This is a genomic window from Mycoplasma sp. 1654_15, from assembly GCF_012516495.1.
GTDB lineage: Bacteria > Bacillota_I > Bacilli_A > Mycoplasmatales > Metamycoplasmataceae > Mesomycoplasma.
The window spans coordinates 288356-346026 of record NZ_CP051214.1 but is presented as its reverse complement, the minus strand read 5'-3'; the positions used below and the strand labels follow the sequence as shown (position 1 = coordinate 346026).

At 26.4% G+C, this 57671-nt stretch carries 50 protein-coding genes, 3 tRNA genes and 1 other annotated feature (2 of these 54 running past the window's edge); of the genes, 14 read left to right on the top strand and 39 right to left on the bottom strand.

Features of this window, described 5'->3' with window-relative positions:
- From HF996_RS01530 to HF996_RS01505, 6 genes are all read right to left on the bottom strand, one after another.
- Nucleotides 1–897: the 5' portion of a P110/LppT family adhesin N-terminal domain gene (locus HF996_RS01530; protein ID WP_168910322.1), read on the bottom strand. Its footprint begins 2103 nt before the window's first position; the window shows 897 of its 3000 coding nt (coding positions 1–897); it begins with the start codon at nucleotides 895–897; its stop codon lies off the left edge, out of view.
- 45 nt (nucleotides 898–942) lie between these two features.
- On the bottom strand, nucleotides 943–4047 hold the full coding sequence (locus HF996_RS01525) for a P97 family adhesin (RefSeq protein ID WP_168910321.1): 3105 nt from the start codon (nucleotides 4045–4047) through the stop codon (nucleotides 943–945).
- 168 nt (nucleotides 4048–4215) lie between these two features.
- Nucleotides 4216–5151: an NAD(P)/FAD-dependent oxidoreductase gene (locus HF996_RS01520; protein ID WP_334199184.1), complete on the bottom strand. Its 936-nt coding sequence runs from the start codon at nucleotides 5149–5151 to the stop codon at nucleotides 4216–4218.
- Nucleotides 5152–5209: 58 nt separating this feature from the next.
- Nucleotides 5210–6232, bottom strand: coding sequence for a prolipoprotein diacylglyceryl transferase (locus HF996_RS01515; protein WP_168910319.1), 1023 nt, complete (start codon nucleotides 6230–6232; stop codon nucleotides 5210–5212).
- 27 nt (nucleotides 6233–6259) lie between these two features.
- The gene (gene uvrA, locus HF996_RS01510; RefSeq protein ID WP_168910318.1) at nucleotides 6260–9127 is read right to left on the bottom strand and encodes an excinuclease ABC subunit UvrA; all 2868 of its coding nucleotides are present in this window, start codon (nucleotides 9125–9127) and stop codon (nucleotides 6260–6262) included.
- Between the two features lie 15 nt (nucleotides 9128–9142).
- Entirely contained in the window at nucleotides 9143–10909 is a 1767-nt protein-coding gene (locus tag HF996_RS01505; RefSeq protein WP_168910317.1) for a ribonuclease J, read from the bottom strand.
- A 200-nt stretch (nucleotides 10910–11109) separates the two neighbouring features.
- On the opposite strand from HF996_RS01505, the gene HF996_RS01500 reads away from it, so the two are divergent.
- From HF996_RS01500 to HF996_RS01480, 5 genes are all read left to right on the top strand, one after another.
- Complete coding sequence (locus tag HF996_RS01500; RefSeq protein ID WP_168910316.1) at nucleotides 11110–11856, top strand: hypothetical protein; 747 nt, start codon at nucleotides 11110–11112, stop codon at nucleotides 11854–11856.
- Nucleotides 11825–12559, top strand: a complete 735-nt coding sequence (locus HF996_RS01495; protein WP_168910315.1) for a ribonuclease HIII — start codon at nucleotides 11825–11827, stop codon at nucleotides 12557–12559. The genes HF996_RS01500 and HF996_RS01495 overlap by 32 nt, the downstream gene beginning before the upstream one ends.
- A 1-nt stretch (nucleotide 12560) precedes the next feature.
- Nucleotides 12561–13571, top strand: coding sequence for an Eco57I restriction-modification methylase domain-containing protein (locus HF996_RS01490; RefSeq protein WP_168910314.1), 1011 nt, complete (start codon nucleotides 12561–12563; stop codon nucleotides 13569–13571).
- 451 nt (nucleotides 13572–14022) lie between these two features.
- On the top strand, nucleotides 14023–15453 hold the full coding sequence (locus tag HF996_RS01485) for a hypothetical protein (RefSeq protein ID WP_168910313.1): 1431 nt from the start codon (nucleotides 14023–14025) through the stop codon (nucleotides 15451–15453).
- A 250-nt stretch (nucleotides 15454–15703) separates the two neighbouring features.
- Entirely contained in the window at nucleotides 15704–15964 is a 261-nt protein-coding gene (locus tag HF996_RS01480) for a hypothetical protein (RefSeq protein WP_168910312.1), read from the top strand.
- Between the two features lie 54 nt (nucleotides 15965–16018).
- Here the strand turns inward: HF996_RS01480 and HF996_RS01475 are convergent, their stop codons facing one another.
- From HF996_RS01475 to HF996_RS01350, 24 genes are all read right to left on the bottom strand, one after another.
- Nucleotides 16019–16798, bottom strand: coding sequence for an Eco47II family restriction endonuclease (locus HF996_RS01475; protein ID WP_254427738.1), 780 nt, complete (start codon nucleotides 16796–16798; stop codon nucleotides 16019–16021).
- The gene (locus tag HF996_RS01470) at nucleotides 16798–17811 is read right to left on the bottom strand and encodes a DNA cytosine methyltransferase (protein ID WP_168910311.1); all 1014 of its coding nucleotides are present in this window, start codon (nucleotides 17809–17811) and stop codon (nucleotides 16798–16800) included. The genes HF996_RS01475 and HF996_RS01470 overlap by 1 nt, the downstream gene beginning before the upstream one ends.
- A 364-nt stretch (nucleotides 17812–18175) precedes the next feature.
- Nucleotides 18176–18997: an alpha/beta fold hydrolase gene (locus HF996_RS01465; protein ID WP_168910310.1), complete on the bottom strand. Its 822-nt coding sequence runs from the start codon at nucleotides 18995–18997 to the stop codon at nucleotides 18176–18178.
- 64 nt (nucleotides 18998–19061) lie between these two features.
- Entirely contained in the window at nucleotides 19062–19523 is a 462-nt protein-coding gene (locus HF996_RS01460; RefSeq protein ID WP_168910309.1) for a YhcH/YjgK/YiaL family protein, read from the bottom strand.
- A gap of 6 nt (nucleotides 19524–19529) precedes the next feature.
- Nucleotides 19530–21245, bottom strand: a complete 1716-nt coding sequence (locus HF996_RS03955; protein WP_217349331.1) for a sodium:solute symporter family transporter — start codon at nucleotides 21243–21245, stop codon at nucleotides 19530–19532.
- An 86-nt stretch (nucleotides 21246–21331) separates the two neighbouring features.
- The gene (locus tag HF996_RS01440) at nucleotides 21332–21976 is read right to left on the bottom strand and encodes a Vmc-like lipoprotein signal peptide domain-containing protein (protein ID WP_168910067.1); all 645 of its coding nucleotides are present in this window, start codon (nucleotides 21974–21976) and stop codon (nucleotides 21332–21334) included.
- Nucleotides 21977–22367: 391 nt separating this feature from the next.
- On the bottom strand, nucleotides 22368–22844 hold the full coding sequence (locus HF996_RS01435; RefSeq protein WP_168910307.1) for an MPN499 family protein: 477 nt from the start codon (nucleotides 22842–22844) through the stop codon (nucleotides 22368–22370).
- Nucleotides 22845–22847: 3 nt separating this feature from the next.
- Nucleotides 22848–23702, bottom strand: a complete 855-nt coding sequence (locus HF996_RS01430; protein WP_168910306.1) for an HAD family hydrolase — start codon at nucleotides 23700–23702, stop codon at nucleotides 22848–22850.
- Nucleotides 23677–24408: an L-ribulose-5-phosphate 4-epimerase gene (locus HF996_RS01425; RefSeq protein ID WP_168910305.1), complete on the bottom strand. Its 732-nt coding sequence runs from the start codon at nucleotides 24406–24408 to the stop codon at nucleotides 23677–23679. The genes HF996_RS01430 and HF996_RS01425 overlap by 26 nt, the downstream gene beginning before the upstream one ends.
- Nucleotides 24401–25297, bottom strand: a complete 897-nt coding sequence (locus HF996_RS01420; protein ID WP_168910304.1) for an L-ribulose-5-phosphate 3-epimerase — start codon at nucleotides 25295–25297, stop codon at nucleotides 24401–24403. The genes HF996_RS01425 and HF996_RS01420 overlap by 8 nt, the downstream gene beginning before the upstream one ends.
- Entirely contained in the window at nucleotides 25269–25946 is a 678-nt protein-coding gene (locus tag HF996_RS01415) for a 3-keto-L-gulonate-6-phosphate decarboxylase UlaD (RefSeq protein ID WP_168910303.1), read from the bottom strand. Before HF996_RS01415 ends, HF996_RS01420 begins: the two co-directional genes overlap by 29 nt.
- 66 nt (nucleotides 25947–26012) lie before the next feature.
- A complete protein-coding gene (locus HF996_RS01410) occupies nucleotides 26013–26483 on the bottom strand; it encodes a PTS sugar transporter subunit IIA (protein WP_168910302.1) in 471 nt (156 codons plus the stop codon).
- An 11-nt stretch (nucleotides 26484–26494) separates the two neighbouring features.
- Nucleotides 26495–26785, bottom strand: a complete 291-nt coding sequence (locus tag HF996_RS01405) for a PTS sugar transporter subunit IIB (RefSeq protein WP_168910301.1) — start codon at nucleotides 26783–26785, stop codon at nucleotides 26495–26497.
- A 65-nt stretch (nucleotides 26786–26850) separates the two neighbouring features.
- Nucleotides 26851–28632, bottom strand: a complete 1782-nt coding sequence (locus HF996_RS01400; protein WP_168910300.1) for a PTS ascorbate transporter subunit IIC — start codon at nucleotides 28630–28632, stop codon at nucleotides 26851–26853.
- 32 nt (nucleotides 28633–28664) lie between these two features.
- The gene (locus HF996_RS01395) at nucleotides 28665–29717 is read right to left on the bottom strand and encodes a phospho-furanose lactonase (protein ID WP_168910299.1); all 1053 of its coding nucleotides are present in this window, start codon (nucleotides 29715–29717) and stop codon (nucleotides 28665–28667) included.
- A gap of 216 nt (nucleotides 29718–29933) precedes the next feature.
- Nucleotides 29934–30791, bottom strand: coding sequence for a hypothetical protein (locus tag HF996_RS01390; RefSeq protein WP_168910298.1), 858 nt, complete (start codon nucleotides 30789–30791; stop codon nucleotides 29934–29936).
- Nucleotides 30792–30814: 23 nt separating this feature from the next.
- Nucleotides 30815–31507: an ATP-binding cassette domain-containing protein gene (locus HF996_RS01385; RefSeq protein WP_168910297.1), complete on the bottom strand. Its 693-nt coding sequence runs from the start codon at nucleotides 31505–31507 to the stop codon at nucleotides 30815–30817.
- Nucleotides 31489–32259 carry a hypothetical protein gene (locus tag HF996_RS01380; RefSeq protein WP_168910296.1) on the bottom strand — a complete coding sequence of 257 codons (771 nt, stop codon included), beginning with the start codon at nucleotides 32257–32259 and terminating at the stop codon, nucleotides 31489–31491. The genes HF996_RS01385 and HF996_RS01380 overlap by 19 nt, the downstream gene beginning before the upstream one ends.
- 120 nt (nucleotides 32260–32379) lie before the next feature.
- Nucleotides 32380–34479, bottom strand: coding sequence for a ribonuclease R (gene rnr, locus HF996_RS01375; protein ID WP_168910295.1), 2100 nt, complete (start codon nucleotides 34477–34479; stop codon nucleotides 32380–32382).
- A gap of 27 nt (nucleotides 34480–34506) precedes the next feature.
- Nucleotides 34507–34740 (bottom strand): preprotein translocase subunit SecG, encoded by a 234-nt coding sequence (gene secG, locus HF996_RS01370; protein WP_168910294.1) that lies wholly within the window; start codon nucleotides 34738–34740, stop codon nucleotides 34507–34509.
- A gap of 42 nt (nucleotides 34741–34782) precedes the next feature.
- Nucleotides 34783–36504, bottom strand: coding sequence for a spermidine/putrescine substrate binding protein (locus HF996_RS01365; protein WP_168910293.1), 1722 nt, complete (start codon nucleotides 36502–36504; stop codon nucleotides 34783–34785).
- A complete protein-coding gene (locus HF996_RS01360; protein WP_168910292.1) occupies nucleotides 36494–37321 on the bottom strand; it encodes an ABC transporter permease in 828 nt (275 codons plus the stop codon). The genes HF996_RS01365 and HF996_RS01360 overlap by 11 nt, the downstream gene beginning before the upstream one ends.
- The gene (locus HF996_RS01355) at nucleotides 37314–38192 is read right to left on the bottom strand and encodes an ABC transporter permease (protein WP_168910291.1); all 879 of its coding nucleotides are present in this window, start codon (nucleotides 38190–38192) and stop codon (nucleotides 37314–37316) included. Before HF996_RS01355 ends, HF996_RS01360 begins: the two co-directional genes overlap by 8 nt.
- On the bottom strand, nucleotides 38182–39519 hold the full coding sequence (locus HF996_RS01350; protein WP_168910290.1) for an ABC transporter ATP-binding protein: 1338 nt from the start codon (nucleotides 39517–39519) through the stop codon (nucleotides 38182–38184). Before HF996_RS01350 ends, HF996_RS01355 begins: the two co-directional genes overlap by 11 nt.
- Nucleotides 39520–39921: 402 nt before the next feature.
- On the opposite strand from HF996_RS01350, the gene HF996_RS01345 reads away from it, so the two are divergent.
- Both HF996_RS01345 and eno read left to right on the top strand, forming a co-directional pair.
- Nucleotides 39922–39997: transfer RNA gene (locus tag HF996_RS01345), tRNA-His, on the top strand.
- 236 nt (nucleotides 39998–40233) lie between these two features.
- A complete protein-coding gene (gene eno, locus HF996_RS01340) occupies nucleotides 40234–41586 on the top strand; it encodes a phosphopyruvate hydratase (protein WP_168910289.1) in 1353 nt (450 codons plus the stop codon).
- Nucleotides 41587–41798: 212 nt separating this feature from the next.
- Here eno and HF996_RS04200 read toward each other — a convergent pair whose 3' ends face one another.
- Nucleotides 41799–42005, bottom strand: coding sequence for a hypothetical protein (locus tag HF996_RS04200; protein WP_442929190.1), 207 nt, complete (start codon nucleotides 42003–42005; stop codon nucleotides 41799–41801).
- Between the two features lie 13 nt (nucleotides 42006–42018).
- On the opposite strand from HF996_RS04200, the gene HF996_RS04195 reads away from it, so the two are divergent.
- Complete coding sequence (locus tag HF996_RS04195) at nucleotides 42019–42588, top strand: IS3 family transposase (RefSeq protein WP_442929189.1); 570 nt, start codon at nucleotides 42019–42021, stop codon at nucleotides 42586–42588.
- Nucleotides 42198–42284 (top strand) — a sequence feature (ribosomal frameshift element). Its footprint overlaps the gene before it by 87 nt.
- A complete protein-coding gene (locus tag HF996_RS04190; RefSeq protein ID WP_442929188.1) occupies nucleotides 42549–43133 on the top strand; it encodes an IS3 family transposase in 585 nt (194 codons plus the stop codon). Before HF996_RS04195 ends, HF996_RS04190 begins: the two co-directional genes overlap by 40 nt.
- Nucleotides 43134–43210: 77 nt before the next feature.
- Here the strand turns inward: HF996_RS04190 and HF996_RS01330 are convergent, their stop codons facing one another.
- From HF996_RS01330 to HF996_RS01300, 7 genes are all read right to left on the bottom strand, one after another.
- Nucleotides 43211–43516, bottom strand: a complete 306-nt coding sequence (locus HF996_RS01330) for a thioredoxin family protein (RefSeq protein ID WP_168910288.1) — start codon at nucleotides 43514–43516, stop codon at nucleotides 43211–43213.
- A 53-nt stretch (nucleotides 43517–43569) separates the two neighbouring features.
- On the bottom strand, nucleotides 43570–45012 hold the full coding sequence (gene proS / locus HF996_RS01325; protein WP_168910287.1) for a proline--tRNA ligase: 1443 nt from the start codon (nucleotides 45010–45012) through the stop codon (nucleotides 43570–43572).
- Nucleotides 45013–46137: 1125 nt separating this feature from the next.
- Nucleotides 46138–46212, bottom strand: a tRNA-Gln gene (locus tag HF996_RS01320).
- Nucleotides 46213–46215: 3 nt separating this feature from the next.
- Nucleotides 46216–46299 (bottom strand) — tRNA-Tyr (locus tag HF996_RS01315).
- A gap of 78 nt (nucleotides 46300–46377) precedes the next feature.
- On the bottom strand, nucleotides 46378–47565 hold the full coding sequence (locus tag HF996_RS01310) for a M20 metallopeptidase family protein (RefSeq protein ID WP_168910286.1): 1188 nt from the start codon (nucleotides 47563–47565) through the stop codon (nucleotides 46378–46380).
- A gap of 83 nt (nucleotides 47566–47648) precedes the next feature.
- On the bottom strand, nucleotides 47649–49364 hold the full coding sequence (ptsP, locus tag HF996_RS01305; RefSeq protein ID WP_168910285.1) for a phosphoenolpyruvate--protein phosphotransferase: 1716 nt from the start codon (nucleotides 49362–49364) through the stop codon (nucleotides 47649–47651).
- A gap of 121 nt (nucleotides 49365–49485) precedes the next feature.
- On the bottom strand, nucleotides 49486–53967 hold the full coding sequence (locus HF996_RS01300; RefSeq protein WP_168910284.1) for a ZmpA/ZmpB/ZmpC family metallo-endopeptidase: 4482 nt from the start codon (nucleotides 53965–53967) through the stop codon (nucleotides 49486–49488).
- Between the two features lie 277 nt (nucleotides 53968–54244).
- Between HF996_RS01300 and rplU the strand changes: the two genes are divergently transcribed.
- Nucleotides 54245–54544, top strand: a complete 300-nt coding sequence (gene rplU / locus HF996_RS01295) for a 50S ribosomal protein L21 (protein WP_168910283.1) — start codon at nucleotides 54245–54247, stop codon at nucleotides 54542–54544.
- Nucleotides 54545–54553: 9 nt separating this feature from the next.
- Nucleotides 54554–54811, top strand: a complete 258-nt coding sequence (gene rpmA, locus HF996_RS01290) for a 50S ribosomal protein L27 (protein ID WP_168910282.1) — start codon at nucleotides 54554–54556, stop codon at nucleotides 54809–54811.
- A 60-nt stretch (nucleotides 54812–54871) separates the two neighbouring features.
- Here rpmA and HF996_RS01285 read toward each other — a convergent pair whose 3' ends face one another.
- Nucleotides 54872–55891 (bottom strand): YihY/virulence factor BrkB family protein, encoded by a 1020-nt coding sequence (locus HF996_RS01285; protein WP_168910281.1) that lies wholly within the window; start codon nucleotides 55889–55891, stop codon nucleotides 54872–54874.
- Between the two features lie 104 nt (nucleotides 55892–55995).
- Between HF996_RS01285 and HF996_RS01280 the strand changes: the two genes are divergently transcribed.
- The 3 genes in view from HF996_RS01280 to HF996_RS01270 are tightly spaced (each overlapping or abutting the next) and all read left to right on the top strand, a layout consistent with a single transcriptional unit that may run on beyond the window.
- Complete coding sequence (locus HF996_RS01280; RefSeq protein ID WP_168910280.1) at nucleotides 55996–56760, top strand: DNA-processing protein DprA; 765 nt, start codon at nucleotides 55996–55998, stop codon at nucleotides 56758–56760.
- Entirely contained in the window at nucleotides 56753–57067 is a 315-nt protein-coding gene (locus HF996_RS01275; RefSeq protein WP_168910279.1) for an Mbov_0395 family pilin-like conjugal transfer protein, read from the top strand. The genes HF996_RS01280 and HF996_RS01275 overlap by 8 nt, the downstream gene beginning before the upstream one ends.
- Nucleotides 57067–57671: the 5' portion of an Mbov_0396 family ICE element transmembrane protein gene (locus HF996_RS01270; RefSeq protein WP_168910278.1), read on the top strand. It continues 634 nt past the right edge of the window; only the first 605 of its 1239 coding nucleotides appear in the window; its start codon is at nucleotides 57067–57069; the stop codon falls past the right edge of the window. The genes HF996_RS01275 and HF996_RS01270 overlap by 1 nt, the downstream gene beginning before the upstream one ends.

Sequence of the window (57671 nt, the reverse complement as noted above, 5' to 3'; positions counted from 1 at the left end):
TCCTTCTCGATCATTAATTATGTAACTGTGATTTTTTAAACTATTAACTGAAAAAAGAAGTTTTTGATTTGGCTTTAAAACAATAGGATCTAATAAAGAATTTAGTAATTTAAATTTTCCTAATAGAGTAATCAAACCAAATGAAGAATTATTTATAGTATCTTTTTGTTTTGTATATATTTCTTCTAATTTTTTTAAAAAATCTGAAGGTAATAAATTACTAAAATTTTCATTAACACTAAAATAAGAATCTAAAAATGAAATATTGAAATCTAAAAATTTACTATCTTTTTCTTCTTGTTCTTTGTTTAGTTCTGCTTGAGTATTTGATGCGAAAGTACTTGATTTTGAAGCATTTTGAGTTTTATTTGCTGTTTTTGAATCTTCTTTAAAACCTTTTAAAGTAAAGTTAGTTTGATAAACAAAAATAGGTTTGTCTTGTAAATTCTGTTCGCTATAAGTTTTATTTTTATATGCTAATATGATTAAGTTTTTAATAGTATTATTTTCTACTTTAGTCTGTTGTGTTTCATCACTAGAATTATTTAATTTAACTTCAAAAGCTAGATCAAGTTTATTATCTGTGTCAATTATGTCTAAAATATTAAAAGAATAACTAGGATCTTGTAGCAAGGAATAAACAGTTTCTGCAGTTAAATTTGAAAATTCTGGCTTTAATTTAAAGCCTGAAACGACTTTTTCAAAGTCTCTAGCGCTTAACTGATCTGCATTATTTTGCTCTGAAAGTCCTGTTGGTTCACTATGTCTTTGATTTAGTAAAGATTGAAAACTTTTTCTTTTTGAATTAGTAGCTACTAAAACAGAAGCAGTAGCTGTAAAAAGGAAAAATATTCCACCTAAAAAACTTCATAAAACTATTTTAGATTTTTTTGTCATTATTTTACCTACTTAAATTAGTAATTATTTTTCTTCTTTCTTGAGTTATTTTGATTCTTCTGCTGTTGTTGCACTAACTTTGGGTTTAGGTATTGAAGTTATTACAATAGAAAATGGTTTTGACTGAATTTGGTTATTATCTGAAATTAAATAAAAATACAATATTCTTGTTTGTGGATTAAAACGACTTTTGAAATTAGAATTTGCTTTATAAATAAACTTAGCATTGTTTAAATAAGCTTGTAATCTTACTAGTTCAGGATGTCCAAAAAGTTCTTCAAATGCTTTTGCTGTTTGTTCAGAATTTAAATCTGAAGCTCCAAATCTTTGTGTTATATCATTATCATCTAATTGTTTATCGGCTTTTTTGGTCGAAGGAAAACCATATGGAGTCATGTATGTTACATAAACAGTTGCAAGTGTAGTTCTTAAAGCTGTAGCTGGTAAATTTGAGCTTAGCTCATTTAGTCTTATTTTTTGCTTAAAATCTACAATATTTTCATTAGAAATCTTTAGTGACATAGCAATTTTTGGAGTTCTAAAAATAGGAGTACCTAAGTCAGAATCGCTAATTGGTAAGTAAAAATCATATCAATAAGCTAAATTTAAATGATCAGAATTGTTAAACTTAGATAAATCACTTGGTAAGAGTTCAAAATGTATTTTAGTTTTTCATCCTTTTGCTAAATTATCAAAACCTTTGTAGTTTTGCTTTAATCCAGCAACAAAATAAAAGCTTAATAAAAATTCATCTAAAGAATTTATTAATTTATTATTAAAGGAATAAGTTTTTTCTTGTAAATTTATTTTATCTTTTAAAAATACTTGTTTTGTTTCGGCATTATTATGTCTATAGGTTATCCCATTAGAAATAATTTGACTATTAGATACACTATAAGTAGAACTTGAAAGATCTGAAAAATAAGAATTATCTAAATTTTTAGTACTTAAGTTTTTGAAATTAGTATCAATTTTTGCTAAATATTGGTAAAACATAGTAGCTAATTGAGATTGAATATATTTGGAATAACTAAATTTTGTAATTGGCTTAATTGTAAAATTAGAATCAAATGAATCGTCATTGACTGTAGAATTAGTTAAATTAAAATTATTAATTTTAACATTAGATTCAGAGCTGTTTTGTGAATTTTGCTTTAAAAATGAAGCAAATTTGTTAAAAATTACTTCTAAATATTCTTTTACAATATCTGGTTTTTCTTTTAATAAAAGAGCAAAGAAACTTCCTACTTCAGCTTTGTTTTTAAAAATATCTAAAGTACCTACAATATCAAAATTTGAAGTGTAGTTTTTAGCTAAATCCATTTTAATAGAACTTTTTCTTATTTGTTCTAAAGAAGGGAGATTATATTTTGATTGAATGTTATTCAAATAATCTAACTCTGAAAAACTTAAACCAAAATATTTTTTATCTTGCAAAGCTTTTACTAATTCATCAGTTTTATTTAGGTTAATTAATTGTTTTAAAAATTCACCTGACATTGGCTCAAGAGGATGAATTTCTTTGCTTATTTTGTTAGTTATTGAAGGTTCAACAACAAAATTTGAACTATTTAAATCATTAACTGAAGAAAATAAAGCATTTAAAATTTCTAAATTAGGAAGAATTGGAGTGTCATTTTCTGGAAGTTTAAAATTTCAATCTTGAATATATTTGTTATAAAGACTTACTAATAAACCTCCATCTTTAAAACCTCTAAGTTCTAAATTATAGTCCTTAGCAATAATTGTTTCTACTTCTTCATTTTTTCTATAAGCAGAATTTATAATAATCTTGTAAGGAATATTTAAGTAAATTCCTTTTGCATCTTGTTTTGCTACAATGTTATTTTTTAGTTCAAAATGAAAGCTGTTTTTATAATCTGCATCAAAAAAGTTAGCAAAATTTAACTCTAATTTTGAATTTAAAAAACCATTAATTTTTTGTTCTAAGAATTTAGAAAATAATTTTTCTTTGTTATTTACATAGGCTTTTTGTTGGAAAGTTCAATCACTTAAATTAGATGTTGAATTATCTTCAGCCATTAAGAAATTTTGAAAGCTTAAAATATCATAATTTGAAAGTATTGTTGCATCAGTTTTAGGAACTTTTTTATAATCAATGTTTTTCATTGAAACAAAGTCAAATAATTTATTAGGTTTAATAAAGAAAGATTCTGTACCAAAAACATCTTTAGCTAGCGTTAAAACAAGTGTTTTAGAAAAGTTTTTATCTTCTTCATTTGCTATGAATTCTTTAAATGAATCAGCAAAAGAAATTTTTAAATAAAAATTATAAATACCTTTGTGATCTGGATTTTCAGTAATAAAACTTTCTTGATTTTCTGTGTCTTTTACAAATTCTAATTTAAAAGGTGTAATTTCTTTATCTTTATAGCTAATTGGTTTATTTAGTGAATTTATGACTTCATTTAAATTAAAATATTGATTTAAAATTCTTAGAAAATCATTGACAGTTCTAATTTTCTTAATCTCTGAATTAAAATCATCAACCAAAGTAAGTGATGGTGATTTTTTAGCCTCGATTGGATTGATTCTAATTCCGTTTATGTCAAAAATATCTTCAGGTTTATTATCATGTAGGTCTGACTTTTCTCCTGGAGTAAAAGATTTTAAAACTTCAGAAATAAATGAGTTGATTAAAAATTCTTTTTGATTTTTTACTGCTAGATTAACCTGTTTAATTTCAGAATTAAATATTTGGTTATTAATAGATTGCTGAAAATGAAACAAAATCTTAAATTCTTGTGTACCATCGAGAGGTTCTATTAAATCAAAAACTAATTTAATATCTTTAGGAAAGGAGCGAATCAATTCACTTTTTTGATTTATAACTTCATAAAAATTAAGTTTTTCTTCAAAATTAATATTCTTTTTTAATCTGTATTCATCATTTTCTTTTTCAAAAAGTTCATCTCTTATTACTTCATAGCTAGAAAGTAACTTAAATGCATCAGGATTAAATGTAACTCCTGTGATTTTACGAGCTTCTTTTTGTACTTGTTCAATTGGATTTATTGCTTTATATCTTGTGAGTGAAGATAAACCCACAATTAAAGAAAACGAAGCTATAAAACCAAAAGAAATGAATAAGGTTAATAGTAACTTTTTTTTCTTATTTTTCTTTGTCATATTATTCCTTTGAAATTCAATTTTGAACCTCTTAGTAAAAAGTATTATTAAATTATAAACTCTAATGTTATTTTTGCATAAAATTTAGTATATCTTTTTGTTGATAAAAAAATAAAAAGCAAAAATATTTAGTTAATTTTTGCTTTAAAAATGAAGGAATTTTAAAAATTATTTAAGTCTATTAGTTAGAATTTTTCCTACTATAGCTCCATCAGAAGCTGCGGTTGCTATTTGCCGAATTTCTTTTTGAACAACGTCTCCTACAGCGTAAATTCCTTTAACTCTTGTTTCTCCAAATTTGTCTACTGGAATTAATTTTGTTTGATCTAAAATATCTAATTTAGTTAAAAAACTTGTTGCAGGAAGAAAGCCTATATAAGGAAATAAAGAATGTGCTTTGATAGTTTTAATTGTACCATTTATATCAACTACTGCTTCTTCTAAAAAGTCTTTTCCTTTAAGTTCCAAAACTTTTGAATTAAAGAAAATTTCAACATTCTCTTTTGATTTAAGCTCTTCAATCATTATAGGCTCTGCATTAAATTGATTATCACGTACAAAAACACTAACTTTGGAAGCAATTGAAGATAAAAACGCTGATTCTTCTACTGCTGAGTTTCCTCCTCCTATTACTATAGCTGGATTATGTCCATAAAAAGGTCCATCACAAACTACACAATAAGAAACTCCTCTGTGTTCAAAATCAAGTAAATTTTTGATATCTAAAGGTTTTCTTTCCACCATACCTGAAGCTATTACTACTGCTTTTGCTTCATATTGGCTTCCATCTTCACAAATAACCTGTTTAGAAAATTCAGAATTTGAAATTACATCTTTAACTTCACAATAATTATGTTCAACACCAAATTTCAATACGTGTTTGTACATTCTAAGGGCTAAATCTGCTCCTTGAATCATTTCATCTCCAGGTCAGTTTTCTATTTTAGATTGTGAGACTAATTTTCCTCCAGGTGCTCCTTTTTCTAAAAGTGCTACTTTTAAATTTCCTCTTGCAGCATACAAAGCAGTTGTCATTCCTGCAGGACCTGCACCGATTATTAAAACGTCATATTTTTTTGTTTCCATATTTTCTCCTTTGTATAATTTTATTACTTAAATAAAAACTCGCTTTAAATTTTTGTATTTTTAAAGCGAATTTTTATTAATTTTTTTGTAAGTTTTGAATTTCTAATCTTTGGATTGTTGCAATTCTATTTCATCTTGTAAAAGGAATTTTGAAGTATTTTTCTTTAGATTTTTGATATCTTACAAATTTCATAATGTGAATATATGTACCTAAAGAAAATATTTTTTTATGTTCTGGATTTTGAGTTTTTCCTACTTTTATATAGTAATTTGCGAAAAATTGGAACCTTATAAATAAAATTAATCCTAAAATAATTGATAAAATAGCAAGAACTAAATAAATTGCAAAAGCTTCTTGACGTAAGTCTTCCATTGATGCTCTAACTATTCCATAGTACATAATATATAAAGAACCTGTTGCTCCTGGCTTTAATCAACCAAATAAATTTAAAACTCAAACAATTAGAATATAACCAATTAAAGAAGTTAAAAACTCATAGAAAAACAAAGGAACTCTAAGGGCACCAGCTTCATTTACTTTGTCAGAAATGAACATATTTTTTCTAATTAATGGACCTAATCAATCAACATATGCTCCGGTATAATCAATTTTTCCATAGACCTCATGATTTGTAAAATTTCCTCAACGTCCAATAGCTTGACCAATTAAAACTGCTGGTAAAATAAAGGAAAATGCTTTTCTATAGTCTATATCAATTCGTTTTTTGTATATATAAAGAAGATCACAAATTGTTGGTACAATAACTGCCCACTGAATAGATAAACCTCCTGATCGAATATCTCACCAAGTTTGAGAAATTGTTGGATCATGATCAGCTAAACGTTCAAAAATAAAACCTAAACGAGCTCCGATAATTGAAGTAGGAATTGTAATTATGACCAAAGTTAAAAGGTGGTCAATTTTGTATTTTTCTCTTTTTCAGAAGAAAAATATAGTCAAAATAGAAACTATCATTCCCACAACAATAGTAAATGAATAAACTGGAAGTCAATTTGGAAATATATAAAACGCTTCACCTTCTCTAAAGGCTCTTGCACCAATTAAGTCTTCTGGAATTTTATATTGTGCTGTTTCCATATTTTGTCCTTTCTTTAAACTTATATTTTATACTTTTTCTTCTTTTTTAGAACTATTATTTTTTTCTAAAATAAATTTTAAGTATTTTCCAGTGTATGAATTTGGATTTTCAGCTACAGCTTCAGGGGTTCCAGTAGCTACTACATAACCTCCGTTTTCTCCGCCTTCTGGACCTAAATCGATTATGTAATCAGCTATTTTTATAACATCTAAATTATGCTCGATTACTAAAACTGTATCACCATGATCAACGATTCTATTTAAAACCCTTAATAAATTATCAACATCATAAGTGTGCAATCCAGTAGTAGGTTCATCTAAAACATAAAGCGTTTTTCCTGTAGGTTTTTTTTGTAAATATGTAGCTAATTTAACCCTTTGTGCTTCACCACCTGAAAGTGTAGTTGCTGATTGTCCAAGCTTAATATAGTTTAGCCCAACATCTAATAAAGTTTGCAATTTATCCTTGATTTTTGAACGTTGTGCGAAGAAAATTGAAGCTTCTTCAACAGTCATATCTAAAACATCTGCTATGGATTTTGTTCTATATTTTATTTCTAAAATTTCTTCTTTATATCTTTTACCATTACAGTGGTCACAAACTACATAAACATCTGGTAAAAAATGCATTTCAATTTTAATCGAACCATCTCCTTGACATTTATCACAACGTCCGATGGCTAAATTAAAAGAAAAATGACCTTTTTGATAACCCCTAGCTCTTGCTTCTTCTACTGAAGCAAAAACGTCTCTAATATCATCGAAAACAGAAGTATATGTAGCTGGATTAGATCTTGGTGTTCTACCGATCGGTGATTGCGAAACTGAAATTATTTTATCTAAATTAAAAACACCTTTAATTTGACTATATTTTCCTACTCTTATATTTGGATTTGTTAGCTGTTTTGTGATTGCTTTTACTAAAATTTCATTTACTAATGTTGATTTACCAGAACCTGAAACACCTGTTACAGCTATGAACTTACCAAGAGGAAATTCTACTTTTAAATTCTTTAAATTGTTCTCTTTAGCACCTTCGATTACTATGAATTGTGACTTGCCCGCTCTTCTTTTTGAAGGAATTTTAATTTCTTTTGTTCCTGATAGATACTGAGAAGTAATTGAGTCTTTATTTTGAAGGATTTGCTCTAAACTTCCTTGCGAAATGAGCTTACCACCATTTGAGCCTGCAAAAGGTCCGATGTCTATAATATGATCTGCTGATAAGATAGTTTCTTCATCGTGTTCTACAACTAACAAAGTATTTCCTATGTCAACCATTTTCTTAAGCGAATCAATTAATCTTTGATTATCTTTTTGATGTAAACCGATTGAGGGTTCATCTAAGACATACAAAATTCCTGTTAAATTTGAACCAATTTGAGTAGCTAGTTTAATTCTTTGAGATTCTCCACCTGAAAGAGTTTCTGCCTTTCTATTTAAAGATAAATAATCTAATCCTACATCTATTAAAAATTTAAGTCTATGTTTTACTTCATTAATGATATTTTTGGATACTTCATAATCAAAATCATTTAAATTTAAATTATTGATAAAGTCGTAAATTTTAGAAATTGGAAAAGCACATAATTCATAAATATTTAAACCGTTTATTTTGATAGCTAGTGCGTAATTATTTAATCTAGCGCCTTTACATTGTTCACAATCTAATTCTGACATAAATTTTTTATATCAATTTCTTAGTTCTTCACTTGAAGTTTCTAAATATTTATTTTCAATTCTAGTTAAAATTCCTTCAATTTCTCTATCTCTGTGATAAAGTTTTCCAGATTCAGACATTATTGAATACTGTAGCGATTCTTTTGTTCCATATTTGATAATTTTTAATTCTTCACTTGTTAATGAAGAAATAGGAACTGATTTATCGATGTCATAATAGTTTAATAAAACATCAAATTCTTGTCATTCCATTGATTTTGTATTAACTGAACTTCCAAAATAGGTAATTGCACCTTGATTAATGCTTAATTTTTTATTAGGTACTACAAGGTTAAAATCTGCTTTTAATTTTACACCTATTCCTTGACAAGATTGACACATTCCATAAGGAGAATTAAAGGAAAAAAGCTTGTTTTCTATAGCAGGAACATTAAAATCACCTTCTGGGCAGGAATGAAATTTAGAAAAAATTCTAGATTCTTTATTTACTGCTTCTATTTTCACTAAACCTTTTGAGTATTCAAAAGCAGTTTCGATAGCAGCACTTACACTTGCTTTTGATAGCGTATCTGAAACAACGATTCTGTCAACAACTATATCTATGTTGTAAAAAATGTTTTTGTTTCACTTGATTTCTTCATCCAAAGAATAAATATCTTCGTTTACTTTAATTCTTGAAAATCCTTCATTTCGAAGCTTATTTGTTAATTCGTCAAAGCTACCTTTTTGTTTTTGTATTATAGGAGCTAAAATTAAAATTTTTGTATTTGCTTCAAAATTGAAGATAAAATCTAAAATATCTAAACTTTTTCAAGCTTTTATTTCTTTTTTATGATTAGGACAAAAAGCTTTTCCTATCTTGGCGTACAATAATCGAAAGTAATCATAAATTTCAGTTACAGTACTAACTGTAGATCTTGGATTGTTATGCGTTGTTTTTTGTTCAATTGAAATAGTGGGCATTAGTCCATAAATTGAATCTACATTAGGTTTTTTAGTTCCACCTAAAAACTGTCTAGCATATGAACTTAGAGAATCAACATATCTTCTTTTTCCTTCTTCATAAATTGTGTTAAAAGCTAAAGAAGACTTACCAGAACCTGAGACACCTGTGAGAACCACTAACTTATTTTTAGGAATTATAACATCGATATTTTTTAAATTATTTTCTCTTGCACCTTGAACATAAATAAAATTATGTGTATCTTTTTTCATAAAAATTACCTGTCTTTATTGTTTGTTTATGTTGTTTTGTTTTGCATAATCTTCTAAAAAATCGTATTTTTTATCAACAAATAAAAAAGAAGATAAAATAACAGGTTTTCTTCTTTTTTCTTTATAAAAGAAGGTAGTTAGCCTGTTTTTTATTAGTTGTTTTAACTGCGGAATTTCTCAATTTGCTTCATTTTTGATAGTAAATAAAACAGCTCCATGCACTAGTCTTCTGATTTCATTTAAAAGTGTTTTTGAATTTTTTGCAAAAAAAGCACCACGAGAAATTACTTTTGATCTTCCGATTATTGAGTTTGTTTTTTTATCTATAGCAGTAAGGATAAAAACAAAACCGTTTTCTCGTAATTCTTCTCTTTCTTTTAAGATTTGTGAGTTTGCTGTTGAAACTATATCTCCATCAATATAGACCGGACCTGTATGAATTACTTGTTTAGATTTAGTAATTTTTTGATTAACTATTTCATAAACTTCACCAACGCTTGGAATAACTACATTCGAAGCTTTTACCCCAGATTCAATTGCTGTTTGTTTATGAGCTAAACACATTCTATACTCTCCATGATAGGGAAAAAAGTATTTTGGTTTTGTTAGTTTAAATATTTTTTCGTGCTCTTCTTTGTAAGCATGACCTGAAGTATGCAAATAACCATCTGGACCATTTTCTTTAATAATTGCATTTAATTTGTAAAGTCTGTTAATTAAAAGTTCAATTTTGATTCTGTTTCCAGGGATAGGAGATGAGGAAAAAATAATGACGTCTTTGCTTCCGATTTTAACGTGAGGATGTTTGTTGTATGACATTTTATCCAAAGCCGCTAATTGTTCACCTTGAGATCCTGTTGTTAAAATTAAAATCTCATTTGGATCATATTTAGAAATATTTTTTTTGTCAACAAAAGCATTATCTGGGATATTAATATAACCGATTTTTCTTCCTATTTTAACCCCATTTATCATACTTCTACCAAAAGTAACAATTTTTTTCTCTAGTTTAATTCCTAAATCTATTATTGCTTTAATTCTTGTTAAGTTAGAAGCAAAAGCAGTAATAATCACTTTTTTAGTAGCATTTTTAATGTGTTCTTCTATATCTTTTAAAATATCTTTTTCACTAGGTGAATGACTAGGTCTCATTGCATTTGTAGAATCTGAGAATAAAATTGTAAGACCTTGATCACCAATTTCTTTTAATTTACTAAAATCTGTGTAATTTCCAATTGGAGTGTAATCAAAACGAAAATCTCCTGTACACATAAGTGAGCCATTTTTAGAACTTACTCTAATACCAAAAGCGTCAGGAATTGAATGTTGCGCTGTTCAAAAATCAACAGTTAAATGATCAAATTTATGAACTGCATCTTTTTCAATTTCAATAAATTTTATTTTGAGTTTTAAACTAAATTCATCAAATCTGGCTTTTAAATATTGAATAGCAATTCTTGGTGCGAAAATAGTTTTAATGTGAACTTGCTGTACTAAATAAACAATTCCACCAATGTGATCTTCATGTCCGTGTGTAATAAAAAGACCTTTGATTTTGTGTTGATTTTTAGCTAAATAAGAATAATCAGGAATCATTCCTTTTACTCCTGTTGTAAAAATATCAGCAAATTTGATTCCTGAATCTATTATTACAATATCTGAATCGTGCTCAATTACTAAAGTGGATTTTCCAATTTCTTGCATTCCTCCAAGACCGAAAAATTTTGTAGGTTTGATTTTCGAATTTCTATCATTAGTTTCTTCGATATAGTTATTATTCATTATAATTATCCTTTAAAAAATTAAGATAAAACTAGTTATACTGACTAGAGTTTTTATCAAAAATAAAATTACTTTGTGAAATAAAAAATCATTATTGTAATTTAATAATAATTTTGAAATTATATATTATCAAATAATATTTCACAAAAAAATTTTGAAAAATAACATTATTTATTATTAAGTTTTAAAATTAGTTAAGTATGACAAAAATGAAAAATCTTGATTTTGCAATAATTTTTTTTAGTTTAATTACTAAATCTACTTTTGATTTAAAAGAATTTTTAAAATTTTTAAAGCAAAAAAATATAGAAGATAATACTTTACAAGAAATAGAGTTATTATTTACAAAAAAAGAGTTTTTAGCTTCAAAAATGAAGGTTTTTAGTCAAAAGTTTCTTGACAACAATGAAGAAAAACTAGTTAAAGATTTTCTTAAATTTAATCATAATAAATTTTTTATTTATTATGGAAATACTTTGCCTAAATGAGCAAATTTTTTAAACAACTTAGAAGATAGTGTTGTATTTTCTAATCAAGATTTAACAAATTTAGATGTAAATAAAGATTATCCAGCTCTTTTGTATGCTGAAAATAACAAAATAATTTTTGATTCTAAAGAAAATAATAATTGAATTCAGCAACTTTTAAGTTTTTCTTATATTAAAGACTGCAACAAAGAAATTAATTGACAAAAAGTTTTTTATATTCCTTTTGAAAAACCTGTCGGAAAATACATAGAAAAAGAAGAAAAAATGAGATTTAATAAAGAAAAAGTACTAATTAAAAAATATTTTAACAAATTTAATATAGACATTATAAACATCTGAAACCAACTAATTTTTATTTCTAATAGAGCATATATTTGGGACTTAAAATACTTTATAATATCAGATAGATTAATTACAAAGGATGAAAATGGACATTTTAAATTCAATAAACAAAGATAGTTATGTTGTAGGTTGTGATGAAGTGGGGGTCGGTGAATACTTTACAAACCTAACTGTTTGTTGTACACTATTTAGAGAAAGTGATTTAGATTCTGAGCTGTTAGAACAAATAAAAGATTCTAAGACTTTAACTGCAATTAAACTAGAAAATTTATATAATCAAATTATAAATAAAATTAAATTTGAAGTTATTGTCTTAGATATGGAAAAATACAATTTATTAATTGATCAAGGTTTTAATTCACATGTTATTAAAACTATTTTGTATTTAAAAATGTTGAAAAAGTTGAAAAAAGAACATTTTCAAAATACAAATCCTGAAGCTATTATTATTGATGGTTTTGTTTCTAAAGAGACTTTTGAATCTTATTTATTAAAGATTTATGAAAATTTAAATGTTAAACATTGAAACTTAAAACAACATCCACTCACCTTAATTAAAAAAGCAGATGAAAAAATAAAGCAGGCTTCAGCAGCTTCGATTATCGCAAAATATAGCCTTACTATCTCTATGTTAAAACGCGAGAAAAAATGAAAAACAGTTTTTCCAAAAGGTTCATCTGGTATTGAAAATATAGTAAATTATTCTTTGAAAGAAATACAGAAACATTCACTTGATTTTTTAAGAAAAAATGCTAAGTATCATTTTAAAACTACAGAAACTATAATTGAAAGAATAGGAGTTAATAAAATCGAAAAATAATATGCAAAACCCTTCAAAAATAAAGCATTTTAAAACAAAAATGGGTCAATTTTTTACAAAAAAACACTCTTGACTTCATAAACACATAGTTGATTTTATTATTAATTCTGATAAGCCAATACTTTATGATCCATTTGCAGGTAATGGTGATTTATTTGATGCATTATCCTTTTTAAACAAGGAAATTGTTGGTTTGGATATTGACCCGACTTTAGGTTGAAAAATTAATGATTCTTTGAAGGAAATTCCTAAAATAAAAGATGCAATAATAATTACAAATCCGCCTTATGTTGCAAAAAATTCAGCTACTAGAAAACAACTTGGGCTTGACAAATACTTTGAAAATTCTATATATGAAGACACTTACTTAATTGCTCTAGAAAAAATGTTAGAAGCTTCTGATTATGTAGTTGCAATTGTTCCTGAGTCCTTTATTCATTCAAATTTTAAGCAATTTAATAAATTAGTTTCAATTACAATTATTGAAGATAATCCTTTTTTAGACACAGAAAATCCTGTATGTGTAGTTTGTTTTGATAACAAAGAAAAAGAATATAGCCAAATTAAAATATACAAAAATAATAAATATATTAATAATTTAAAAAAAATTTTTAGCTTTAATTTAGAGTACAAAAAAACTCAAATCATAAAGTTTAATTCTTTAAATACTTGATTGGCGCTTAAGTGCATTGATGGAACAATACCTGGAAGCGAAATAAAATTTGATTTAAAAGAAAATTTTGATTATGATTGACAGAAAAATTTAAAACATTCATCAAGACATTTTACTTTGATTGAATTAAAAAATATAGATTTTACTTTAGAAATGAAGCATAAATTTATTCAAGAATGTAATAACTTAGTCAATTTAATTCGAAAACAAAGTGATGATATTTTACTTTCACCCTTTAAAGGAAATAACAAGGAAGGAAAAAGAAGAAGAAGAAGAATTACTTTTGCTTTAGCTAGAGCCATAATTGAAAGGGTGTATGAAGAGCAATTTAAAAAGTAATACTTATTATTTTCAAAAAATACAAACTAATTTTGATAATAACTTTAAGTTGATAAATACTTATAAACAGCATCGGTTCTTTAATAATTTTGAAAAAATAAAACAAAGTTTTGATTATCTTGTAGAAAAAAATAGAAAAATTTTCTAAATCAAAAGAACAAGATCAAAAACAAGATTTTATATTGAGCAGATCCCCTTTTCTATTTTTTTAAGAAAAGGGGATCTGCTCATTTTTATCTCTGTAATTCTTTATTTTATTTTAAATTAATACAAATATGCTTCATTTTGAAAGATTTTTATAAAAATTATAATAACTGTAAGACTTTATAAATTTGAAATAGTAAAAGACAAATTTTGGTTTAACTTTGTAAATTTCTATTACTTTTCTTTTAAATTTCAAGAAAAAGTACGCTAATTTAAAATAATTATTTTTTATCTGTATAATTAAACGATGAAATTAAAAAAGAAAATGTTGTTATTACCTTTATCGGCACTAGTTTTTAGTAGTTCTTTGTTCGTAATTTCTTGTGGGAGCACAGAAAATGGAGACAAACAGCCTAAAGGTATTGTTGTTGGTGATAATTCAAAACTAAATCAACAAAACGAAAAAGATACACAATTACTAAACGAAGCAAAGACTCAAGATGAAAAAGATAACAAAATTGTTGTTTCTGATTCAAGAGTAGAACAAGAGAAAAATAAATTTGATGAAATAATTAAACAAATTAATGAAGAATTAATAAATAAATTAAAAGATTCTAATATAACTAACGAAGAAAAATTGAAGTTAATAAACACTGCTCAAACTATTTTACAACCGCTTCAAGAGCAAGGCGCAAAATTAAGTTCTATTTATTCAAAGGTGTGAGAAGAAAAAGTTAATGCACAACAAGAAAAAGATTTTTTTGAAAAAAATCCTGACTTAAAAAAATATCAAGATTTAAGTGCAGAAGATTTTTTAAACCAACCTACTTTATTTTCTAAAGAACAAATAAAAGAAATAAATGATAAATTAGACAACTTATTAAAACCTCAATTTGACAAATTAACTAAGCTATACACAGATAATAATAAAATATTTACTGAAACTGAGCAACAAAGAGAAATTGAACAAAGTCTCTACCAAATTGAATCTATCATTTCAGGATTCAAATTCAGAACTAGTCGTGGAAACCGTAGAAATAATTTTGCTCTAGATGAAGAAATAAAAAAAGATAGACAAGCAAAAAAAGAATTTCAAGATAGATTAGATAAATTAGATGAAAAACAAGCAGAAGAATTTAATAAATATTTTGATGATACTGCGAAAATACTTTTAGAAATTAGAAAAATATTAGATGATAATAACATTAGTTCTGAAGAAAGGGCTTTTTATCTACCAATTCAACCTATTGCTTATCATTTGCCAATTGTTGCTAATGAATGATGATCATATCAAAGAAGATTACAAGCTGAAAACCGAATTCAGGATGTAATTCCTAAAGTAGATATAATTAAATCATTATTATTTAACTTAAATTTTAAGGACGATGTAAAAGTACTATTTAAAAAATTATTTTTATTTTCTAAAGAAATTAAACAATATCAATTTACAGCAAATAACAATGAGAATTTAAATTCAGAAAGTATAGAAGAAATTCAAAAACTTATTCTTTTAAGCATTAATCCACGTGAAACTTTTAGCGCAGAAAACTGAAAAGAACAATCTAAAATAAACGAAATTAAAGACAAATTTAATGACAAAATTAAACAAATTGATGTTGTTGTTCAAAATAAATCTGAGATTAATGAACTTATTTCTTTAAATCTAAAAATTACATATTCTGATAATACACAAGAATTTATTTGAAAATACGATCCAAAAGAAGTAAAAAGTAATTAAACTAAAACTATTAAAAAACACACACTTTGTGTGTGTTTTTTAAATTTACTTATTTTCTGAAAAAATTTATTAATTCATTAATCATTTACATTAAAATGAAATAATTGATTTTAAAATATATTATTTTTGTAATTTACATTAGTTGCTATTTTTTACTAATTACTTGGAATATATATATATATATATATAATTTCTAAGAAGTTTTTTATATAAATAAAAAAACTTAAAAAAATTTGAAAGGAGATAAATTATGGAACCAACTTTTGCACTACCAAATTATGCAAGCGCAGTTGATGGAATTACTATTGTATATTTATTATTAGTAATTTTTAGTTTTATATGCTTTGTAGTTCTTGTTGTATTAATTATTAAATTTCTAATCACTACTACACGTTATAGAAAATTTCAAATTTTAGTGCTTAAAAAAGAACATCCTGATCTTGCAGAAGAATTTGAAAATCTACAATCAAAAAGTTTTAGACACCAAAATAAATCAAATGATAAAGATTAATAAAATTAATGAATTAATCAAAAAACCTCTTATTATTTATGATAGGAGGTTTTTTTAATCTTCATTTTTATTAAATCCTAAATAAGTTGAAAATGCTATTTTAAATAAATTGTTTTCTAACTCTGCATCAGAAATAGAAAAATCTATAATATCTTGTTGTTTTGTATTTTTTAATTTGCTTGTTATTTTATTCTTAATTAATAGTTCTTTTAAAGTTATCAAAAACTGTTTACAAAGTTTAGAAAATGCATACGCATCACCAGTAACTAAATGATAGAATCTGTCAATCGAAATCCTTCTTATTTGTTCATTTATTTCTTGTTTAGAATCATCTATTGAAATAATTCAAGGGATATTTTGTGATTTTTTAGCAATGACTTCTACTAATGCATAAATATTATTATTGTTGTTGTTGTTTTTTAATAAAGCATTTTTCATGTTTAAATATGTTTTAATTGTTCCAAATGAATTCATTGTATTATGTTTATTTTTTAATTCAACAAAATAAGTATTTTTAGAAACTTTGCAAATAATATCTCAGCCTTGCTTTGGAACAGAACAATTTTCAAAATAATGAAAAATATTTTGATGAAAATATCCTAATAGGTTGTTGTTTGTTTTATCTTTTTGTCTATGAATTTCTAAAGATATTATTTCTTTATATGATTTTTGGAAAATATATTTATCCAAAACTAATTTTATTGGATCTATTTTGTTGGAATTAAATTTTTTAAAATCTATGTTTTCTAAAGATTTTTTGTAAAAATGTATGGTATTTAGCAAATGTTTTTCAAAATTTTCTTTGGAAATGAAGTCTAAAACAAATTCTTCCACTATTTTATACCTTTCAACGTTTTTATAATCTCTTTACCAATTTCTTTAGCTAAATTTACTGGTACTGCATTACCTATTTGTCTATATTGCGATGAAATTGAACCCTTAAATAATCAATTATCTGGAAAAGACTGAATTCTTGCGCTTTCTCTAATGTTAAAAGGTCTTACTTCTGTTGGGTGGCATCTATCTGTTTGCTTCATTTGACAAGTAGTTAATATGGTTAGACTAGGCTCATCTAGACTTAGCCGTCTTAAAATTCCTGTTCTTCCTCCTTGCATATTTCAACAACTTTTCATATAAGATTTTGCTATCTCAGGATCTATATCTTTTCAGTATCCTCCCGGTGGAACTAATGCGAAAACCCTTCTTTTTGCTTCAGAATATGAAGATCCTTCACTTTTTGGCACGTTTTGTAATATATCTTTTAGCTTAAGTTGATAATTATATTTTTTAGGAAAATTAAAGTTTAATTTTGTTGCTAAATCATTTCTTATACCAACTACAATTAATCTTTCTCTTTTCTGAGCAACTCCATAGTCTAACGCATTTAAAACTTCGTGTTTTATTGTATAACCTTGATCTTCAAAAACATTTTTAATAGTTTTAAAGGCGAGTCCTTTGTTGTGAGATAGTAAGCCTTTAACGTTTTCAAATAAAAACATTTTTGGTTGTAATTGCTTTAAAAATGAAGCATAATGATAAAATAATGTTCCTCTTGTATCTTCTAATCCTAATTTTTTTCCAGCATAAGAAAAGGATTGGCAAGGAGCCCCTCCAGAGAGAAGATCTAGTTCATATTTTTTTATATTAAATATTTCTAATAAATTTTGTGTTGATACATTTGAAATATCTTCTTGTAAAACATTCCAATTGGGTCTGTTAAATTTAAGAGTATTTGCAGCGTTTTTATCGACTTCCAATAATCCGATATGTTCAAATCCAGATTGTTCTAAACCCAGCGCTAGACCACCAGCTCCTGCAAATAATTCAATACTCTTAAACCTTTTCATATTATGAATTATAAAGAAATTTTTAAACTTGTTTATATAAATTTAATATATTTTTTAATATTAACTTGATTTATAAAGTAATATATTTCTTATTTTTAAAACAAAATCTATTAGCTATATAGTAATTCAATTTATTAATATTTAAATTATATGTAGCAAAAAAATTCGTCAGTATTTAAACGGTTTTGTTTAAAAGTATCGCCAATTTTATTTAGTTAGATACTAAAAGAATAAAGACAAATTTTTTAAAAATAGCTGTATATTTTAATCAAATTTGCTTCTAAAAAGAAGTAAATTAAGTATAAAATTGAAAACAGCAACAAATTGTTTTTGTTGCTGTTTTTTAAAAGTAATTTGTTAGTTTTTAAAGGATTTTTGCTAACTGGTTAAAAAACTCTTTAGGTGTTTCTTCTCAAGGAATATGACCTGAATTGAATAATTTAATTACATAAATACTTGGTATTAAAGTTTCATAATATGCTTGAATATTTTCAGCATCAATAATTTTGTCTGATGTTCCGTAAATTAAAACTGTTTGAACTTTAATTATAGGAAAAATGCTTTCTAATGTAGTAAATAATTTTTCTGAAATTAATTCAAGACCTAAATTAGATACTTTATTATTAAAGTCCATATTTGATTTCATTATTTTAATAAAAGCTTGTGCTTTTTCTTGAGTTTGTGCTTTATTTCAGAAAACTTTTCCATCGTGATAGATATTATTTATTACATGTTCTCTTGCTTCTAAAGTAGGTTTAATAAATCAATTTTTAAACATAGATTCACGTACTAATGAAGTACGATTTACAGGTGCAACTAAAATAAGTTTGTTTATAAAATCTTTTACTTCTGGATAAGCTAAAATAACAGTTGCACCACCCATAGAATGACCAAATAATGTAGTGTTTTTTAAATTTAGTTGTTTAATAAATTCAGATAGTAATTTAGCGTATCAAAATACACTTACCTGCTCTTTTGAACTATATTTTGTATTTCCGCTTAAGGGAAAATTTAATCCATACAAGTTATAGTCTGTTAAATGATCAGCTAGTTCAAAAAGTCTATCAAAATTTCCTGTAAAACCATGTACAAAAATAAAATTTTTATTTGAATTTGTTTTTGATTTTATAAAAACATATTCTACTTCATTGTCATATAAATTAATAAATTTTACTTCTTTTTCCATAGTGTTCCTTTTAAAAAAGGTAATTAAGAAAGTCTTAATTACCTTTTTATATTATTAATTATTACTAATCTATTTTTACCTTAATAACAATTTTATTTAATTTTCTATTGTATCCAATATATTTTGGCACATGTCCTTCTTTTGGAAAGAAAAATAGAAAATCTTTTGTACTAGGATGTAATAAATTTTTGTCTTGATTATCAATTTCAAATAAAGTAAAGTCAGATTCTTTGTTATACTCAGTTTTTGCTTTTGCTAAATCAGATTCTTGTGCAAAATAGAATTTTTCTTCTGGATCAATAATAATATGAAGATCAGCATAGAGTTGATGTGTTTCATATTGTTTACTTTTTTCATCATAGCTGTCAACTTCAGCATGAAAAGCATAAATGTCTTTATCTTTTAAAAAGAAAGTTTCTTTTGGTAATTTACTTAAATCTGTTTTTTGGATTCAGTCAATAGCTAAATCTAAATTTTTATGAATCCCTTTATATCTTGAAATATTTTCTAGTCTATCAAAAATCATATTAAATTATATTCCCAATGTTTTTGGTTGGTATCCTTGTGAATCAACTACTTTTGTTAGATGGTTAACTTGTACTTGTAATTCAAGTATAGCTTTTTCATCTTTTCTTTTTTCTGCTTTATCAAGTTCTTCTTCTAAATTCATTAAATCAATAAATTCTTTAGATCTTGTTCAGTATGTACGGTTTGTTAAATCGTTTTGTTCAGCAGGTAAGATTAGTGATCCTAAGTAACCAAGTCCTAATGCTACTGAGAAAGTAATTAATGTTAATCATGCACCACTAAATGAGAACACTGCTCCACTTGGTGAGATGAATTTTTGTGTTGGTAATCAAATACAGATTCCAACTACTGTTGCTACTGTAAATCCTAATAATGCACCTTTTCAGTTAGTTCTTGTTGTAAAGATTCCTAACAAGAATATAGCAATCGTTGGCGCATTTAGTAGACCGATAAATCCGGTGAAGTAGTTAAATAAGTCGTCTTGTTTTGTTGCAATTAAAACGATTCCGAATAAAATTCCTAAAACCCCGAAGAATAAAACTAATGCTTTTGAAATGAAGCTTAAGGTTCTATCTGAAAGATTTGGTTTAAATCTTGCTATAAAGTCAACTACGATTGAGTTTGATAAAGCTGAAAGTCCAGAAGAAACTGTAGATTGTGTTGCAGCGAAAATAGCTGAAAGAATTAGACCTACAATTCCGATTGGTAATGAACCAGCAATGAAGAATGAGAAGAATGCAGGACCTGATCCTTGTGTACCTACTATGTTGTTAATTCCACTTCCTACTGTATTATCAACGTAGTATCCTTGTGATGAGAAGTATGTATATAAAATTGAACCAGCTCCGAAGAATAATAACATTGTTGCTATTGAAGCTCAGAACATAATTCATAATGTTTGACGTACTTGACGAACAGATTTTGTTCCTTTATATCTTTGTGTTACGTCTTGTGAACCCATAAATGAATATAATGAGTTAATTGTATTATAAACAGCTAACATTATAATACCTGGGAACACTAGTGTTGGTTTAAATGAACTTTCATCTAAAATTTGGTGGTATTTTAATGTATCAGAACCTCAGTTTGTTCTAGCTAATCCAATGATAATAACTAAAACAATACCTCCTAATAAAACAATACCTTGGATTGCATCTGATCAAACAACAGCTTTGAATCCACCAATTGTTGTTATTACTACCGTTACTAATCCAACGATAATTAAAATTCAAATTGGACTAATATCAATAATAACTGAAAGAGCTAGTGTTGGAACATATAAAACAACAGCAACTCTAAAGACTTGAAAAATAATAAAACTTAGTGAGTTTACAGCTCTTAGTGAATAGTGAAATCTATTTTCTAAGAAAGAATATGCTGTAGATTCTTTCATCCTTCTATAAAAAGGGATAACTCACTTAATAACTACAGGTATCATAGCTACAATGGCTATATTAGAACCGATTCAAGCTCATCTTGAACCCATAACTGTACCAGGAGTATTTAGATAGAATAATGAGGAAGTAATGGTTGCAAAAATTGAAATTCCTACAACTCAAACTGGGTTTTTACCTCCACCAGTGAAAAAGTGCTTGGTTGAGTTGGATTGTTTTTTTCTTTTTTGTAATCATCAGAAAAGTAAACCAATTCCTAAAATTGCAATTAGATAAATGGCAATAATAGCTCAATCAAGAGGATGTAAACCTATCTTTTGAAGCATTTAATTTCCTTTCGAAATATTTTTAAAATTTTTAATTTTTTTATTAATTAGTGTTTATTTTGTAGCTTTTCTTTCGTTTTTAGCTTCTAACTTTTTATCTTTTTGTTATAAGAATCTTTTGAAGGAACTTTAAGTAAAGCAATTCCACCTAACACTGTTGCTTTTTTATCAGTTGATGGAGCAGGAACTACAACTCTGTAATTATAAGGTACTTCAACTAATTCTAAAGGTAGTTCAAGTAAGAAAGTAACTGTTCTTTTATCTTGGTCAACAGTTGGGTTTTTTACAACTTTAATGTTTTTAGCATTTTCTTTTTGTTGTTCTTCTGTTCTACCGAAAGCAGAACCTACTGCACCTTCAACTTCGACAACATATTTACCATCTTTATTATCTTTAACATCTTTGAGATCTTTAACTTCGTTACCATCTTTTGTTTTGATTTTATGTGGAAATTGAATATATTCAAGTTCTAATTTACTTAAATCTATTGCAGTTCCATCAAAAAGTTTAGGAACAATGTTGTGCATAGTAATTTCAAATCTTGCTTTAGTGTTATCATCTGCTACTTTGGTTTTACCATCAGCAAATGTTTTACTATCTTTAGCAAGTGTTACGTCTTTGGAAGAATAAGTATAGTTATTTGGTCCACAAGAAACAGCAACAATAGAAACAGCTGGGATTGCTAATGCAGTTAAAAAACCTAAAAACTTTTTAGATTTTATTCTGTTCATTTATCTCCTTTGTTAGTACAGATTGAAATTTTTTTGTTTTATTAAAATAACATTTTAAAAAATTTCTTACTACATTATAAAAATAAATAAATATTTTTGAGAAAATTTGTGAAATATTTTTTTAAAAGCAAATAAAACTAAGAAACTTAAGAAAAAAAATTCATCATTATTTAGAACTTAAATTAACCTTTTCTTTTATTTATTAGTTTTAAATTTAGAAAATAAAAACAACCAATAAAATTGGTTGTTGGGTGAACTTATACTTTTATTAAAATAACCTAATTTTTAATTGGTTTTTTTAATGGTGTTTATATAAACAGAATTATTTTACATCATTTTTACAAAAATTGCAAAATATTCTTTTTTTTTTTTTTTTTTGCTTGTATAATTTTTAAACTACTTTAAAACCCATTGAAGTTCACAATAAACTAATTTTTTCTTTTTTAGTTCTTAATTGTTCTTTAACTAATAATTTTAAAAAATATTCTTTACTAAAGAAGAAAATTAAGCCGTTGTAAATTGATTTAATTGATTTTCAGTTTAAAATAATTGTAAGGTTGGGTACTACCTCAAACTCAAATTTAGTCTCTTTTGTTAAATTATTAACAATTTTTTTATCTAGTACAAAATCAATTTCTCTTTTTTTTAGCAAATAATTAAATTTTTTAAATTCTGTATCTTTATTAAAGCTGAAAATGACTTCTTGTTTTTCCAGATTGTTATATTCTATAATTTCATCTAAGGTTTTTGCTTTTTTAACAATATATTTTGAAATTCTGGGAGTAAGAATCGAAAACATTGATGGCATAATTCAATATCCATCTAAAAGGTGATTAACTCTAATTTTTCTTATTATTTGTTTATTCATTTTTTAAATTATATCTTTGAAAAAGTTATAAATTGCATCTGAGTTGTGATCTTCTATTGAAAAAGTGGCTTCTTTTTTTATTTTTTCTTGTGATTGACCCATAGCCACTGAGTACTTACAAACTTTAAACATTGAAACATCATTTTCTTCATCCCCAAGACAAATGGTGCTTTTTAAATCTAAGTTGTACTCTTTGTTTAAAAAGACAAGCCCATCACCTTTTGAACTTCCTTCTGGCATAATATCAATAACTCTTGGCGAAGAAGAAAGAAGATAAATTCCTTGAAAGTCTTTAAATTCTTCTACTGCATTATTTACATTTTTAAGATCTGAATCTGTTTTAATTAATAAAAATTTGACAACTTTTAAAGCATTAATATCAAAACTTAAATCTTGTGTGTCAAAGAAATTAATATCAAACTTTTCTTCATTTTCTAAGGATTTTTGAGTATTTTCTAGTCAAGTAAATCACTCTTTTTTGACTTTATTTTTTGAAAAAGCATAAATTTGCTGATCTGAATAAATTAAGAAAGTAATTTCTTCTTTTTTTAATATTTCAAATATTGATTTTGCAACATTTTTTTCTATAGGATTTATGTAAATGACTTTTTTAGTTTTGTAGTCATAAATTAAAGAACCATTACAAGAAACTATAGGAAAATCAGGTTGAATTAATTTAATATATTTTTTTGTAAAGTATCAAGGTCTTCCTGTTGCTATTATTAGCTTTTTGTCTGTTGATGTTTTTAGTTGATTTAAAATTTTATTACTAGATTCTAATATGTTTTTGTTTTTATCTAAAAGCGTACCATCAAGATCAAATACTATATTTTTAAAGCTTATTTGTTTTTTGTCCATAGTAGGCATTTTTCGCGTGTTTTCTTTGATAATGTTTATTTTGTAATGTAGGATTGGCTTGCTTCATATTTGGATTAATTTGATTTGTAAATAAAGCTATTTTAGCAATTTCTTCTAATGTTAAAGCTAAATTTACTGCATCAGTAGCTGATTTAGCAGATCAAACAAAAGGACCGTGTTCTTTTACTAAACAAGCAGGAGTGGCAATAAAATCTATCTTATTTTCTAAAAAATGTTCTATAATCACCTTCCCTGTGTTATGTTCATATTTTGAATTAATTTCTTCATCTGTTAATTCTCTAGCACAAGGAACAGACCCAAAGAAATTATCAGCATGTGTAGTTCCTAAACAAGGAATATCAAATCCAGATTGAGCTCAAGCAACTGCATATGGTGAATGTGTGTGAACAATAGCTTTAATTCGCGAATCTTGCTTGTATAACAAAGTATGTGTTGGAGTATCAGAAGAAGGATTAATTCCTTTATTTTCAAGCAAATTATTTTCTAAATCTACTAACACCATATCTTCTGCTGTCATTGTTTCATAAGAAATTCCGCTTGGTTTAATAGCCATAAATTTTCTATCTTCCGAAATTGCTGAAACATTTCCTCAAGTATGAATTGCTAATTTATATTTATAAAGTAGCATATTCGCTTCGTATACTTCTTGTTTAAGTTTCTTTATTTTTTCTTCATTTTTAAACATTATTTGCCTTTCTTAGCTTATCTAAGAAAAATTCTCTTGCTGATTTTATATTATCAATTTGTACTTGTTTATTTTCTTCTAGTGTTTTATTTAAATCAAAGTCTTTTTCCTTATATCACATTTCAATTAAAAAAGGTCCTTGATAATCTATTGAATTAATAGCTCTTAAAGATCTGACAAAATCAACATCACCGTGACCAAAGTCTACATTTTTAAAGGTATTTTCTAATGTATCTTTGAAGTGGAAAGCTACTATTTTATCTTGACCTAGTTTAATTTCAGTTTCGATATCATTTGAAAATCTGTTTAGATTTCCTAAATCTGGATAAACAAATAAATTAGGCATATTAATTTTTTTAATCAAATATAAACATCTTGTAATTGTTGAAGCAAATTTAGTATCCATTGTTTCGAAAGCGAGAGTAATGGAGTATTTTTGAGCTAATTTTGCAGCTTGTTTTACTGTTTTGATAAAGTAATTTTCAGCTTGTTTATGTCAAGGATCGTAATAAACATCATAAGCAGCTAATTGAATAATTCTAATACCTAATTTTTTAGCTAGTATTAAAGCTTTTTCCATTATAAGTAAAGCTTTTTGTCTAGTTTTTGCAGATTCTGAACCAAACGGATATTTTCTATGCAAAGATAAACACATAGAATTAATATAGAATTTTTCTTTATTTAGCTTCATTTTTATAGCATTTATTCTTTTATCAGTTCAATTTAAACGAGCAGAAAATTCATCAGATTCATCTACGCTAAGTTCTATGAAATCAAAGCCGGCTTCTTTTGCAATCTCTATTTTTTCTTCAAAACTATAGCGTTTATCTATTGCTTTTTCATAAATTCCAACAAAATGTTTATTTTCATCAATATTTTTTAAATTCATCTTTAAATTCCTTAGCTGCTAACTCTGGATTTTGTGCATCTCTAATCGATCTTCCTGCAATAAAAATATATACAGGAATATCTTTAAATAAATGAATATCTTTTACTTCAACACCGCCGGTTATAGTCATTTTAAATCCCATTGAAGCAAGTTTGGAAACAATTTCAATATCTTTTTCTGATCAAGATTTACCTGCTGCTTGTAAATCTCTTGAACGGTGTCAAACAAGTTGTTTTACTCCAATTTGTCTTCATTTTTCTACTTGTTCTCAAGAAAAATTGGAAGTCATTTCAATTTGTAAATCTTTTTTAATTGCAAATTTATTTGTTTGATTTAAAGATTTTGCATAATCTAAAATATCTTGCATAGTTGGAGTTTCAGCAGCACAAATAGCAGTTGTAAAATCAGCACCTGATTCAAAAAACATTTTAGAAAAAACTTTTCCTGCATCAGCAATTTTTCCATCTGCGATGATAATTTTGTCTGGAAAAGCTTTTTTGAGTTCAACAATTGCTTTTTTTCCTTCTGAAGCTAGTAAAATTGTTCCTACTTCGATAATATCAATATATTTTTCTGCTTTCTTTGCAGAAGCAATCGCTTCAGATATTGTAAGATTATCTAAAGCGATTTGTAATAATGGTAATGGCATAAATTCCTTTCAAAATGAAGAAAATAAAACAAATTGGTGCGACACCAACTTGTTTAAAATAAAAAATTAACTTAAGTATTTTTTAAAATCTATTTTGGAAATAATATCGACAACTTGTTCTACTTTAGTAGCATCTAAAATTTGTTTTACTACATTTTCGTCTTCAAAAGTAGCAACAATTTGTGGAAGCGCAACCGAAGTGTGAATTTCAGGTGAAGTTGCAGCTAATGTAATTAAAATTTTAACTGGACGATTATCACCATCAAATAAAACTGGTTTTTTTAATGTAATTAATGAAAACGAATTTTCTTTTACTCCACGATCGCTTTGAGCGTGAGGCATAGCTAAATCGTTTGCAATTATATAATAAGGTCCATTTTTGATAGTAGATTCTATAATTGCATCATAATAATCTTCAGTAACTGCTTGTTTTTCAATTAAAGGTTCTACTGATAATCTAATTGCATCTTTTCAATCTGTTGCTTCTAGGTTTAATCTAATTGAATTAAATTTTTTTAATGTTTGTAATAAATCCATAATTATCCAAATTATACTAAGTTTAAAGCTTCTTTTAAAGCTTGTCTAATTTCGTTTTCGTCCATTAAATTTGTAACTCCAACAATTTTTGCTCTTTGATTTTGAACAAATTCTGAAGTTAAATGTTTGGAAGAAATAATAATATCTACTGAATTTGTCATTCCTTTAGATTGACCCATAGATAAAGCATCTACGTCTGCTGGAATGTTTAATTCTTTTAAAATTTTTTGAACTTTTAACTTAATAATCATTGAAGTTCCCATACCGTTACCGCAAGCTGCGATTACTTTTAAATTTGCCATCTTGTGTTTATTTTCCTTCTTTTTTATAGTGTTTTAGAATAATTTTAACAATTACTAAATATTTTTTAAGCACTTTGTTCAAATGCTTGTTCTAAATTATCTACTTTAATTTTAAATAATTTTTGTAAATGAGTTTTTTTGGTTTGATTTCCAGAGTCTATAATCTGAGCTAATAAAATAAGTGCAGTAATTGCTATAAAAACAAAAATTCAAGCAACCGGTACTGAATAAGCCCCAATGATAATTAGCAATCCAAAGAATAAGTTTCAGTCACTCATTCCAATATAACCTTGTGCTACTGGATTATTTAATCCATCTGCTATGGCTACATTAGATAAAAATTTAGTAGCAAAGGAAATTGTTATGATTTCTAAAAATCCTATTAAACCTGGAACAATAGCTGCGGCTTTTCAACCTCCTGATGCATTTGCATAAATACCTAATGATCCTGAGTTAAAAAATAAAGTAATAAATAATGGAATTGCTATATTTGAGTAGGAATTTCCTGGAATTGCTGAAACTCCTATCATAATTCCTACAGCTAAAAATTGACCTATTACTCCTGAAACAAATCCATATGTTACTGAGTTAATTGAAAACCCGTATGTTGCTGCCACATCGACAGCTACTACTGCTCCTGGAATGATTTTTTCACTAATTCCATGAAATGATTGTTGAAGCTCTGTAATGAACATTCTAACACCTGTTATTATTACTAATAAAGCAGCTACTATTTTAAGTGCTCCTCCGATAATGTTAAAAATGAAGTTAGCTCCTCCATATAAGTTTCCATTTCAAGAAGAAAGTCCTGAATCTTTAGTAAAGCCTATTAAATTTTCATTTAAAACTGGCTTGCTTGATCCTTGAATGATAACAATAAATAAAATAACAAATAAAACAAAAATAATTAAAGTTTGAGTAAAGATATTGTCTTCAAAAATCTTCAAATATGAAGGTAGTTTTCTATTTTCGGCTGTATCTTCTTTTTTACCAAAAAATCTTCCTAGTTTGTATGAAGTTAAAATTCCTAGCATTTGTTGATGTCCAACAGCAAATCCTGCATTTTGAGTAACTAAATTAGTCGGTTTTAAAGTAGCAGTAGTTGCAGTTGCTCAATAAATTCCTAAAAATAGCCCTGAAATTAGAACTAAACCTGCTTGTGAACCAGCTGAAAGTTCGCCATCTACAATTGGAATTTGTCTAAATAATAAAACATATAAAACTGAAGTAACAACAGCTGATTGTTGAAGCATAATATGCCCTGTAATCATTAATGAATTTGTATTAGTTCATCTTTTTCCTGCTACAAATATAATGTTTACTATAAAAGCAATTAATAAAGTAAAAGTAAATAAAGAAGAATAATCAATTCCTGGTTTAATAACCTCTGAAATACGAGCTAAAAAATCTTGTGATTGTGATAAAGAAAAATAAGGATCTAAAGGAATAATTTCAGCTGAAGAACCTAATTTTCTAACAGCTTCAAATACTGGTTTTGCAAGCCCAACTAAAGCTCCTGAACCTATACCTAGAAGTAAAAATCCTATAGCTGTTTTTAATGCTCCAAGGAAAGAATCCTTGATTCCTCTTCCTATTATCATATAACCCGTAAAAACTATGGTCGCTAATAAAATCGGAGTTATTGCTAAAAAGTTTGAAACATAAACTGTTTTAATCAAGAAAAGTCCAGCACCAGATCAAGCTTGTGATGATCAAGGTTCAATGCCTATTGCTGGTTTAGCTGCTTTTACTAATAAAGTTACTAAAATTATAATTAAATTAGCCACTAAAAAAGCAAGTCAACCAATTAAAAACTTTTTCTTGCTGGATAAATTAATCTTTTTCATTTGTTTAAAAATGAAGCTCCTTATTGTATAAATTAGATTTTAAATGTCTTTTTGATATCTAAAACTCTTTGTGGTAAAGAATCTTTATTAAATTCTCTTTTTTCATCAAAGGTTAAAATTTCACGTGGATTGTTGATTAGCATATCATCAATTGCTTCTTGTGAAACTCCTACTTGTTTTAATAAAGGAATAAAACGATCAAATAAATATCCTAGTCCAAAAGTGAATTTTCCTTTTTCAATTCCATAATGTCTTTGGTATAAAATTCTACCTGCATCTAAAGATAAAGTAATGTGTTTTTGATAACCTTTATCTACTAAGTATTTGATGTTTTCAGCTAAAGTAGAATCTGTATAGTACTTAACTCTATCTGGTCCATCAAAACATAGACTAACACCTAGTTCTTTTATGATTTTTTCATAATAGAATTTATCAGGATTTTTATTTAAGTGTGAAAGTTGAATTTTTCTTGGATTTACACCAAAATCAATTAAATATTGCGCAGCCTCATAAGCCATAGTTCCTAATTGAGTATGAACTAAAATTGGAGCTCCGGTTAAAATTGAAGATCTAGCAGCAACTTCTAATGATTTAAATTCTAAACGATCAATAGCTGCATAGCCTGTTCCTGCTTTAATAATTCCAGCCTTTGCTTTAGATCTTTTAACAACAGGTCCGCTGTAGTTGTACTCATCCATTCCTTCTTCTATTTCGGCTACAATCATTTTTACTATTTTATCTGTTGGAGCTAAAGCAAGTCAAGAAGCTCCTTTGTCATAAAAAGCTGCTTTATGAAATCCTGTTGCCATAATAATGTTAGCTTTTGATTCTAATTTTTTCGCTATATCTAACATTTGGTATACATCACGACCTACATTTGGTGGGTCCATTGTAACAACAGTTTTTCCTCCTTTTGCTACATATTCAAGCATTTCTTTTACTGCAGCATCTTTAGACATCATTATGAAATCTGGATGCTCGTGTGCTTCTGGTCCATAATTTTTAATTAAGTGATCATGGCAATCTGCCACACCTAATTGGCTAGGATTTATATCACCTAAAACTGTTCTTGCAAATTTTTTCATTTTTCCTTTCTTTTCTACTTTAAAAGCTTTTGTGTAGAAAATTTTTATTTAAATATTTGTATTATATTACATTTTAAAAAGATAATTAAAAGTTAGAAAATTTCGGAATATTATTGAAAAATTTTTAATTTCATTTTGGTAAAAATCCAAAAAGAAATTAAAAAAATTTCCTTCATTTTGAAGGAAATTTTAATATTTATGTAGCAAAGAAGTAAATTATATTGCAACAAAAACTGGTTCTATTCGGGTATATTGGTTGATTTGTGGAAGATTTTGATTTTGTCCTTGTGTTTGTGATGGTTTTTCTATTTCTAAAACAAAGATGTTAAAAATAAATGAAGCAGGAAGTTGTGTAGAAGTAGCGCTTCTTCTAATTGTTGCTCTAAGATCAGAAGGAGTTATAATTGAAAGTTCTAAATTCCCTGTTTTAGAATTAAGTTTAATTTTTGAAACTTGAAAATCAGGTAAGTCATCAAATGTAGTTCAATTTGATGGAAAAGAAAATCCTGTATAAATAAGTAAATCTTTTTTATCAAAATATGAACTGCTTTTGTTTTGGGTATTACTTGCTTTAATTTTTTCAGAAATTTCTTTAATTTTTTTATCCAAGGAATCAGGAGTTTTAATTATATTTTTTAAAACTGGAAAATAAATTTGACTTCATAAATCTCAGGTTTCTTGATTCTGTATAATAAATGTATCTTTTCCATCTATATCAGTATTATAACTTTGTCTTAAATTAGCTTTTCATTTAGCAAATTCTTCGTTTGATTTAGGATACTCACCATTTATCATTTTATATGCTTCTTTTTGAAGTATTTCTGTTGAACTAATATGAATATCTTGATCCTTAGGGTCTGAATTTGATGAATAATGTTTTTTTGTATTTTCAGATATTTTATAACCAATACTAAATTTACTTATATCTGAAACTTTTACATTTTCTGTTTCTAAATTAACTGTAGATCTATTTTTTAAAGCTATAAAAGATAACGAAGATAAAGCAATGATAGAAAAAGAAGTTAGCAAAATAAGAATGTTTTTCTTCTTAATTTTTTTAAATAATTTCAACATAATACTCCTTATTTTAAATTTTGTTATATAAAAATATTGTTTTTATTATCTTCTTTAAAAAAACCTTCTATATCGTTAGTATTTACTTTTATTGAGCTATCTTCTAGTAGTCAAATTCGTGTTGCTAATCTTAAAATTTCTTCTTTATGGTGTGAAACAAATAATAAAGTAGCATTATATTTTTCTTTATATTCAAGGATATATTTAACTAAATTTTCTCTTATAAAATAATCTAAATTGTTATATAACTCATCTAAAAAAATAATTTTAGGTTTATTTAAAAATAATTGTAAAATTGCTAATTTTTGTTTTTCCCCACCTGATAAACTAGCTATTTTTGTATTAAAAATATTTTCTATTGCAAGTAATTCTATTAAATCTTGATAATTTTCTTGTGCTTCCTTTGTAAGCAAAGTGAGTTGAACTACTGCTAAAAAATCTTTAACTTTTATATTATTGACTCTTTTACCTTGTTGTTCTAAATAACCAATATGATCTCAAGGATGTTGTGGATCGTTGTTAAAAAGTTCTATATAACCTTTATCTGGTTCTTGAGAACCTGCTAAAATATTTAACAACAATGTTTTACCTTTTCCATTTCTTCCTAAAATAGCTATCGAATCACCTTCATATATCTCAAGATTCACATTTGAAAAAATGATTTTTTTCTTGAATGTTTTTGAAACATTAACTGCTTTTAATTGAATTTTACTCATTTTGCTCCTTTAATTAAATTAGTAGATAAAACACAAACATTCAAACTCACTAATACTATCGGATAAACAATTACATCAACATAATTAAATCATTGCTGGCTAAAAAAATTAAAATAAGAATTTTGTTGAGTGTCTTTAAAAAGCAATTCTACAGGTCTAACCAAAAAATTAGTAGGTACTAAATAAGTTAAAACATTTAAAAAAGTGTCTGTGCTTTTTGAATATCTATCTCCAAATAATTGTTGTATTTGTAAAAATATTTTTAGTGCTATTCCTATTAAAAATAATCCGCAAAATAAAATGTAAAAAATTAATAAAAAAAGTCAGTATTTTTTTGCTTTGATAACAAAATAAATTAAAGGTAATGGTGAAAAAAATAAAGAAATTAAAAATGGTGTTACAAACATGTAAACAAAATTTACTGGTATAAATGATCTTATTTTAGAAAAGGCTATTAACAAGGAGAAAAATGCAAAATTGAATATAAAAATAACTACGAAGAAAAATAATCAAACTAACAAATAACTATAATCTTTATAGTGATAAATAAAAAATTTGTACAGATAAGAATTTCTTTTAAATTGTGAAATAATTCATAAAAATAAATGTAATAAACATATGTTAGGGACTAAAATAATTGGAATTACAAAAATATTTTGTATCGCAAGCTGTGCTTGAAATTCAGCGCTAAAATTTGAACTTGAATCTGTTTTTGTTGGTTCAATTCCCGTTGTGACTAATTGGATAAACAAAATTTCCAAAATTAGAATTAGAAAAAAAGGTAAGAGCAACAGCATTAGTCCTTTTATAGACTTAAACATTAAAGTTAAACTAAATTTATAAAAAACTTTTACCACTATATTGTCCTTTCTTTATTTGTTGTTGGTTTGCTCATTTAACACTACTTTTGCTGAAATTTTACCAAAAGGAATATCAATATTTAAAATTTCAATTTGAATGTGTTGTCCAAGTTGGTATTTGTAAAATTTATTAGCTAAAGTAAAACCATCATCTGAAAGAACAAACTCTTCTTTTTCATTGGTTTGTAAGTCGCTGATATGAACTAAAACATCTACATTATTTTCTAATTCAACAAAAAAACCAAACTTTTTAATTGAAGTAATTTGTCCATTGAATTTCTCTCCAATTTTAGTTGAAAAAAACTCTGTTTTTTTAATTGAAACTATTTTTCTTTCTAAAGTTTGTGCTCGCTGTTCAAGCTCAGATGTAGTTTTTGACTGAAGTTCTAAAATCCTTTCAAAATGAAGCACATCTTTTTTGTTTTCAAATAAAAAATGTCTAATTATCCTATGTAAAAGAAGGTCAGGATATCTTCTTATTGGACTTGTAAAATGACTATAAAATTCAGAAGCTAAACCAAAATGCCCATGATTTATCGGAGAATAAACTGCTTTTTGCATTGTTCTTAAAATCATTATTTTAATGAAATTATCAAGTCTTTGTTCTTTTATTTTTTCTACTGCATCTGCAAAAGTTTTTGAACTTAATTGATAAGGAATGACAACATTTACACCTAAAGATTTTAAAACTCGATTAAATTCTTCAATTCTTTCAACATCGGGTTTATCATGAATACGATAAATTAGTGGAAATTTCTTTTTGGCTAAATATTCAGAAACATTTTCGTTTGCTCTAACCATAAAATCTTCAATTAAAGCTTCGGAAATTCCTGTTTTTTTAACTTCAAGTGCTTTAGTATAACCTTCTTCATCTAAAATTACTTTTGTCTCTTCAATATCAAGATTTACATAACCTTGATTTTCTTTATATTTTCGTAAAATTTTTGCTAATTCTAAAGCATTATCTAACAGTGTTTTTACTTCATTTGTAAAATTATTTTCTTCATTTTTATAGTATTTATTAACTTGATTATATGTTAATCTAGCTTTTGAATTTATGACAGAAGGATATATTTTTACATCAACATTATTTCCTTGAGAATCAATTTCAGCTTCCATAGTAATTGTGTATCGATCAACATTTGGATTTAAAGAACAAATTCCATTTGAGAGTTTTTCTGGAAGCATCGGAATAACCATGTTCGGTAAGTAAATTGAAGTACCTCTTGTAGCTGCATCTTCATTTAAAAATGTATCTTCTTTTACATAGTAACTAACATCTGCTATGTGAACACCCAATCTGTAGTTGTTATTTGCAAGTTTTTCTACTGAAATTGCATCATCAAAATCTTTTGTATCATCTCCATCAATAGTCACAATTGTATTTGATCTTAAATCAATTCTATCTGCGTCTATTTTAGCTATAGAATCTGGAATTTGAGCTAATTCTTGTTCTACGTCGGTTGGAAAATTAATTTCAACTCCGGATTCAACTAGTGGAACTTGTAAATATCAGAATTTTTCTTTTTCATTGGCAATGTTTTTAACTAAAGCTATTTTCAAGATATTCTTACTGTATTCTACAATTTCAACTTTAACATACTCATTTAAAATTAAATCTTTTGTAGAAACTCATCTAAAAAATACTTCATTTTTCAAGCTATTATATGGTTCAAAATCAAAATAATCACCATTTTTTATAACTTTACCTATTAAAAATTTAAGCTTGCGAGTAATTATTTTTGTAACTACTCCATAAGTTTTATCACTTTTAATTTCATCTTGATAAACATTAATTTTTACTTCATCTTGATCGTGAGCTGAAGCAGTAAATTTTGCTGGAATAAAAACAGAATCGGAGCTTTCTTTTAATTCTACAAATCCATAACCTTTTTGGGTTGCTCTAAAAATTCCGATATGTGAACTTAAAATATTTGGACAAAAATAAAGTCCTTTATTGTTTTTAAAGATTAAATTTGATTCTACTAAATGTGATAAAAAGCTTGTTAATTGAGGGTTTTCTTCAAAAAAAATATTGAATTTTTTTGCAATTTCAATAAAACTTCTTGGTTTTTTTAAAAAGTTAAACAGTTGTTCATTACTAATTTGCATTTTTGACTTTCCTAATTTAGTTGGATTTTATAATAATCTAATAATTAAAGCAAGTGTTAAAAATAGCAAACCACAAATAAACATTGCTCATTTGGTAAATTTTCTAAAGCCTCTTTCTTTTGAAACCTTAAATAAATCTAGATCACTAGATCCAACAAGAGCTCCTGAAAATGAGTTTGAATGTGGAGACATTAATAATGAGAGTATCATTATACAAACTGAAAAGATGATAATTATGCCTAACAATATTTCTTTTAACATTTTTTCCTTAATTTAAATTTTATATTTAATTATATATAAAAATTAAGATTTTGTTTTCATATTGTAATAAGTTCTAATATTAGAATCTAGATTTTCGTCAACTGGAGCTATAAAAGAATAGTGAATGTCAAAAGTTGGGTCTTCAGGAAAATCTTCAGGTCTCTGACCAAAAACTGTTTGTTTTGGTTGCTGTGAAAGGTAAATATTTAATCCGAATAATGAAGATCTTTCTTCTGCTTTTGCAACTAATTGATCAAAAGTTAATGTTGGATCTTGTTCTGTGGCTTGAACAATTCCATTTTCATCTTTAATCAAAAATCCTTCTTCTTGTGTAGGATTATCATTTTCATCTAAAAGTTTAATAGTCTCTACTTCATCATTAAAATAAGTCTTTTTAAAAAACTCAAAAGTATTTATAAATGAAGGTGTATAGTTAATAAAGTCAAAATTTGCCAAATTAGGTAAGTTCTCAAAATTTAAAACATAACCATATTTGAATTTATTGTCATTTTCATCTTTATATTTTGTTTTTTCTAAAGACATTTGTAGCATTTGGTCTTTTGAATAATCTTCACCTTTGTAAACTGAGTTGTATAAAGTTTTATATAGTTGATTTACTACATTTGTTTCTACATCTTTTAATATTATTCAACCATCTAATAATGTTAGATTGTTTTTAGGTCTAATAATGTTTAAAGTTTTTCCATCTTCAAGTCATTCAAAATTATCTTGACTATAATGAGCATCCAACGCATCTCCATTATATATAAAACCAACTTCTGGTTTTTTTTCAATATCAATTAAAGTTGTTGCTAATTCAAGTCCTGAAGAATTGTAGTAATTAAACTTTAAGTCTTCAAAGTCTTTGCCAGTAATATCTTTAATGTAACTTACAAATCCATCAATTTGTTGTTTGTAATTATCTTTAGTAACTACCCCAGAATAATTTCCTACTTTTTCTGAACCTAATAATAAATTATCTCTCATAGCTTCTGTTCATTCGAAATATTTATAACCATATTCTCTTAGAGTTTTTCCAATTCCTGCAACTGACTGATCTAAAAATTCAATTCCTTTGTCTTGAATCTGTTCTTTATTTTCTTTATATTTTTGATTTTTTGCAAGCTCAGGTTTTATGTCATAAACTTTATTATTTTTTTCGTAATCACCTATTGTGTAAGCAATTACTTTATCTTGTGTGTAATATGGGATAAAAAATTCTCAAAAACGATCAGCAATTCCATCTTTGTCTGTATCTATTTTGTTTCCTTCTTTATCTACTAAAAATTGATCATATTCATCAATATGTTTTACTACTTCTGGTCTAATTAAAGATTCAAAAGTGCTTCTTTTTCTTGATAAAACAGCCTTTTTTTGTTCTTGATTTAAAGAAAAATAATTTTCAGGTGTTTGAAAACCTTCTTTTAATTTTTCATTTTCTGAATTTTCAAAAAGTTTATATCAATCAATTTTTTGAATCAAGTTTTTTTGTACTAATCTTGCAATTTGAAAATCAGAACCTACACCTCCTATTGTTCTTTTATCTTCAATGGCTTTGGTAAATTCGGAAACATCACCAAATTCTCTATAATCGAAGTCTTTTTCAACTTCTTCTCTTCCTGCTTGAGAAATATAAGCTTCATAATTCATGATCAAAGGTTTAAATGGTAACTGAATTTTTGCTGCTATCATTAATGAACAAATAAGAAGAAAAAAGAAGCCAAAAATACCTCATTTGTACTTAGATTTGAACTTAAATTTCATTTCTACCTCTTTTATCTTTTTTTAATTTATATCTAATTCAAAATACGTTTCCAACTACTATTAAAATCAACATAATAGCACCTAATAATAATGCTCAGGTTTTAAAAGTTCCTTGATAAAGTAAGGTTCCTACTGTTTGTGAATTTGAAGTAATTTTAGTAATAATAAAATCATCAAATGATAAAAAGACAACAACAACTGAAGTTGAAATAACAGCAGGAATCATGTATTTTAAGTAAATTAAAAATCAGGTTTTGAATTTGTTGTATCCTAAGTCTTGAGATGCTTCAAACAAAGTCTTAGAAAATTTTTCACTTCTAGGATAAAGAAGCAAAATACCATATGGCAAAGTCATTACAACATGAGAAACTATTGCTCTGATTAAACCTTCTTTTGTAGCTATTAATGTTCCAAATAACAAGGATAAAATAATTGCCATCGCAACAGCTGTTATAACATCTGGATTAATTAATGGAATATTTGAAGAAAGATTAACATAGGATTTTACACTTTTATTTCTTTGTTTTCAAAGCGCAAAAACTGTAATTAATGAAATTATGATAACTATTAGTGTGGTAGAAATTGCTATAATGATTGAATTTACTAAAGCAGAAGCAAATGAAACTTTAGCTAAATCACTAAAAGCTTGTAAAGAAAAACTATTTCAAGTTGTGGAAATAAAACCTTTTTTTGATGGAGCATTAAAAGAAAATACTGCACCAAAAATTATCGGAATATAAAACAAAATTAAAATTATTCAAACATAAGATTTTTTAAGTATTTCTTTTTCTTTGATGTAGTCAATTATTTTAGTCATGTTTTACTCCTTTTAATTTCATAATGGCTATCGGAACGAAGTAAATTAGTCCATAAATTCCTAATAAAACTAAAATCGTAATTAAAACAAGTGAGGAAGTTTTGGCTAAATCAAAAGGATTTGTAAGATTAGCACTGTTATTAATTAAGTTTCCGATTAGTTGGTTTTGTTGTCCACTAGGTAATAGTTTGTCTGAAATTACAATGCTAGTTGCTGCCATTAAAAATACTAGAGCAATACCTGAAAATATAGCTTTTAAACCATACGGAAGAGCTACTTTAATTAAAGTTTGAAACTTATTATAACCAAGATCAGCTGAAGCTTCTAAAAGGTTTTTGGACATATCTTTAAACACTGTATATAAAGGAATAACCATAAATGGAAAATTTAAAAATACAAGCCCAAGAAGCATAAATCCTTGATTATTCAAATCACCATCGTCAAAAATTGCTACAAAAAGTGCTCTTAAAGAAAAGACTTTTGCAATTGTAAAAATAACTAATGGTGAAATAATTAGAGAAATTGAATAAATTTGGAAAGCTTTCGATTTGTTAAAGGAAACAAAAAAAGCATAAGGAAGGGCAAAAACTAAACAAATTAAAGCTGTTAAAATACCTAAATAAATTGATCTTCAAATTATTAATCAAGTACTTGATTCTCTAACAACTGAAAAGTTTGTTGTAACACTTTGATGATTGTTTTCAAAATCAACAGAAACAACTGATTTTATAAACAACAACAATAAGGGAATTACTATAAAAATGAAGCTAAAAATAATGTAAGGCAAAGAAAGTGATAGTCTTAAATTTCAAGAATTTTTAAAGTCAAAAAAGAACTTTAATACTTTATTTTTAAAGGATTTAGCTTTCATTTTTACTCTCTTTTTCCATTAAGTGAATTGCATCTAAATCTCATTTTAAAAACACTTCTTGACCTACATCATAATTATCATTTGTTTCAACATAAATAACTTTGTCTTGTACTTCAATATCAACAAAATAATATGAACCTTTGTAGGAATTTTTTATTACTTTTCCTTTAAAAAATCCAGAATGTAAGTCAATATCTATATCTTCTGGACGAATTAAGGCATCAACTACTTGATTAATTTGGAATTCTGAATGAATGGTAGGAATTTCTTTATCTAAAAGTAAAACTTTTTTATTGCCTAGAAATTTAACATCAAAAAAATTAGAATCACCAATAAAATTTGCAACTCATTTATTTATCGGATAATCATAAATGTTTTTGGCTTTATCATATTGCTCAATTTTTCCATTTCTAATAACAGCAATACGATCTGAAAGTTGTAAAGCTTCGTCTTGATCATGAGTTACAAAAACAAATGTAAGACCTAATTTTTGTTGAATATCCTTCAAAAATACTTGCATTTTTTGTCTAATCTTAGCATCTAAAGCAGAAAGAGGTTCGTCCAACAAAACTATTTCAGGCTCAATTACTAAAGAACGAGCAAGAGCTACTCTTTGCTTCATACCTCCAGAAAGTTCGTGAATGGATTTGTTTTCATTTCCTTTTAAACCTACTAGTTCAATTATTTCGGAAATTTCTTTTTCCATTTCTTGTTTTGTTATTTTTCTTGTGAGATATTTTTTTTCAAATGCCTCTACTTTGGAACTAACAAAATTTTCTCAATATGAATATTTAAAATCTGAATCATCAAGTCAGTTTTGATATTTTTTCTTGGTTTTTAAGTCTACTTTTGGATCTTCAATATGCTTTTCATAGTCGGTTTGAATTTTGTTTAATTCTTCCATTTTTTCTTTAGCTTTTAGGCTTCATTTCTTCTTATATTCTTCTAAACGCTTCAAAGTTAATGGATTAATTTCTTCTTTATTTAAAGGATATCTTTTTAGTTTTAAACCAAATTTTATATTTCCTTTAACAGAAAGATGAGGGAAGAGAGCATAATCTTGAAAAATTGTAGCTGTATCTCTTTTGTGAGGCGGGATGTCTTTAATATCTACACCATTAAATTTAATTTCTCCTCTAGTGGTTCACTCAAAACCTCCAATTAGTCTTAAAATTGTTGTTTTTCCTGAACCTGATGGACCTAATAAAGTGACAAATTCACCTTTTTTGATGTCTAAATTTATTTGATTTAGTATTTTTTTACCATCAAATTCTTTTTCTACATCAACTAAAGAAATTAAAATTTCTTCTTTTTTAAAATTAGTCATTTGAAACCTTTCAATATAATAATTTTGTAAAAAAATAAAAAATTATTTGATATTAATTTAAAACTTCATTATATAAAGGATTGCAACCCCTTCTCTAATGAAGAGAGATGGGGAACTTGTCGAAAGTATTTTGAGTTACTTCAACCAAATAAAAAGCTAATGCACAATACATTAACTTTAAAGATTTATATAACTTAACAATGTCGTTTGGTAACTCTAAAATAATCATAGATAGCAAAAAATTATAGCAAATTTTTAAAAATAAGGGCAAAAATATTTTAATATTTTTTATTCTTCAAATTTAGGTCCAAGATTTTTATTTTTTGTGTACATCAAGCAAAAAAATATTGAAAATTATTTAATAAATTGGTGAAAAAATAGTATAATTTTATTACACTTTTGGCAGATGTGGCGAAGTGGTTAACGCATCGGGTTGTGGCTCCGACATACGCGGGTTCGATCCCCGTCATCTGCCCCATTTTTTTAGATTATTTCTTTTTTTAAAAAAATGGTTTGTAAAAAAGAAACTAAAGAATACTGTAAAATCAGTATTTTTTTTATAAAAAATCAAAGAAAAAGTTAATTACCTTCATTTTTGAAGCATTTTTGTGTCTTTATACATTTTCTTTTGAACTGTTATTTTAAAAATTAATAAAAAATAATATAATTTTAAAATATATATAATAAGAACAAAAAAGCATCAAGGAGACGAAAATGTCAAAAATTTCAAAAATTAAAGCCAGAGAAGTTTTAGATTCAAGAGGTAATCCAACTGTTCAAGTTGAAGTTTGAACTGAAGCTGGAGGATTTGGTAGTGCTATCGTTCCTTCTGGAGCATCAACAGGTACTAGAGAAGCTTTAGAACTAAGAGATTCAGGAACAGCTTATGAAAAAAACTGATTTGGTGGAAAAGGTGTACAAACTGCCGTTGATAACATTAATAAAAAAATAGCAATAACTCTTCAAGGACACTGTGTTTTAAATCAAAGAAAACTAGACAAAATGATGATTCAATTAGATAACACAGAAAATAAATCAGCTTTAGGTGCTAATGCGATTTTAGGTGTATCTTTAGCAGTAGCAAAAGCTGCGGCTGATGAACTTAAAATTCCATTATATCGTTATTTAGGAGGGGCAAATGCTCATCAATTACCAGTTCCTATGTTGAACGTTATAAATGGTGGAGAACATGCATCAAATACACTAGACTTTCAAGAATTTATGATAATGCCACTAGGAGCAAAAACCTTCAAGGAAGCTTTACAAGTAGCTAATAAAATTTTCCACACTTTAGCTAAATTACTTAAAAAAGCTGGGCATGGAACACAAGTAGGAGATGAAGGAGGATTTGCACCAAATTTAAGATCTCATGAAGAAGCTTTAGACTTTTTAGTAGAAGCTATCAAAGAAGCAGGATTTACACCAGCAAAAGAAGGTGAAAATGCTGTGGCTATAGCAATAGATGCAGCTGCTTCTGAACTTTATCACAATGGAGTTTATACATTTAAAAAACTTAAAAAAGCTATTGAAGAAAAAAGAGAAGGATTTGAAGGATCAAGGGTTCAATTTACCACTGAAGAAATGATTCAATACTTTGGACACTTATTCCACAAATATCCAATAATTTCTGTTGAAGATGGTCTGGCTGAAAGTGACTGAGATGGTTTTGTTGAATTTACTAAACAATTTGGTAAAACACACCAAATAGTAGGAGATGATTTAACAGTTACAAATGCTAAAATTCTTGAACAAGCTATCGAGAAAAAAGCTATAAATTCTATATTAATTAAACTAAACCAAATTGGAACTGTTTCTGAAACATTAGACACAATCGAGTTAGCTCACAAAGCAGGATTTACTTCAGTAATTTCTCACCGTTCAGGTGAATCTGAAGATACAACAATTGCGGATTTAGCTGTTGCTGTAAATGCAGGTCAAATTAAAACTGGTTCACTTTCTAGAACAGATAGAATTGCAAAATACAACAGATTATTAGCAATTGAGGAAGCAATTCAATCTACTGCAGAATACAAAGGTGAAAAAGTTTTTTTCAACATTAAAAAATAAGTAAATTACAGTTATTAATATAAAAAACATCAAAAAAATGAGCAGATCCCCTTTTCTTAGAAAAATAGAAAAGGGGATTTTTTATGAAATATTCATTAGAATTTAAATTAGAATGTGTAAAAAAACAAAAAAGGAATTGAAATTAAAAAGCCCGATTTTGCTAATACAAGTCAGAAAAATTTTTTAAATCAAGTAAATTTTTGAAAAAAAATTTATGACAAATTAGGAGTTGAAGGACTTAAGAAAAAACCACGAAATAAAAAGTGAACTATAGATCAAAAATTAAGTGTTGTTAAAAGATTTTTAGCTGGTGAACCAATTGTTAAAATTTCACTTGAAAATAATCTTAATCCAAGTCAAATATCTTCTTGAACAAAAAAATATTTAGAATCGGGGATTAGTGGTTTAGAATTAAACAAAGGAAGACCAATAATGAAATCAAAAATTCTTAATGATAAACGTTCAAAAGTTTCAAAAAATTTAAATAGTAAAGATCAATCTAATTCTCTAACATCTGTATATGAAGAACTCAAACTTCTTAAAGAAGAACTCAAACATTTTAAAAAAGAGAAAAAAAACTTTGAAAAAGAAATTAAACTTTTAAAAAAGGAAAATGAAGTACTAAAAAAGTGAAAAGCCTTGGTAGAGATCTTTGACTCAAATCAACCAAGGCAAGAAAAAATAAAAAACATTTATAATAGAGTAAAAGCTGACAAAAATCTTCGCTTAACTCAAGTATTAAAAGAGTTTTCTATTCCTATATCTACTTTTTATTATGAACTCAAAAAAGAAGATTTTGACAAGAAAAATGAAGAAATTATAAGCCAAATGAAGCTTATTTTTGATGAAAATAAAGCAAGATATGGAAAAAGAAGAATAAAAGCTGAACTTAATAATAGAGGCTATAAAATTGGACTTAAAAAAGTTCGCAGATTAATGGAAAAATTCGATCTCAAAGCAATTTGTTCTGATGAAAATACAAATCTTACAAAGGAACTGTAGGCAAAATTGCAGACAATATTTTAAATAGAAATTTTGTCGCAACTCAACCAAATCAAAAATGAACTACAGATGTAACTGAATTTAGCGGTTCATTTGGAAAAGCATATTTATCACCAATTTTAGATATGTTTAATGGTGAAGTTATTGCTTGAGATTTGTCTACAAGCGCTAACAACCAACAAATTAGAAAAATGCTTCAAAAAGCTTTTTCCAAACACAAAAATCTTGAAGGTTTAATTTTTCACAGTGATCAAGGTTGACAGTATCAACATAGACAATTTTCAGAAAAATTAAAACAAAAAGGAATAATTCAGTCCATGTCTCGAAAAGGAAATTGTTTAGATAATAGCGTTATTGAATCGTTTTTTGGAACATTAAAAAGAGAATGTTTTTATGGTCACGAAAAAGAATTTTTAACTTTTAAACAACTTCACAAAGCAATTGCAAATTATATTTATTATTACAATCACAAACGAATTAAAGACAAAATAAAATGAATGTCTCCCATTAAATTTAGAGAAACATTCATTTCAAATTATAATTAATTAAAACACTCAAAAATTTTTTGAAGAAAAGGGTGCCACCTCATTTCAAGTGTTTTTTTGTATTAATGCTTAAAATTTTATAAAGCTTTTAAAAGTTGATCTAAACTTCTATATCCAACTAATGTATTTACTAATTTTCCAAATTCGTAAACTAAAATAGTTGGTGTTCCTTGAATACCTACTTCACGTGTGTATTCCATATCATTGTGAATATCTACTTTATAAACTACTACATCTTTTTTTTCAACTAGTTTTTCTAAAACAGGTTCTAGCATAATGCAAGCTCCGCAATTTTTTTGGTGAAATACAACTAGTGCTTGTTTATCGTTTGTTATTGCTGGGAAAATTCCAGATTTTGTAGTTTCTTTAATTTTTGTTGACATAATTAAAAATACCTTTCTTTTTAATACTAATATTATAATTTAAAAAACAAATATTAATAAGCTTTTGCGAAGATTACAAATCTATTTGTTGTTTTGTTAGTAAAGAAACATTTATTGTTAATCTTTTTTAGTTCATTAACTATTTCTAAATTAATAGGTATACAACGTGTTGTAGCTCCTGTTTCTGCTTGTATTTGTTCTTCGATTTCTTCATTTGCTTCAAAAGGAATAATAACAAATTTATTTTGTGCTATTTTGCTTTTAAATTCTTCATAATTTAAAGCGGTGTCAAGATTATTAACTAACCTTGTTTTTGCTTGATTATATAAATTATTTTGTATATCATCGAGCAAAAATTCTACTTTTTCAAACACTTTTTCAACATCTACTTGATATTTTTCTAAAGTATCACGTCTAACTAAAGTTACTTGATTTTTTTCTAAATCTCTTGGACCTACTTCTATTCTCAATGGAGTTCCTAAAACTTCAGATCTAGATGCTTTATAACCTGGTTGATTATCTGAGGCATCAATTCTTGGTGTAAATTTTGTTCTTAATTTCTCAAAAATTTGTTGAGCTGTCTTTGAAACTATAGGATTTTTGTTTGAAAAAAGCACTAAAATGTCGATTTGAACTGGAGCAATTTTAGGTGGAATAATTACACCTCTATCATCTCCGTGTGTCATTATCAATCCACCAATTAATCTTGTAGAAACTCCTCAAGAAGTTTGATATGGATTTTCAAACTCATTATTAGTGTTTTTAAAAATAATGTCAAAGCTTTTGGAAAAATTTTGACCTAAATAATGTGAAGTTCCACTTTGTAAAGCCTTTCCGTCTTTCATCATAGCTTCAACGGTATAAGTTTCTACAGCTCCTGCAAAACGTTCTCTTTCTGTTTTGTTTCCAACTATAACTGGGATTGCTAGATAATTTTCTATAAAGTCTTTATAAACTTCAATCATAGTTCTAGCTAATTTTTGAGCTTCTTCAGCATTGGTGTGAACTGTGTGTCCTTCTTGCCATAAAAATTCAGTAGTTCTTAAAAATGGATTTGTGTTTTTTTCTCATCTTAAAACTGAAGTCCACTGGTTATAAATTAAAGGTAATTGATTATTATTAGCTAATTCTTTTTTAAAGCAATCTGCAAAGAGAACTTCAGATGTAGGACGAACATAAAGTTCTTCTGCTAATTTCTTTTCACCAGCGTGAGTAATGGTTAATAATTCTGGCGCAAAACCTTTAACGTGTTCTTTTTCTTTGTTTATAAAACTTTGTGGAATTAATAGTGGGAAATAAACATTTTTTACATTATGTTGTTTAAAATATTTATTTAAATTTTCTTGAATTTTTTCTCAAAGAGCAAAAGAATTGGGTTTAAAATATATAGTTCCTTTGATTGGTCCATATTCCATAAATTCAGCTTGTTTAATTACATCTACATATCACTTTGCAAAATCTTCATTTCAAGGAGTTATTTTTTCTAATTTTTTCATTTTATTCCTTTCCTCTTTTTAAAAAATTAGTATTTATATTATATAAAAAAAAGTAAAACTCAAAATTAAGAGAGTTTTACTTTTTGTTTTCATTTAAATGATTTTATTATTATTCTGAATAATTATTCAATAAATTTATGCAAACGAAAGGCAATTTACATAAATGGAAATTTATTAAAATATAAAGATAGAAAGGAAACAAATAATGATTTATAAAGTTCCAAATAAAAAATTTAATAAAGTAAGAAAATTCTTTTTTAGATCTTTTGTCCAAACTTAAATATTTAAAATATAGAAAGGAATGCCAAATGCTAAGAAATAGGGTTAAAAATTAATATCAAAAAGGACTGTTAATAAAACAATGTAAACACTTTTAAGTTTTAATAAAAATAACAACTCTGAAAATGATATAAGATTTGAAAATGAAAGGGTTAGGTTGATTTAGTTCTTGGAAAACTTTTGATCTTGATTAATACAAATATATATGAAAGGGAGTTAATGTATATGAATAAATTAAAATTCTATGTAAATAAAAATTAAAATATAAAAAGGAATTTGCTCTTTGTAAATTTATTTATAAAATTTCTGCAATTTAACTTTAATTTTAAAGTACGTACTTAGTTACAAAAAATAGCAATAATGTTTTAAGCCATAAAAATTTCGAAGTTTTACTATTTTAACCTGATTATATTTTAATTTTTTTGTCTATAAATTTAACTTAATGAAACTATATAATTTACTTTTTAACAAAGGAACTCTAATATTGGAAAATCAACAAAAATTAATATATTTAGCTAACCTATATTAGTTCAGTTGATATTAGAGAAAAATTATTTTTCTTATTACTTAATAAACACAATATTCATAAAAAATAAAATAATTTAATAATATAATGCGCAATAAATACTATTTTTATTTTATCTTTTACTTTTTTATATTTAGAAGTAATTTTGATTACATATATAAATTTAGGATTTAATAAACCATGCAAAAAAATAGTTTGTTTAATGTTAATTTATAAATAATTTTGAAAAAAGACAGTAATAAAATCTTTTTTACAAAAAAAATCAGTCAACTCTTATAAAAATTATTTTTAATAAAAGTTAACTGCAGTGAAATTTCATATGGCTGCCCCAGTTAGATTCGAACTAACGCATGACGGTACCAAAAACCGTTGCCTTACCGCTTGGCTATGGGGCAAAATGGTGGGGGGTGAGGGATTCGAACCCCCGAATCCGAAGAAAGTGGGTTACAGCCACCCGCATTTGGCCGCTCTGCAAACCCCCCGGATATTGCTTAAAAATAGTTTTTATTTCTGAAGCAATATTAATTTTAACATAAAAATAATTTTTGTCAAATATTTTTTTATTTTAATAAATATTTAGCCACATTTACAAAATAAGCTACACCATAAGCTAATGTTTTATCGCTAAAGTTATACTTTGAATTATGTAAAGGTGCATTTTCACCTGTCGAGATAAAAGCAAATACTGTTTTTGCTCCTTCACGATAGCAAGAAAAGTCTTCTCCTCCCATAACTTGTTGGCTTCAAGAAACAAAATCTTTTCCCAATTCTTTTTCAGTTAACGACTTAATTTGAATATTTAGTTTCTGATGATTAATTACGGCTGGTGAACCTCATTGATTTATATCTAATTGTAAATTGTATTTTTTAGCTGTGAATTTCGCAAATTTATCTATTGCCTTTTTGTACATTTTTGTACTTTGATCATCTACAGTTCTGAATGTTCCTTTAATAAGTGCTCAATCCGGAATAATATTTGGAGAAGTTCCAGAACCTGTACTTATGTGGCAAACTGAAATTACAGAACGTTTATCTGAAGGAATCATCCTTGTTTTTATAGAATAAATGCTATTAATTAATTCAAGTGCACCAGGAATTGGATCTATGGATCATTCAGGAGCAGAACCATGAACACCTCTACCTGTTAGCTTGATTTCGAAAGAATTCATTGAAGCCATCATAGCATCTTGATTTGGATAAAAAGATAGTGTTCCTTCTTGTGCTGTTCCAATTGCTGGGCTATGGCACATTCCATGAAGTCCTATAATATAGTCAAATTTATACTTTTTAAATAACCCATTATCAACTAGTTCCTGTGCACCAAAACCTATTTCTTCTGCGCACTGGAAAATCATAATAATTGTTCCTTTAAAAGGTTTGTATTTAGCTAAATATTTTGCTGCACCTAGCGCCATTGTAATGTGTCCATCGTGACCACAAGCGTGCATAATTCCTTCATTTTTTGAAGCAAAAGCAAGTCCTGTTTCTTCTTGCATAGGCAATCCATCTATATCTGCTCTGATTCCTAAAGTATGTCCTTCTCCATTTTTTAATGTAGCAATTATTGAAGTTTTAGACAAGCTTCTATCAATTTCAAAACCAAAAGATCTTAGTAATTCTTCAATTTTATCAGCGGTTTTAAATTCTTGTTTGGAAAGCTCTGGATGTTGATGAAATCAATGTCTAGTATCTTCTAATCAAGTTTGCATTTCGTTTTTTATTTTATTAATTAACTTATCGTTTGTCATAATTGGTCCTTTGCTGTAATACTATAATTTTAACAAATTTTAAAAAGTCGAAAGAAAAAAGCAGTTTTTTAACTGCCTTTTCTTTATTTTGTATGATGTATTTTTAAAATTTTTTCAACTTCAGATTGTCTATCTGCTTCTTTTACATGTTCTCAAAGATGTTTATATTTGTTGTAGCTTGTATTTGAAATTAGTTGTTTTACTTTCAAAATACTACTTGCTGACATTGAAAATTCATCTAATCCCATACCTAATAAAATTGGAATTGCATAAATATCACCAGCCATTTCTCCACACATTCCAACTCACTTATTATGTTTGTGAGCACCATCAATTGTTAGCTTAATTAGCTTCAAAATTGAAGGATTTAAAGGTTGATAAAGATGTGTTACTTTTTCATTCATTCTATCTGCTGCCATAGAATATTGAATTAAATCATTAGTTCCTATTGAAAAAAAATCAACGTATTTTGCTAACTTATCTGCAATCATAGCTGCTGCTGGTATTTCAATCATAATTCCAACTTTTATATCGTCTTTAACATTAGGAAATTCTTGTTTTACTTCTAAAAAAGTTTTATCAAAAATTCTTTTTGCTTCTAAAAACTCATCGACTGTTGCTATCATTGGAAACATAATCGCAAGATTTCCAAACTCAGAAGCTCTTATCAAAGCTCTTAATTGAGTTTCAAAAACATCTGTTCTGTCTAATGACAAACGAATAGCTCTATAACCTAAAAAAGGATTTAGTTCTTTTGCAAAATTATAATATTTTAAAATTTTGTCCCCTCCAATATCGAGAGTTCTGACAACAACTTTTTTATTATTCATTTTTTCTAAAACTGTTTTATATGCTTGAAATTGTTCTTCTTCTGTTGGTCAATTGCTAGCATCCATATATAAAAATTCGCTTCTAAAAAGTCCTATTTCATCTGCATTATTTTTCAAAACTGCTTCTACATCTTCTACATTTCCGATGTTGGCTGCAATTACTACTTTTTTACCATCTTTAGAAATTGACTCTTTATTTTTATAGGTTTCTAATTCTTTTTTTATTTGAGTATATTCTTCATATTGCTTGTTGTACTCTAAAATTGTATTTTCAGAAGGATTAATAACTCCAACACCAGTATCACCGTTGATAATTACTATATCACCGTTTTGTACTTTTTCAGTTATATCTTTTAAAGCTAAAATAGCAGGGATTTCTAAACTTCTAGCCATAATTGCTGAATGCGAGGTTCTAGATCCTATGTTTGTTAGAAATCCTTTAACAAATGAGTTTAATTGAGCTGTATCAGATGGAGTTAAATCATTAGCTACAATAATTACGTCTTCAGAAATTAAGCTTAAATCTAATAAATCAATGTTTAATAAATTTTTGATAATTCTGGTAGTTAAATCCTTTATATCTAAAGCTCTACCTCTCATATACTCATCTTCCATATCTAAAAACAAATCAATGTATTTTCTAGCAACTAAATCAGTAGCATAAACAGCGTTTTCTTTTTGAGAAATTAATTCAATAATTTCATCATTTATCATCGGATCGTTGGCAATTAAAATGTGAGCGTCTAAAATGTCTAATTCTTCTTGTTTTAGCTTGTTTTTTGCTCTTTCTTTAATAGATTCTATTTGTTGAATTGACTTTTCTAAAGCCTTCTTATACAAAGAAATTTCTTTTTCTATATCTTCAATTTTAGTTTCATCAATTTTGGTATCAACTTCTTCAATTTTGTAAACTTTGGCTTTCACAACTCCTGAAGAAGCTCCAATACCTTTAAATTCTATATTTTTCATAATAATCCTCGTTTCAAAAAATGATTATTTGAATTATAAAGGAAGAAGAAACAAAAATTGAAAAAATAAAAAAGGAAAAGAAAAATAAAAAATAATGTGCGTTAAACACATTATTATTGCTTTATTTTTCTTCATTTTCTTTAAAAATGGAAGTTTTAAAATCATTTGTTGATTTTAAATAACCATTAATCATTGCTTTTTTAAATTTCTTTCAAACACTAGAATTTGCGGCATTTCTATTTCTTCTTTTATAACCAATGCTATTGTGATCTAAATCATATTCTATAGCTTTTTTAAGATTATTTTTTAGTTCTTGATAATTATTTACAGTAAATTTATTGCCAGGAAAAACATTATTTCCTTTTGGATTATAATCAGGAATTATTATTGAAACTGGTTTTAGTAAATCCTTCTTATTGCTTCTCTGTTTGTACATTAATTTTTTAAATTCTTTTACAGTTTTACCTTCATATGCTGTTTTTTCAAAAAGATGTTCAAAAACTAAATTATCACTTAGTTTTTTGTTGGGACTAAATTTTTTGTACTGATTAGATAAATAAGGAACAAAACCATTATCTCAACCAAATTCACCTAATAGTTCATATGAAAATCTTTTTAAAGTTATATCTCCAGGAGAACCTTGAGGATTATCTGCTGTTCCATATAATGAATCTGGTAAAGATCAGAAATAATATCAATTTTGACGAATAGTTGCAGGTTCTCAAACTAATGTAAGCATAATGTCATTATCTACAAAATCATCAATAGAATCTAGATGCATTTGGCTTCATTTTTCTTTACTTATGGCTTCAAAAACGTTGGCTCCACTTGGATTTGTAATTGCAGTCATAAAGATATCTCTAAGTTTTTCTTTCTTAGCAGGATCTTTCATCATTTCACTAAAAATTTCTGTTTCTGCAATCTCCATTAAATAAATTAAATCAAACTCATGTTTAAAATAATTTCTAAGATCTGTAGCATTTTTAAATATGTCTGGCGAATAATTAATTATTCTTCTGTCTTGTGATTTTTGACTAGTATCTGTTTTTACTGTATTAAGTGCAATACCTTCATGAGTATCTACTCAAACAGCAGATTCTAGCAATCCTGAAGCAAAAACTTCTCCGTAAAGACCTTCACGTCTTCCTAAACCATTAAAATATGCTCGACCATCTAAACTGTGTGTCATTTCATGAGTATAAATTCCTTGAGATCAATTATATAAAAGTTCTGCTCCTGTAAAATAATTGGTATCTCCTCAACTAACTGCAGATGTTCCAGGAGCTGTGTTTCTTCAGTTAATGGCTGGTCCTAGAAATTGGTAATAACCTACAACATTTTTATAATTTTCTCTTTGATCTTGAATATAACGACGAGTACCTCTTCCTGGATGATTTGGATCAGGAATAGAAACAAATAATGTATCTGAAGTGTAAATGTTTTCAACTAATCTTAGTCTATTTTGTGGACTTAGAACTCTTCATCAATAATTATAATAATGTGTTTCTGCCTCAGTATGTTCTTTTACTAAAGCATCTATTCGTTTTATATCTTTGTCGATTTGTTCTTGTGGAACATCTCCTGGTTTGTTACCAAATCAAGCATATGTTTCGTACATTCCGAAAGTAAGTCCTGAAACTGAAGTAACTAAATAAGCTCTGGTTTGTTTCATGGTTAACAAAATTAATAATAGATGAGAAAAACGACCTCTTAATTGCATTTTATATCATAATTTTGTTGAGTATCTGTAAGGATCTTGTTCTTGTAGTTTTATTGCATCAGGTTCTGTTAATTTCGCTTCTTGAATATTGACTTTTGAATGTTCAATCAATCACTGATTCATATCTACTTTGCTTGTTTTTCCATAATTAACAATAGATTCTAAAAAGTCATAAAGACCTAATCCTCCGACATATGGAGAAATTAGAGAATCAAAGAAACTTAGATTATTTTGGGCAGTAAATAAACCTATTGGATAGTTAGCTATTGAAATTAATCAGTCTAAAACGGAAATCTTTTTATCACTAAAATAATTAAATGCATAAAAAAGAACATCTTTTACATTTAAATCATCAACATTAAAATCATATCAACGATTTATGTAAGAAATTGCAAAAAGCAGTTTTTCTTTGTTGTTGTAAACTTTTTCAAAAATCGCGTCTCTTAACTCTTGAGAATCAGGTATTTGTGAGAATTCATTAAAAAGAATTTTGTTTAAAATTCCTTCTATTTTGTTCTTGATTTCATTAAAAGAATCTTCATAAAAAAGCTTTTCAAACTTATCAGCAGTAATATTAAAATAGTATTGCAAGTAAATATTGTTATATGATAAATTTTTTAATGACTCTAGTCTAGCAGGATTTAATTTGTATTGTTTATTAAGAGCGTATGGCGTATAACTTGCTTTAAAATCATCTATATAATATTCTGCTATGTTTTCAAAATCTGATTTAAATTCTATGGTTTTGTAATCTACACTTTTATCTTGGTAAAGAATTTTAATTTTATTAAGTGTTTTTGCTTCTGAATCGTCGTAAATAGGTTTATCGTCTTTAAAATTAATGACATATTTAATTAATTTTTTTGCAATATTAGAATCTTTATTTACAGATTTTGCTAAAAAATTGATGTATGCACTATCGTAAAAAGGAAGTAATTTTTCAAGATTATATTTGATAATTAAATCTTGATTTTTTAAGTTGTTTGCTATTTTATCTTCTTTATTTAAATAGTTATTTACATTGACATTTTGGTTTAAAACTATTCCAAATCCCTTCATTTTTGAAGCTAAATCTGCTACTGAAATTTCTTTATAGTATCTACCTTTTCTTCCTTTTGAATATTCTTTAACACCATAAATTTCTTTAATGTCTCAGTTGTTTGTATAGTCATCATCACCATGAAGTCTAAAGTATTTTGTAGCATCTATTAAAGAAATTGAATGGTCTAATTTTCCACGCTGTCAAGTAGTAGCAACTAAACCTCCAGAATAAGCATTTCACTTACTTGGAAACAATTTACCAAAACTCATGGATTTTGTAACACGAGCAGCATCTATTAATCTTCCTACTAATCCAGCTTGTCTAATTAAAGAATTATTTGTTGTACCAATTGTTGTTATTTTTACATTAGCTGAAGAATTTTCTACTGTAGATTCTGGTCCTGATAGTTCTGATACTAAACCACCAAAATAAATACTAATATTTTCTGAATTAATATAATCTTTTGCAAAAATAGAGCCTTCGAAATGAGAATAATAAATTTTAGTATCTTTACCGAAAGCTAATATACCTCCTATACCATCAAAACCTGCGATAGTACCTTCAGCATAAACATTTCTAATAACACTTCCTTTAGCTGAATTTACTATAGTACCTACATTTTTAGCATTTGAATTTATACCAATTTCAACTGCATTTAAATTTTCTATTGTTGCATCTTTTATCTTGTCAAATAAAGGTAATTTGAGCCCTATAATAGTATTATTATTAAAATTAATATGACCTTTAAATTCTTCTAAAATATAAGCTCTGTCTTTGTCTGAATCAGGATCTGTAGCAGTTAAATCATTTTTTACTATAAAATTAGCGTCTGGATTTTTTGAAACTTTATCAATTAAATCAGCAAAAGAAAAGACAGGAATGGAATTTTCGATGTTTTGATTATTATTTTTTTCATTAAGTTTGAAGATTAAATTCTGTGGTTTTCCATTTTTATCTTTTAATTGATCGTTAACACTGTCGACAGAAGCAAAATAAGAATTATTCTGTGAAAAAATACGATTTACCTTTAAAAATGAAGCATTTTGGTTATCATAATATACTTTAACGAAATAATTTGTAATATCTCTTGGTCTTTCATTCAAGAAATTAATTGGAATTAAATGATCGTCCTCATCAACTCTAAATAAAGTATATTTGTTTATATTTTCTTTATTAATTTTTAAAGCTTTTTTATCTGAAACTGCAAATGGTGTTATTGTTTCTTCTACTGTTTCAATATTTATTTTTTGAGGTGGTTGTTCTTGAGTATCAGTAGGAGGTTGTTTTTCTTCTTCAGGTTTAAAATTTAAATTAACAACTTTTGTATATGATTTAGTTTTACTTCTTCTGTCATCAGAAAAATATGTTACTAAATAAACAACTCTATATTTTTTCTTAGGACTTAAAATTGGTGCTTTTAAGGAAATGGAATCATTATTTTGTTTAGTTTCTTCTTGGGTAAAAATTAATTTATCATCTTCAAAAATTTCTACTTTTAGGCTTTTAAAAGATTGAGATCTGTCAATGATATTAAAATCTAATTGAGAATTATTAGTTTTAATATGATTATCTACTGAAGACAAAATCACTTCTGGTCTATCTAAAGGTAGTCTATCAATAACTACTGGATCTTCTACAACAGTATTAAAGTCATCATCACCGTGGTTAATTCCTGGGTTTGTTCCGTTGTTCAAGCCTGGTTCTACTTGAATTCAAGAATTATGATTTCTTAAAGCAGGAGAGAATTTAATAGCCACCGGAATAGCAACAATACTTGCAATTGTTGTTAGTAATATTCCTGTAATTAATATTTTTTTCTTTTTTTTGCTTTTAAACAACATTGTCTTCCTGATAAAATTTTCTTCAAAAATGAAGGATTTTTTAAAATAATTAAAGAAAATCTATTAAATTTTTTAAGCTTTTATTTACCATTTTATATAAATAAAAAAATAGATTTTTTAGCTAATAAATTATAAATTTTTTTTAGAAAACTAAAAATAAATTTCTTTTTTAAAAATAATAGTATAAAATTCTAACTGTTACTTATTAAGTAACCATTCTGAAAAGGTATTTAAGCATAGCACCTCAAAGATGAGCCATATTAATAAGGAGTACACTATGTTTGCAATTATTAAAACTGGTGGAAAACAACTTATTGTTAAAAAAGATGAAACTATTTTTGTAGAAAAACTACAAGGAAAAGAAGGCGACAAAGTTCGTTTTTCAGAAATTGTTTTGATTAACAATAAAATTGGAAACCCATTAGTAAAAGATGCATATGTTGAAGGTGTGATTGAAAAGCAAGGTAAAAGCAAAAAAATTGTTGTTTACCGTCACAATGCTAAATCAACACACAAAAGAAAACTAGGTCATCGTCAACCTTATACACGTGTAAAAATAACTGAATTGAAAGGATAGAAAACTGAAATGGCAAAGACCAAAGCAGGTGGTTCGACTAAGAACGGGCGTGATTCAGCCGGAAGACGTCTAGGACAAAAACTTAGCGACGGACAATTCGCAACTGCAGGAGCAATTATCTTTCGTCAAAGAGGAACCAAAATCTTTCCAGGTTTCAACGTTGGAAGAGGTAATGATGATTCTTTATATTCTTTAATTGAAGGTTTCGTTAAATATGAAACTAAAAAGAATAGAAAATATGCTTCAGTATATAGCGAAAAACGTTAATTAATTAAATTTAAAAAAGAAGTAGGAATTCCTACTTCTTTTTTTAACAATTTTTTTCTCTTATAATGTGTACTCAACTTTATATTTACTAAAGTTTTTAGATTGAAATGTCTTAGTAGAAAATACTTGAGCATATGAGTAATTAATTGTTAGTCCAAAGTAAAAAAAGTAAGAAATATACAAACTAAAAGTAGATAAATATAAAAACGAAGCCATAGTTCCGTATTTGTCATATTTAATAAATTTATTTGATACTAAATAACCAAAAAGCATTGCAAATAACGATGAAGATAAAGAAGCAATAATTCAACCAGGAACAATGTCTTGAAATTTTAATTTAAAAACAGGTAATCATTTAAACATTAATAATCAACCTATTGTAAAGAAAAATAGCAAGTAAAATGAACAAAAAAGATAAAAATAAATTTCATAATGTGCCGCATCAACTTCTTTTAAATACATCATAAATGGTGTAATAATTATCAAAGAAATTGTGACGAATACAATTATAGCAAGCACTATTGAAAGAGCTTTTAGCTTTGAATAAAGTCAACTTCCTTTATTTTTGTGATTATAAATGGTAGATTGTGCTGCTATTAATTTTGAATACCCGTTGATACTAATTCATAATGTTGAAAATACTAAAAATATAAATCCAACATTTTTTCAATCTAATTTTTTAAAAGTGACTAAAAAATCAGGTAATGCTGTTTCTATTCCAGGAATAAATCTATTTAGAATATCTGATTTTACAAAAACATTAAATGGGCTTGAATTTCCAATTCTAAAATTAATGCTAGCTAAAAGTATCATTATTACTGTAATAATAGGGATAAACGAAATTAAGATATAAAAAGCCTGTCCAGTAGCAATTAAAAAAGAATTAGATGATAAATTAGCTACTGAACCTGAAATTAATTCCTTATATTGTGATGTTCTAGTTTTTCAGTCTTTGTGTTTAAAAAGACCTAATGTTATTAATAAAATAAAATAAATAAAAAAATACATTGCTTTATCAAAGTATTTATTTTTCTTTTTTTTTACAAGTATGGATTTGATATATTTGTTAGGTTTCTTCATAATTAATATTTATATATTTTATGAAAAAAAGCCGTTTTTTAATAAAAAAATTTTTTTATTTAATTTTTTTCCAATTTTAAGAAATATAAGGTGAAAGGAAAAAAATGAAATCAATATTAATTTATTTTGCAACAAAATACAAAGGTGACTTTTATAAAATACTAAAAGCACTAAAAGAAAACGAAAGGGTAAGCGACGAGAACGCTCAAGCTGTTATGGATGACCTAGAACAAAAAGGCATTCAAGCATTTACTGTCTTAGACTCTGTTTATCCAGAAGTTTTTAAACATTTAAAAACACCACCTTTTGTAATTTTTTACAAAGGGAACATAAACTTACTAAAAAATGATTTACCTAAAATAAGCTTAGTTGGTGAACAATATAATGAAATTGTTCAATCTTATTTAGATAAATCACTATCTGAAGTTATAAAAAGACATACATTAGTCACAAATGGCTACAAAGGAGTAGAAGAAAAAATTAACAACTATTTTCTTCAAAATCAAGGCAAATTAATTTTTGTTTCTGCAAATGGAGTAGAAAATCCTTGAATTTCTTCTAAGTTTGAACAAAATAATCAGAATATTTTACTTATTTCTGAATACCCAAACACTAATGTTTCATATAAAAGATTAAAAAATAGAAATAGATTAGTTGCTGCTTTATCAAAAAATCTAATTGTTTATTCTTCTTCAAAAGCAAGTGGAATACAAAATTTAGTTAACCATTTTCTAATGATTGGAAAAGAAATATTTTGCTTTCCAGGAGATATTAATTTTGAAAATGATGGAAACACAGAATTAATAAAGCAAGGTGCTAATTTAATCACAGAAGTAAAAGATGTATATAAGGAGATAAATTTTGAATAATTTACTAAATATCGTTTTATTTAACGATAATTCAACAGATATTTTAAACAGTGTAGCTACTAAAGCAAGTTCAATAGGATATGTTGTTTTGTCTTCATTTAGCGGACTAGTGGCTTTGATTTTAATGTTCGCACTGGTTTATACAGGTATTAAAATTGCTTACTCACATGGACAAAAAAGGAAACAATACATAGTTCATATAATGATAGTTTTTGTAGTTTTTATTATCACAGTTATTCTATTTTCTATAGGTATTAAATATGCAGTAGATATTTCAACTAAAGCTGCTATTAATTTAACGACTTAATGTTTGAACGAACTTTATTTTTTCCACTTTTTGTTTTTATATGAACTATTTTTATTCAAATACCATTTTCATTACTAAATTTAATTTCTAAACTTCTTGAAGTTATCAATTTTTCATTTATTAACTTTATGCTTTTTGGCATTGAAAGAATTGATAATTTCGATTTTGACCAATTAAACACTTCAATTTACTTTAAAATTTTTGCTATTGTTAGTCTATTTTTATTTATTTTTATTTTGTTATTTGTATTTCTAAAATGAAGTATTAATAAAGGATTAAGAAGTAAAAATTATAGTTTTTTATCTAGACTAAAACATATAATTTCTTATTTTGTACTTCTTTTATTAACTCCAATTATTATTTTTTCTACACTTTTACTTTTGAATAATTTTTTCGAAATTATTTTAAAAAGCTTCCAAATAAAGGCTAATTTAGCAAATAGTATTTTTATGAGTTTGCTTCCGTACAAAATGGCTGCATCTGATTGACTCTATTTAGCAAATCTTGAATATTCAGCACCTACTATTGGTATGTTCTTATCATTTCCAGGCTCGTCAGCTGCTATATTATTTTTTCCAGCGCTTATTGGAATTTGATCTTTTAA